This is a genomic window from Marinomonas sp. 5E14-1, from assembly GCF_039939215.1.
GTDB lineage: Bacteria > Pseudomonadota > Gammaproteobacteria > Pseudomonadales > Marinomonadaceae > Marinomonas.
In genome coordinates, this window is record NZ_JBDXMW010000004.1 from 1 (window position 1) to 57671 (window position 57671).

Below are 57671 nucleotides of genomic sequence, written 5' to 3' on the forward strand. Positions count from 1 at the left end.
CTTAGAAGATAAATTAGTCGCGGGATGGAGCAGTCTGGTAGCTCGTCGGGCTCATAACCCGAAGGTCGTTGGTTCGAATCCGGCTCCCGCAACCATTTAAAGAAATCCACTCCTAATAGGCAACAGTCGTTGACTCTCTTTTAAATTTAAATAAGTTTTCTCTCGATCATTTCAAGAAGTTCCAATTAAGTATTCAGTCAAAAAAGCTTTGTTATTCAAATGGTTAGCTCTCTCGTGTTTCGCTAATAAACCATTTGATGACGCTGCCGATGGCGAAAGTGGAGTGGTAGTTTGAGCAGATTTGATACCCTCTTGTGGTCGATTTTAATCGTGGCCCAAGTTCTATAAGTTTGCCTTCTTCGATAAACGGATTAATGAGTCCTTCCCAGCCTAAACATATGCCTTGCCCATTAATAGCGGCTTCAACGACAAGCGGGTAGTTGTTATAGCAAAACATGACAGGGTATTTTGAGGGTTGTATTCCAAGAGTTTCCGACCAGCTTTTCCAGTTAAGCCATCTTGGATCTTCTTTGTCTTTGTGTAATAAAGACAGCTTACGTAGGTCGATCAAAAAATCGCCTGCTTTCAATTCCATTTTTTCGGCAAAGCTGGGCGAACAAACAGGAAACACTTCTTCTGCAAATAAGAGTTCTTCAAATTGATACTTTCCAATGCGATTGGCAAAGTGGAATAAAATATCCGCGTTAGAGGAGTTCAGTTCGGCTAAGTTGTTGGTTGGTTGTATTTCAAATTGGTAGTCAGGAAAGGCTTCCTGTAAACGTTGCAATCTTGGCATTAACCAATGAAAAGCAAAGCCAAAATAAGCACTGATGGATATTTTTGTGTTGTTGGTTCGCAAGTTCGCTTTTGTGTTGGTTGTAGCATTTAAGATTGAAGTAAGAGCTGCTTGTATTTCATAGTAATATTTTGATCCTGCTTCGGTGGCGGTTAATGGTTTCTTTGATCGATTTATTAATACGCCACCTACAGTATCTTCTAATGCTCTTATTCTCTGAGAAACAAGAGGCTGTGTAATATCTAATTCTTTTGCAGCTACTGTCATTGATTGATTTCGCACTGTTGCTTCGAAAGCAAATAGGCTGTTTAAAGTCGGTAAATCTTGTTCATTCATCATTAGAAAACTGCATCTTAGTTATAAGTTTTTGCCTCTGTCTCCTGCAGACTAATTGCTTGATACTATCGCTGTCAATCAGGAGGAGAGAAAGAGATGTCGCAGGTTAGATTTTCTGTCAATGAAGCTGAAGCATCGATACTGGCTTATATCGATGAAGAAATCTTTGAATTGCCAGCATTATGGCTGAGAGAGCGTTGCCAAGATGACATTCATCTTGACCAAGTTACTCAGCAGAGGTTGTTTGATCCGCATCAGTTAGAAGATGAAATATCACTTTTAACAGTAGAGAAACAAAATGACATGCAATACCAATTAACTTTTAGTGATGGCTATAGTGGTTATTACGATTTTACGGAGTTCTTCGCTGATTTTGATCCATACGATGGTGCGCCAACACCAACACCTTGGATGAGCGATACTGACAAGCAAGATTTTTATGTCGATTATAATGGCTTATCTTCAGATAAGGGCATGTTAAAAGCACTAGAAACCTTTTTAACAAAAGGGGTTTTGATAGTGACGAATGTGCCAAATAAACCAGATGCGGTATTGGATGTGGCGAGTCAATTTGGTCAAGTCAGAGAGACAAATTTTGGTAAATATTTTGAAGTGTATACACGTCCTAATTCGAATGATTTGGCCTATCGCTCTGTACCGTTAGGTCCTCATACAGATAACCCTTATCGTGATCCTATGCCTGGCATTCAACTTTTACATTGTATCGCTAATGAAACATCTGGTGGCTTGTCTACCTTAGTTGATAGCTTGTCAGTGCTTAATCAACTAAAGGCAGAAAATCCAGAAGGTTATAAGTTATTGAGTGAAATTCCAGTTCGTTATCGTCATGTTGATAATGATGTCGAGTTAATTGAGCGACGAACTATGATCGAATCGGACAATACTGGTCGAGTAACCGGCATTGCTTATAGTCCACGATTAGACTACTTACCATTGCTTCCCAATGATCAATTAGTAATTTTCCATCGTGCTCGTAAACGCTTGGGGCAGTTGCTGAGCTCACCAGATTATGAGTGGCGATTTAAATTAGAACCAGGTCAGTTACAAATGTTTCATAACACGCGAGTGTTACATGGGCGTACAGGATTTGATGCAAGTGAGGGGTTGCGTCATTTACAAGGTGCTTATATTGATTTAGATGCTCCTAAAGGTCGTTACAAAGCGATTAAACGCCAAAAAAGAATAACAGATTAAAGAGGGAAGATAACTATGCAAGTCGTTCAGTTTCGTCAAATGAAAGATGGCACGAAAGAAGAGTATGAGTTTTTAACAGAACATGAAGAAGCCTATGCGAAAGGCTTACCTGACCGTATCTTACAAGCATTAAAAAACTTGGAGAACACCTTGTCTGGTTATCAGGTGAGTCGCCTCGAGCATTCTCTACAGTCTGCCACTCGTGCAGAAGCTGATGGTGCTGATAAGGAGATGATTGTCGCTGCGTTAATTCATGATTTGGGAGATGATTTAGCGCCATATAATCATTCCCAATATGCCGCTTCAATTTTACGTCCATATGTTCGCCCACAGGTTACTTGGATGATTAACCAACACGGTCTTTTTCAGAATTTTTATTATGCTCATCATTTAGGTGGTGATCCTAATGAAAGAGACTACCTAAAAGGTCATCCTTGGTATCAGTCTTGTGTGGATTTTTGTGAACGCTGGGATCAATCTTCTTTTGACCCAGATTACCCAACAAAACCTTTGGAATACTTTGAGCCAATGGTGCGAGACATCTTCACACGTCCTGCGTTTGATCCTAAATATGTGGGAGCTCAGACAATGGGGAAAAGTGCTGTAGACATTGCGATGTCAGGAACTGCCTAAGTAAAGTGACACATGAGAGGGTAGCTTTTTCTAATCCTTTCAAATAAGACGTTAGATTTAATGGAGAGATTAAATCTAACGTTCTACTCAAAAATTAAGCCTTTCTATCCCGAATATTTTTCATTTCCCTAAAAAGTTAACTGGCTGTTCAACTATTATGGAATACACCGTTTTTTATCTTGCGCTAAAAGTATAAAATCACGACCAAATTTTTATTCGATGAACTTATTTATTATTGGGAGTGTTCACGGCCATGCCGACAGAATTCGTTTTAAAGGCGTCTTGTGATGCGACAAGCGGTATTGTCGCTGCAGTAACGTCTTACCTTGCTCAGAACGATTGCTATATTTCAGAGATGCATCAATTTGACGATGAAGAGAATCAGTTGTTTTTTATGCGTGCTGTATGTCGAATTGAAAATGATGAAAACACGATTGAATCCATTCGTGCAGGGTTTGATGAAAAGGTATCTCACTTCAACATGAAATGGGATATTTTAGATAAAAGTGAGCCTGTTAGAGTCTTGCTAATGGTGAGTAAATTTGACCATTGTTTGGATGACCTTCTTTATCGTCATCGTAAAGGCGAGTTGCCAATGGAAGTGACGGCAGTGGTATCAAACCACAAAGACTTGCGTCCGATGGCAGAGCGGGAGGGTATCCGATTTGTACACTTGCCAGTGACGAAAGAAAATAAGTCGGAACAAGAAGAAGCATTATTGGATATCATCACAGAAACAGGTACAGACTTGGTTGTGTTGGCCCGTTACATGCAAATTTTGTCGGATTCTCTTTGTAAAAAATTACATGGTCGAGCGATCAATATTCACCATTCTTTCTTGCCAGGTTTTAAGGGCGCTAAACCTTACCACCAAGCACACCTGAGAGGTGTGAAGCTGATCGGTGCAACAGCTCATTATGTGACTTCTGACCTTGATGAAGGGCCAATCATCGAACAATCTGTTCAGCCTGTAGATCACACCTACTCACCAGAACGTTTGGTTGCTGTGGGGCGAGACACTGAAACGGTCGCTTTGGCAACCGCCGTTAAAATGCATCTTGAACACAGAGTCTTTATGTACGGAAACAAGACGATTGTGTTTAAGTAACCGCCTATAATTAAATGCTTGATGGCGAACCATGAATGGAGTTATCAAGCATTTACTCTTTAGATAGCATTATCCACCAGAATGATAGGATGTCCTTTTGAACAGCGTTCTATTCTCGCGTCTACTTTATAAGCTTGGGCCAAATTCTCTGGGGTTAGGCAATCCAACGCTGTGCCATTCGCCAGTACTTTTCCCTGATTGAGCAAGACCACTTGATCGCAATAGCGCAGTGCCAAGTTGATGTCATGGCTGATCAATAGGGCCGTTGAGCCTTGTTGATCGACTTCTTCTCGAATGGCTTTTAACACCTGCATTTGCCAGTTCAGATCCAATGCGCTGGTGGGTTCGTCGAGCAAGTACAGTTTTGGTTTACGCACAATGGCTTGGGCCAGACTGATCATTTGCCTTTGTCCGCCAGATAATTTGTGCATTGGCAAAAGCGCCAGATGAGCGATTTTTAAACGCTGGAATACGTCTTCGATTCTGTCATCTTGGGACGTTTTATCGGTGAGGCTCGCGGCGGCACTTTTGACCACTTCGTAAGCCAGTAAACTGCTGCCTTGAGGAAGAGTTTGCGGTACATAACCAATGTTTTTTAGGCGTTGGTGTTGGTCCATATTTGCTAGCTCAACATCGTCTAAAGAAGCGGTTCCTTGGTAAGACTTTAAGCCAGCTAAGCCTTTTACAAAAGTCGATTTCCCCGCGCCATTTTGCCCCAATAATGCCACTAAACTGCCGGGCTTTATTGGGTCTATAGTAACGCCTGACAGAATCTCTTTTTTGCCATAAGCGATGCGAATATTTTGAAGGAGTAAACTCATGATGGATTTCGCTTTTGGTGTTGGTAAATAAGCGCAATGAAAAAGGGAATGCCGACAAGTGACGTGACCATGCCGATAGGCAAGACTAAACCGGGAATCACGCCTTTACTGACAATGGACGCCAGCGAGAGCAACAAAGCGCCGCATAAGGTGCTGCCAAGAAGGAAAAAGCGATGGCTTTCACCAATGACCATACGAGCAATATGCGGTGCGACCAGTCCAATAAAGCCAATTTCCCCAACAAAGGCTAACGCGACAGCGGTGACCAAACTCACGCGAACCAATGTGGTAACTCTGAGTTTTTTGACATTAATGCCCATGCTTTGTGCTTGTTCTTCGCCGCTGCGTAGTAAGGTCATTGACCAAGAATGACGTAAGCTAATAATCAAGCACAAGGCAAAGACCACGGCGACTATGATGGCTTTTTCCAAATCGGCGCGTGCAAGGCTGCCCATTGTCCAAAAGACAATTTGTTGCAGTTGCCCTTCATCGGCGACGAATTGAATCACGCCAACCATGGCGTTTAAGCCAAACATCAAGGCAATACCAAAGAGTAAAACACTTTGAATACTGCCACCTAGGCTATTAGCCACGCCAAGAATAATAAGAGACGTGAGGCACGCGAAGAAAAAAGCAAAGATCGGCAATAAATAGGTTTGGCTGATTCCGATTGAACTGAAATCAAAAACGATCGCCAAAGAAGCACCAAATGTCGCCGCTGAGCCAACGCCGAGAGTAAACGGGCTGGCAAGTGGGTTGTTCAATGCGGTTTGCATTTCAGCGCCAGCCAGTCCAAGAGATGCGCCAACCAAAACGGCCATGAGCGCGTAAGGAAGGCGAATATCCCAAATGATCACTTGCTGCGCGATAGGTAAAGATTCTGGCGACCAAAGACCTTTAATCAAGTCGCCATAAGACAGAGAAGAAGGCCCTTCGGAGAGATCGTACAGCAGTGATAATGTGATCGCTACGGTTAATAGCGTCAATAAAATGAGGCGAGTGCTCATATATTGACGATATTGGTTGGCTAATGATCCATTATTTTTGGATAACTTACTCATTCGTACCCTTAGCAAGCTGAGTCCAGTAAACACCGGTTAAAGGAATGGCTTGGAAACGCTGGAAGAACTCGTTGATCGTCGCGTTAGGGTTCAGTTCTTTAAATTCTTCTGGGTACAGCCATTTTGCAACAACTTGCACGGCTAATAGATTAAGTGGTGAGTTGTAAAAGCCATGCCAAAGGGCGTAAGCCTGCTGGTTCTGATACGCGTCGAGTGAAGTTAATTTATAACGTTCAAAGGCTTGTTGCAGAGAAGCTTGCGCGAAATCGTCCGGTACGCCTGCGCCTAACATGACGTAAGGGAGTTCATCGTCTGGGCTTTCTTTTGGCATGCCTTTTGAGCCAACCGCGGTGGCGATGTAAACATCGGGTTGTTGTGTGAGAAGGTATTCATGGTTCACCATGCCCGCCGCGCCGGGAATCAAAGGCAGAGCAATGTTGTTGCCGCCAGCGGCATTAATGAAGTCCGCCATCATGCCACGTACCATGGTTTCACAGCAACCATTTGCTACGCCCACTCGACTATGGATGAAGACACGTTTTTTCTCATCCTGTGACAAGGTGGCGATTTTGTCTGTCACCTTGCTCAATTGGCTTTGGTAGAACCTGATGAAGTCTTTGGCTGGCTTTTCCTTGCCTAATATTTTGCCCAATAACAGTAAGCTTTTTTGGGTGTTTTTCAGAGGTTCTTTGCGAAAATCGACAAACACTATTTTTATGCCTGCTTTTTCCAGCGCTTTTATGATGTTGGAATGGCGCGCATTTGGGCCGTGTCCATCAAGACTGAAAATGGCTAAATCCGCGTTTAATGCAATGGCACTTTCAATGCTAAAGCTGTCCGCAGAAGAACGGCCAATGACAGGAATATCCGCAATGCTCGGGAAGCGTTTTTGATAAGCAATGTAACTGCCATAGTCCACCCATTGGAGTTTGGATAGCATGGCCGCAACGGGTTTGATTGGGTCGTCTTGGTTCAAGATAGACAAGGCGTGTAAGTAACGACTGTCGCCTAAAATAATGCGTTCAGGTTGTTTTGAAAAAGTCACTGAACGACCAGCTAAGTCAGTCACCGTTATCGTTTTTTGTGTCGCTTGACCAACCGAACTGAGCGAACACATAAGCACGAAAAAGAGGGCGGTTTTGATACTTTTTAAAGAAGGTAGAATGTTCATGAAAAGTTTCCTTTTTTATAACAAAAGCGCCAGTTCCTATAAAAATAGAAACTGGCGTAAAAAGGGGGGGAATCCGTTCTGATTAGAATTTATAAGCAGCGCTTAAGCGGATGTCACGGCCAGCAGCTGCTTGGCCAACAATAGCTGAGAATTCAGAATGTGCATCTGTATAATCTTCTAAAGCCGCATGGCTTAAGTATTGCTTATCAAATAGGTTGTTGATTGTTAAAGACACTGTTAATTGATCATCACCTAAAGGTAACCATTGTGCATAGATGTTGTGAACAGCGTAACCTGGCTTATCAATTTCTAGTTCATAAAGGCCATATGTCGAGTCAATTGATTGCTCTATGTTATCTATACCTTTCACAAATTCAGCAGACCAACCCGCTTTAAATACGCTATTAACTTGATAATCTAGGCTTAAAGCTAATGTGTCGCCAATCGAAGTTGCTGTTGAGCCATGAGTGTAACGAGTCACAATCATATCGCCATATAATGTATCAGCACTATGGTAGTGTAATCCGGCAGTAAGTTGCTCTAGTTGGTAAGTAACGTCTAGGTAAAAACCTGTTGTTTCAATATTCTCTTCAAAGTTGTCGTATATGTTTCCCCAAGATACTTCATTACCCGCTGAGTCTTCAGTGCCGATAGCATCTTTAATGACAGACTTATAAACACCTGCACCAACAGATAATTGATTTTTTTGGTAATTCACACCAAATTCAATATTATTAGCCGTTTCTGCTTTTAAATCTTCAGAATTGGTAATCCCGTTTGCTACTTTATAAGCATCACGAACTTCTGGGCCACGTATAGCGACGGCGTAGTTGGCTGTGAATTCTAGTTCATTATTAAGCTTGTAAGTAGCACCAATACTCGGTGAGAAACCACCATCTGAAACTTGGTCATCGTTGTTGTCAATCAATTCATAGTGGTCGTAGCGTATGCCTGCAGAAAGCATTAGCTGGTCAGTTAAGTCAATATTATCTTGAAGATATAGACCTGCTACTGTACTTGTTTCTGAAACATCATCACTTCCATTTGTGAAGAAGCTTTCATCTTCACGATAATTTACACCGTAGGTTAATTCATGATTATCTGCAGCACTTATGTTTTCAAGCGTTAAACCGGATGTTTCCGCATAGCCGGTATACGAACCATATGATTCGAAGTCATGAAATAGGTCGTTTACCGTGTTGTAAATTGTGACAGATAAGTCGATAAGGTCATTGTCGGCATCAACAAAATCATAGTTAAGAGTGGTTGTTTTACGCTCTACAATAGTGAAATATGTAGTGTCTGTTGAGCCTTGGTCTGATTTATAAATGATATTGCCTGAATCTTCGGCATTTTCATAACTAACGCTAATTGACTGCTCATCGGTTAGTTGAGTTTTGAATTTTGCGAAGCCAAGGAATTCATCTAATTCTGTACCAGTAAGCTCATCACCATTGCCATCAACATAGTCTTCATGGCTAGAGTCAGATAGATGAATCATACCTTCAGATTTACCTGACTCTGTACGACCATAAACCGTAGCACTGTTTTTAAGTCCTTCACCGTTACTGCTGTAAGTCGACTTCAACAAAGCGCCAATGTTTTGGTCGTCATCCAATAGATCACTGGCTTCTTTAGTCACAAAGCGTATAGAACCCCCGAGCGCGCCAGGGCCAGAGGTGGCGTTTGCTGCGCCAGCTTCAATCTCTACGCGTTTTAGTAATTCCGGTTCAATGGTTACGCGGCCTGTATGGTGAAATATACCGGCGGCTTGTTCTGCGCCATCAATAGTGATGTTTAAAGCATCTTCGCCTATGTTACGAACATATACTTTTTGACCTAGTTTTATTGCTCCACCTGCTGTTACTTCACTTTTACCAAGAAATAAATCTTCTAAATCAGTTGCCTGGCTATTATCAATGTCTTCAGATGTAATTTCTTGGTCTAGTTCTGTGATGGCACGACCTTCGATTTTTAGCTCGTTAAGCGTTGTACTTTCTTCTGCAATGGCAAAGCCTGAAAGTGCAGCTTGTGAGATGGCGATGGCCAAGACGGATTTGGAGAATAAACGATGAGAACGCATAAAAACCTCTATTAATGAGAATTGTTTACAATTTATAGCGGCTATTATCTTTTTTACGTAAAGAATGTGAATGACTTTTACATTTGTTACATTTGCTGATGCAAAAGTCATTCATGAGTGTTTTGTTACGAAGCGTTGTAGGGCAATTTAATAGAAACCATCAAACCTGTCTCAGTTTCCTTATCTATGTTTTTAGCATGAATACTACCACCAAGGGCGAGGATTTGGCGTTTGGCTAAGGCCAACCCTAAACCATAACCGCTTTTTTGTGAGCTGACGCTGCGCTCGTCGGTTTGGTTTTTTTGATGTCCTTGTTTGATGCGGAAAAAGGGTTTGAAGATCTCTTCTAAGTATTCTTCAGGTACACCACAGCCTTGGTCTTTTATTTCGATAAGCAAGTGTTGACTTTCTGGTTTGAGCTCAACCGTTAAGGTTTTCCCCTTTGGTGTATGAAATAAGCCGTTGCGTATGATGTTTTCAATTGCTGCGGTTAAAGCTTGGTGAGCGCTGTTGATGAAAAGCGTTTGATCAGGCTGTTTTAAAACCACGGCGTGCTGGGAAAATTCGTATTGAGCATCGTCGACGATAATCTGCAATAACGACGTAATGTCTACTTTTTCCAAGATTAACTGAGGGGATTCTGTATTAAACCAAGCCAGCGTTAACGCATCGTCGATCAAACCTTGCATGTTGGAAGATTCATATCGTAACCGTTCTAATGCATTTTGAGAGTCTAAATCTTGCTCGACACAATCCACTGCAATGTTGAGCCGTGTTAATGGCGTTCTGAGTTCATGGGACAAGTCCGCCAAGAGTTGGCGCTGATCTATGATCAAGGTACTGATGCGATCCGCCATGTTGTCGAAGGTTGAAGACAGTCGGGTGAGTTCATCGTTGCGTTGCGTTAGCGCTTCACTGGCACGTACATTAAAATCGCCTTCACTAAAGCGCCGAGTCGCTTTTTCTAGTCTCTTTAAGGGTTTCATGACGTATCGATAAAGGATAAAAGTAATCAAACAGAGAATGAGAAAGGGCAGAGCAATCTGCAATAATAAGTCGATTATGAATAAATTTTTACCCGGCCTCATGCGTTGTGGGAGTTGAATAAGAAAGCGTGTGACGCCATCGTCAAATGGAATATCCATTGTTGGGTTTTCAGAGAAATACAAATGGATTTTCCACTCTAAATCACGACCTAGCGTAAAGGTACTGAGGTAAGCATCGGAAAGTTGCGTGTCGGCAAGGTTGTTAATCACGGGGCGAGAAATGGCGATCCAGGTGTTTTCTTTTTCCTCAATTTCTTTCACCCACAAGGATAAAGCGTCTTCACCTTCTTCATAAAGAATGTGTTCGGCGTCTTTGGCATAGGCTCTTAATTCAGCACGATAGCTTTGGTCAATATAACTCATGCTTTCTTCAGTATGACTGGCGACCAAATCAATCAACCAGAAAAAGATCACGGTGCCGACGGCAATAATTGAGAAGAGCTTCCATAACAAACGGTTTTTCATCGGTAACAATACCCTTTACCATGAACTGTAATCAGATGCTCACTTGGCATGCCAGCGGACACGAGATTTTTTCTAATCCGACTCACGTGCATATCAAGGCTTCTGTCGTATTGGTTGAAAGGCTTGCCCAATGCCATTTGTGATAAAAAGGCTTTGCTGAGCGTATTGCCTTGGTTCTCTAATAGCAGCCAAAGGATGCGAAATTGAATGGAAGAGAAGTGAATGGCTTGGTGGTCGTAATGCACTTCTTGTTCTAAACGTGATAAAACGAGAAGATCATCTTCGAGGTTTAGGGGATTTTTGGGCTCTTTATTTTGCAAGGAGCGACGTAAAAGAGCGTCGACGCGCAATGCCATTTCAGTGAAATTAAAAGGCTTTGGAAGATAATCATCCGCGCCAATGCTCAATCCTTTAATTCTATCTTCTTCCGCCCCAAGTGCGGAAATCATCATGACAGGTGTTTGGCGCTCTTTACGTAATAGGCTCAGGGTGTTGAAGCCATTCATGTTCGGAAGCATGATGTCTAATAAAATAAGATCAAAAGATGATTTTAGAGCAGCGAGCAAACCTTGCTCTCCATCATGACATACTTGTGTTCTAAATCCTTTAGACTCTAAAAGTTGAGATACTTTTTGACCTAAGAAAACATCATCCTCAATGATTAAAATCTTAGAACTGAGCATATTAACTACCACTTTCAAATGAAAATCATTCTTATTATAGGTTGTTTTATACTCAAAGTCACTTGGTGATTAAAAGAGAGGTTCTCTGTTTAGTTTATTTAGGCTTCAAGTTAGTGTTTTGAGAATACAGTATAGAAGAGAGGGAGGAGGCTAAAATGCAGAAAGGCCAATCTGTGGTAAGTAGATTGGCCTCATATATCGACACCCAAAATATATATAACTTTTTACTTTAAGAAAAGGGGGAGAACTTAAAGCTAAAATTACGATAATATGATTCAGTGACGACTTAAATCTAGAACTCTGCTTTAATACCAACTAGAGAAAAGTCACTTTCAGCTGTGCTATCTTTATCCAAGTTTCCTGAAAGAGCTGTAGCATAAACAGATACACCTTCATATGGTAGAGCATATTCAACATAAGCTTCAACATTGCTTAATGTTTCGTTTGTGGCTTCATTATCAAGGTCTTGGTTGTGGTTTAAACCAATTATGAAATCACCTGCTTTTATTGTTGTGCCCAAAGTTAAATAGGTTTTATCAACAGTTGACCCACTCACCAATTCTGAGCCTGTAAGATAAGCTAGAAATAACTTAGCTGGGCCTGCTTGATATGTTAAGCCAAAGGTGAAGATTTCATGCTCTTTTTCAGGGTCACTATCACTATCATTGTTACCAGAATATTTACCACCAGCAATCTCTACACCAAGATCTCCAAACTTATCTTTATAGGCAACTGCAAAACCTACGCCATCATAATCTTCTTCAAACTCTAATGCGATGTTTAGTTTTTTAGAGACTTTATATATAACCGCCCAATCTGTTGCATCTAGGCCGTCTATATTTTCAAAATCGGCTTCAACTAGTTGAGCCCCTACATCGAATGCATTGTCAGCAATCGAACCATCAACATCACCGATAGTTAAAGCGCCTAAAGTGATATAAGACTCTTCAATTTCTATATCTTCATCATTACCAAGCTCAACTTCAAAGTGAATGATATCAGTGTCAATGTTGAATTCTATCTCACTATTGTCTTCATAAGACCCAAAATAGCTGAGCTCATCAGCAGATCCGTCATTAATTACATATTCGGTACTTACTGTACCTGAAAAAACTGGCTCAGCAGCGATAGAAGTAGTGGAGATTGCAGCAGCTAAAGATGTTAGCGCGAAGATTGAAGTAAGTTTAATAGCTTTCATTTAGGGTACCTCTGTTGTTTTTATTGTTACTGATTTTTATGTATGAGTTTTAATGTTGCACCAATTGTGAACAAATAAGGGACGGGTTCAATATATCATACAATATTAATAAAACAATAATTCCGCAGAAAAAATTAGAAAAGTATAAAAGGGGAGCTTTTCTAATCTAAAGATATGATTTTATTATTTATTTCCATGTTATTGTCGGAGGAGTGGAGTGTGTTTTTTTGAATTTTATGGTTTATTTTTAAATATATTTTTGTGAAAGACCAATGCTTTTAAGCCACTTTCTATATTTATATCTTTAAATTCAGGTGGGTTCTCGAGCCGAAATTGATATTCTAAAGACGGTGCTTCTGTCTCCATTCCGTCAATGAGGAATTGTGAAGGTAGAGTTGGGTCATTTATACAAGCCAGTACTTTACCGTTTTCGGTAAGGAGTTCTGGAAGGCGTCGAAGGATTTTCTGGTAATCTTTTGTTAGGGCGAAACTACCTCGTTGGAAAGTTGGTGGATCTATAATAATAAGATCGTACTCACCGTACTTTTTGATTTTCCCCCAAGACTTGAAAATATCGTGAGCGAAAAATTTTACTTGATTAAGGTCATGCCGATTTAGTCTGTGATTCTCTCTTCCTCGATTAAGTACCGCTTTCGCCATGTCTAAATTGACGACAAAATCGGCTCCGCCTTCAATAGCAGCAACTGAGAAGCCACAAGTGTAAGCAAATAGGTTCAGTACGCGTTTGTCTTGGCTGTTTTCTTTTACCCACCGGCGGCCATAGCGCATATCTAGGAAAAGGCCTGAGTTTTGGTTTTTTCCTAAGTCTAGCTGGAAGAGTAAGCCATCTTCATTAACAACTTGGTGCTCTTGATAATCACCCCACAAGCATTCAGTCGGGCTTTTTTCACGGCTTCTATGTTGTAATAAAAGAGACTGAGCTTTGCTTGTTTGCCATTCCGCTCTTATTGTCCAATCAAGCAAAGTACAGGTTAATCGCTCTAGCTCTTCTGTGGTTGGTTCTTTGAAAAGAGAGACCAGTATGTGGCCTTCTAACCAATCCACTGTAATTTGCTCTAAGCCGGAAAAACATTTTCCCCGACCATGAAAAAGTCTCTGAACACCTTGTGGTGACGGATTTAAATTGAGAAAAAACTGTTCTGTTAGTGTGTTTAGAGTTAAAGAGTCCATTGAAATATAAGTTTTAAGCCTTTATGTCTAGAGCGTGTTCTTCAGCAGAAGAAACAATGCATTCGCCCGCAAGATTAGGTGCAACTCCAATAGAATAACCGTCATTTTGCATGCCTAGGAGCCATTTTTCAGACCAATCTGCAGCGCTAATTTCTAAACCATTAAAACCTTCATACTCCTTTTTTCCCCAATCTGTCGCTAGTGCTTCTGTTGGCCAAATAGGTAAAACTTTGTCGCTGCCTAGATCAATGATGAGACAGCCCTCTGCATCCACCAGAGTCCAAACAGGTTGGCCTTTTTTGATCAAGGTAACAACTTGGGTGTAACGCTCACTGCTTGGTAAGCGGTAAAAAGCGTCGTCAAATGTAATTTGTGCCGTCATGGTGATGTTTGCTCAGAGGTAAAAAAGAAAGGGATTCTAGCATACTGAAAAGCAGAGGAAGAGAAAAAGAATGGCTGTTTTAGTCACACTTCTTTTTTATTACGTGCTTTATTATTTAGAAAGGCTGTTTAATGAAATAGCTTTTCTAAGTCTTGTAAGTGTGCCTTTTTCTCGGATTCGCTCATCCAGCTACAGGTGATTCCATTTTTAGCTAATTGCAATAATTCAGCTTTAGTAATATCTGTTTTTTGAATGAGAGCACGATAATTGTCGTTCATGTAGCCGCCAAAATAGGCTGGATCGTCCGAGTTGACCGTGGCATTTAAACCCAGTGCTAGCATTTTTTTGATTGGATGCTCTGCCATATCGTTAACTACACAAAGCTTCAGATTAGATAGTGGGCATACAGTGAGAGTTAACCTACGCTTTTTGATTTCTGTAATTAAGGCTTTATCTTCTAAAGCTCGGTTTCCATGGTCGATTCTATCTACTTGGATAATATCAAGAGCTTGCCAAACGTATTCTGGTGGGCCTTCTTCGCCAGCATGAGCGGTAATTTTTAAACCTAAATCACGGCAAGCTTGGAACACATTGGCAAATTTAGCTGGTGGATGACCCACTTCTGAGCTGTCTAACCCAATGCCATCTATCCACCCAAGATAAGGTTTGGCTAATTCTAATGTTTCAAATGCACTTTCTTCACTTAAATGACGTAGGAAAGACATAATCAGTTTGGATGTCATTCCCCATTGCTTTTTAGCGTCTTGTAGAGCGTTATAAATGCCTGTGATCTGTACTTCAAATGGAACATCACGAGAAAGGTGTCCTTGTGGATCAAAGAATATTTCCACATGAACCACATTTTCTTTATGCATTTTTGTTAGATATGCCATGGTGAGGTCATAAAAGTCGACTTCATGAAGTAGGACAGACATACCTTGGTAATACAGGTCTAAAAAGTCTTGCAGCTGGGTGAATTGATAGGCTGTTTTTAATTCATTGATTGTTTTGTATTTTAGAGTGACTTGGTTACGTTGAGCGATAGCAAACATCTGTTCTGGCTCAAATGTGCCTTCAATATGCAGGTGGAGTTCTGTTTTAGGCATTTTTTCTGCGAGCTGAAACAGCGTGTCTGTTGTACTCATGTGATTACCTTTAATTTCTTTGGTTCTAATGTTGTATTTTGTAGAGCGATGAACGAAATAAAATAGATTGATTGTTGAGGCGTATTGTAGAGGTACTCATTGAAGATAAGTAAGGGTAACCAGTAAACTTTACCGGTTACCCAAAGGTAATTAGCGAGGAATCTCGTCTGTAATACCTTCTACATACCAATTAACTTGAGCAAGTTCAACATCTGTTAGTGTATGTCCTGCTTCAACAACAAGGTTGCCTTTGTTGTCTTTGATTGGGCCAGTAAATGGTTTTAGTTCACCAGATTTAATAGCCGCATAAGTTTCATTGATTTTCTTCTTCACATCTTCAGGAAGATTTGGGTTGATAGATTCAATTGTTAAGATGTCTTCTTTAAAACCACCCCAGTAATCTTTTGGCTCCCAAGTGCCTTTCATAACAGCGTCAGCGATATTGATGTAGTAAGGAGCCCAGTGATCACGAACAGAGAACATGTGTGCTTCAGGAGCAAATTTACTCATATCAGATGCTTGGCCGATAGCGCGCATACCACGTTTTTCTGCTGCGATAAGTGGTGCCGGGCTGTCGGTATGCTGAATTAAAACGTCAACGCCTTGATCCATTAGCGCATTCGCTGCATCTGTTTCTTTACCTGGATCATACCAAGTGTTTACCCAAACAATTTTGATTTTCACATCTGGGTTAACGCTTTTCGCGGCCATGTAAGTTGTGTTGATATCACGGATAACTTCAGGAATAGGGAAAGATGCAATGTAACCAATGGTGTTGGTTTCAGTCATCATGCCTGCAGTGACGCCTGATACATAACGTCCTTCATAAGTACGCAGTACATAAGTCCCTACGTTCTTAGACATTTTGTAGCCAGTAGCATGCTCAAACGTTACATTTGGAAAACGTTTAGCCACTTTAATTGTTGGGTTCATGAAACCAAAAGAGGTAGTGAAGATAAGATCATTACCTGCTTTCGCCAATTGTGTGATGACACGTTCAGCATCCGCACCTTCAGGCACGTTTTCAACGAAGGTTGTTTCGACTTTATCACCGAAATGTTCTTCTAAGCCAAGACGACCTAAATCGTGCTCGTAGCTCCAACCAAGATCGCCTACAGGACCAACATAAACAAATCCAACTTTTAATGGGTCTTCAGCTAGGGCAGCGTTTGCTCCCGCTAAAAGCCCTAGACCAACTAGTAAACTCTTAAGTTTCATTTTTAGCTCCTATTTGTGCCCGAAGGCATTTTTTGATTATTAATGGATATTTAATTTATTTACGCCATATTTCTTGGGTTAAAAGGTTTACCCAAGGATCTAGGTGCAAGCAATTTTTCTTTAAAATGATCTGCACTGATAATCACCATAACTATGACAGTGGCAACATACGGCAACATGGCTAATAAGTTTGGAGAGATAGACCAACCAAAGCCCTGCAAAACCAAATGCATGATGCTGGCTAAGCCGAATAGGTAAGCACCTAGCATGATACGACCCACACGCCATGAAGCAAACACCACCAATGCTAAGGCAATCCAGCCACGCCCAGCTGTCATTCCCTCAACCCACATCGGTGTATAAACAAGTGACATATAAGCTCCTGAGATGCCTGCCATTGAGCCGCCGAACATAACGGCCAAATAACGAACTCTAAGAACTTTAATACCGATTGCATTGGCTGCATGAGGGTTTTCACCGACCGCTTTAAGCGTTAACCCAATGCGTGTCTTGTTAACGATGTAGATTAGCGTGACAGTCATGCAAAATGAAAAATATACCAAAATATCGTGGCTAAATAAGATGCGCCCAATATAAGGAATATCAGATAAAACAGGGATAGCGACGGGTTGAAATCCTTGGATGATTTGTCCAACAAAGTCGGCACCGATAAATGCACTTAAACCTGTGCCAAAAATAGTTAAAGCAAGGCCAGTTGCCACTTGGTTGGCTCCAATATGAAGAACCAATACTGCAAAAATGAGGCTCATAAGGACACCCATTGCCATGGCAGAAATGACGCCTAGACCAATATTGCCAGTGCTATAAGAAACCAAAAAACCTACTACGGCGCCCATTAGCATCATACCTTCTTGACCTAGGTTTAGTATTCCTGACTTTTCACAAATCACTTCACCCAAAGCGATGAAAAGTAATGGTGTACCGGTTTTTATAGCGGCAAACAAAATTTGTACCATTAGATCCGCGTCCAAAGTGTTCTCCTAGTTTGTCGCTTGATTAGTGGAAATAAGGCGATTGTTAATGAAAAAATCACACGCCAATAAGAAAAATAACAATACGCCTTGGAACATGCTTACCACAGCAACAGGAATACCCATTTCGATTTGAGCTAAATCGCCACCCATATAAAGTACAGCCATGAAAATAGCTGCAAGTATTGCTCCGATTGGATGTAAGCGGCCCAAATAAGCCACGATGATCGCAGAGTAACCATAACCTGGAGACACATTAGGAACGAGTTGTCCTATTGGCCCAGTTGTTTCACTGACACCGGCTAAACCGGCAAGTGCGCCAGCGAATAACATAACGAACCAGCTAAGCTTCTTACCACTAAAGCCTGCGTACCTTGCTGCAGGTTCGTCTGCACCAAATACCCGAATTTGAAAACCAAGATGGGTTTTGCTCAAAATAAACCATCCCACGACACCTGCCAATACTGCGAATAAGACGCCTAAGTGAATGCGGCTACTTTCAAAAATAGTCGGTAGCAAGGTTGTATCAGAGAAAATGGCTGATTCAGGAAAACCGTAACCATCTGGGTCCCGTAAAGGGCCATGAACAGCCCATATAAGGAGATAAAGGGCAATGTAATTAAACATGATGGTGGTGAGAATAAGGTTTGAGTTATAGCGTAACTTTAAAAACGTAGGGAGTGCAGCCCACAGCATTCCTGAAAGAATGCCTGCAATAAGTGTCAGTGGAAGCGCAAATACAGATTCTGAGTCTATAAAATAAAGCGCTATGGCAGATCCGCCTAGCGCCCCAGCCAACAATTGACCTTCTGCGCCGATATTCCACATATTAGCTCGGTAACATAAGGATAAGCCCACCGCACAAAGTAATAGTGGACCCATTTTTACAAACATTTCTCCAATGTTATAACTGTCGGCCAAAGGTGCAATCAAAAGAACATGTAATGCCTGATATGGGTCTTTGCCTATTGCGGTAAATAGAATGCTGCCAAAAATTAAAGTTAATACAATAGCAAGTAGCGGAGATGCTACTTTCATTAGTGTACTTGGCTCAGTACGGGCTTGAATACGGATCATGCGCTGACCTCTTGAGCTTGATTGGCGTTGTTAATGAAGGTGCCAGCCATCCATTGACCGATTTGGTCTATGTTAGTTTCTTCCGTTTTGACTAAAGGTGATAAATAACCATCACATACTGCGGCCATACGATCGGCTAGCAAAAACAACTCGTCTATATCTTCTGAGATTAATAAGATAGCCGCGCCCTTATCACGAAGTTCCAATAAAGCCTGATGGATTGCTAAAGCGGCACCAACATCAACGCCCCAAGTTGGGTGAGCGCAGATAAGCACTTTTGGTGCTTGTCCTATTTCACGTCCCATGATGAATTTCTGCAAGTTACCGCCACTTAGGCTTTTTGCTTCTGAAAACTCACCGTGGCATTTCACTTTGTATTTGCTGATAAGCTCTGTTGTGTATTCTTTGATGCTCTGCCATTGCACTAAGCCGTTTTTGAGAAAACCATCGCTATGAGTGAGAAGGGTGTTTTCCGTCAAGCTCATGTCAGGTACAGCGCCGCGCCCTAGGCGTTCTTCTGGAACATTTGCGATACCAAGTTTACGTCTTTCTCCAGCATGTAAATGACCAATGTTCATTCCGTTTATAGATAACCCATCTTTTACATTACGGTCATCTTCACCACTTATAATGGCCATTAGTTCGTCTTGGCCGTTGCCCGCGACGCCTGCGATACCTAAGATTTCACCTGCTTTTAAGTCGAAGTTGATATTCTTCAGTGTGGTACCAAAAGGGTGTTTTGCTGGTAATGAGAGGTTAGAAGTCTTAAAGACTTCTACTGAGCCCTCTTTTTTGGAATAGCCAGCGTCTTGTTCTGCAAGGTCGCCAACCATCATTTTTGCAATAGTGGCTGGTGTTTCTTCGCTGGGGACACAAGTATCAACGACTTTACCGCCTCGAAGAATAGTGGCTTTATGGCAGATTTCAGTGACTTCATGAAGCTTGTGACTGATAAATAAAATACTACAGCCTTCTTTTGATAAGGTGCGTAGGACGTTAAAAAGTCCTGCTACTTCTTGTGGCGTTAGAACAGAAGTAGGTTCGTCTAGAATTAATAGTTTCACCGATTGAACAAGGCATCGCATGATTTCAACACGCTGTCTTTCGCCAATGGAAAGTGAATGCACGTATCTGTTTGGATCAACGTTTAAGCCGTACTCTTCAGAAAGCTCTGTGATTCTTTGAGTAAGATTACCAATCTTACTCAGCTGTGTTTTACTAAGGCATAATTCGATATTCTGGCAGACCGTCATTGTTTCAAATAATGAAAAGTGTTGAAACACCATGCCGATGCCTAAGTCTCGAGCAATAGAAGGGGACTTTATGCTTACCTCTTTTCCATCCCAAATAATGTCGCCTTTATCTGGTGCGACAACGCCATAGATGGTTTTAACCAATGTACTTTTACCCGCACCATTTTCTCCTAGCAGTGCATGTATCTCACCAGGTATTAAGGTGAGATTGATGTTGTCATTTGCAAGGCAACCAGGGTATTGCTTGGTGATATTCGTGAGTTCAAGGCGCGATATCAGATTATGCTTTTTCAATGTCTTGGCACCTTATTTTTAGAATTAAGTGTCATATAAAAATTTTCTTATTTTACTTTAAGTTAAAACATTGGTCAGTCTAAAATGAACTCAATAAAGAGAGTTTTGCACTGTATTGGTGCTGCCAATTCATTTTTGGTGCAAAAAAGTTCGGGAGTTGTATTATATTTGACCGATTAGTTAATTTTTGGTTTTCTTTTCTCTAATGTGGTTGCTCTAATCAATAACCATGCCAATGATTATGAGGAGATGGTAAATAAAGAAAGTGAGTATCATAAAGGAAATTCCAAAGTGTAATCTTGCTTTTTTGTTGAGTTGCCCAGGCCGCTTTGGTTGCCTTAATTGATAGGAAAGACAATCGCTATTCTGTAGAATACGCCCATTAAATCTGCTTCACCCTTTTGAGACATTTAAAAGGTTTGTGGTAGAAAACTGACTATACACTTGGGAATGCTGTGTTTTCTCCAATAAAAAAAATACTCGAGAAACTTCTTAATTTTGGTTTCTCTGATGAATTTGATAATGACCTCAACCAGAAACATGTCGTCAATTTTTCGTATTTGGCATTTTGTTTTTGTTGTTTCTTTATGGTGTTTTCATCTGCCTTTTATCATATTACGTCCTTGGTTGTTGTTTCTACTGTTTGCTTTTTTCTAGGTTTGTTGGGATGGCGCTGTATTTATAGAGGTCTTTTCGAGCGAGCACAGCTGTGGATGCCGATTATATCTGGTGTTCATATATTCATTCTTAGTTCCTTTTATTTTGGCCCTGATAGTTTATTTCATTGGCTTTTTGTCAATATTATTGCCTATAGCTTTGTTGTTTTTCGATCAGATCAGCGGCTCATAAAATACTTAATGGTCACAGCTTCTATCGTATTCTTTATGATCTGTGAATTTGTGAATGTGGATAAAGTTCATTTATCTCCTGGTCGTGAAAATCTAATGATCATGTTTGTTTTCTCCTTTATGTGCTTCTATTTTGCAGTTGTTATCAACTTAGTAATGAGCCGCTTGAAGTCGGTTAATGGTTATTTGCGTACATTGGCCGAAAAAGACGAGTTAACAGGGTTGTCTAATCGACGCAAAGTACTGGCGGATGCAGTTAATATTTTTGCAGACTCTGTTATCAATAGACTGTCTTGCGTTTTTGCAATCATAGATATTGACCATTTCAAAAAAATAAATGACACATATGGCCATGATGTAGGCGATTTGGTTTTGGCGCAGATTGCAGAAAAAATGCGCTCTGTAATACGTCCTCAAGATGAGATCGGGCGTTATGGCGGCGAAGAGTTTATTGTGATTATGCGCGATATTGACCTCAAGCAAGCAGAGGTAGTGATAGAACATCTGCGTGAAAGCGTGGAGGAAATGCGCATAGAAACCGAGCAAGGTATTGTGATTCCTGTGACTATCAGTGCAGGGCTGGCAGCAATTACATCTGAAGTGTCTCGCTACGAAGAAATTTTAGCGCAGGCCGATAAAGGTTTGTATAGTGCAAAACGTAACGGGCGAAACCGGACTTATCTTCAAAGCAGATCGTCATCGTTATAAAAAGTTATTTCGTTGTTGACATATGAGTTGTCCACTATCTCTGTGGATAAGCTTGTTGGCTACTCTATTTTTCCTATATTTATTCGTAATGGAGATCGTTTGGTTCAAATAATATTTCGTTGCGATGATTATTGGATGGTTAATAAGCCAGCTGGTATGAGTTTTCATGCTGAGTCTGATGAGGTTGGGATGATGCAGTCTTTGGCTAATATGCACCCTGACGTCACTTTTTATCCTGTCCATCGCCTTGATAAGATGACATCTGGCTTGTTGATTGTTGCCTGTAATAAAGAGGCCGCTGCGACTTTTGGTGAAAAGTTTGAGAAGCATGACATTGAAAAGCGTTATTTAGCGATATCAAAACGTAAACCTAAAAAGAAGCAAGGAACTGTTTCTGGTGGAATGCAACCGAGTCGGCGAGGGCAGTGGAAGCTTACTCAAGAAGCAAAGAATTTTGCTGTTACACAGTTTTTTTCATCGGCGTTTCAAGGAAACAGAGTTTTCCTAGTACGTCCACTTACTGGGAAAACGCATCAAATTCGTGTGGCATTAAAAAGTATTGGCTCTCCAATTTTAGGGGATTCACGATATGGTGGTGATGAGTCTGATCGAGGTTATTTGCATGCTTACGCCTTATGGTTCGAGTGGAATGGCGAGGTAAGGCGTTACACTTGTTTGCCAGAATCGGGAGACGGCTTTTCAAGCGACTTTACTGATTTTGTAAACACTCAATTTGATGAGTCTTTATTAAAATGGCCCTCTAAAAAATAATTTATAGAACTCGGTAGGAAACATCTATCTGAGAAGGAAAGCGAATGAAAAATGTTTTGGTTTATTGTCGTCAAGGCTTTGAAAAAGACTGTGCGGCAGAACTGTCAGATGTGGCCAGTAATAAAGGTTTCTATGGTTATGCCAAAGTGGTTCCTGATTCTGGCTATGTAGTATTTCACCTCGATCAAGCGGATGCGGGTGAATCCTTGATCCAGCAGTTGCAGTTTAATCGCTTGATTTTTGCTCGCCAGATCATTGCAGTGAATGATGTGATTGAGTTGGAGCAAGGTGGGCGAGTTGAGTTGTTACTTGAAGCCGCTCGTGAATTACCTCTTGCTGAAGAAGTATGGATCGAAACGGCGGATACTAATGAGGCGAAAGCCTTATCGGGTTTAATTAAGAAACTCGATAAACCTTTGAAAGAGGGTTGGAAAAAGTCTGGTGTGTTACGTAATAAAGCTGTGGGTGTCAGGCATCACGTTTTTTTATTGAGTGGTGAAGAAGCTTATTTAGGTGTCTCTTATGCTGCTTGCCGAAGTGAGTTTCCTTTGGGGATTCGCCGATTACGCTTTCCTGCTGCAGGTCCGAGTCGTTCGACTCTTAAACTGGAAGAAGCCTTTTTACAGTTTGTTCCAGAAAAAACACGTGAAGCAGATTTGACTGAAGGCATGACGGCAGTTGATTTGGGGGCTGCACCTGGTGGCTGGACTTATCAGTTTGTTAAAAAAGGCATTCATGTTTTTGCGATTGATAATGGCCCGATGCAGAAAGAATTGATGTCGACTGGGTTGGTGCAGCATGAAAAGGCGGATGGATTTAAATTTGAACCACCTTATACGGTTGATTGGTTGGTTTGCGATATGGTGGAACGTCCAATAAAGGTGGCTGAATTAATGGCGAAATGGTTGGCAAATGGCTGGACGCGACGTGCTATTTTTAACTTAAAATTGCCAATGAAAAAACGCTTTCAAGAAGTTTCTTTGTGTTTGCAATTAATTGAAGATTTATTAAAAAAATCTGGTGTAGGTTACCAATACCAGGTGAAGCATCTTTATCATGATCGTGAGGAAGTAACTGTTTGCATTATGGTTAAGTGATCGCTTTTACAATTAGTGTAAGGTCAGAAAAAACGCCTTATAAATATATTTTTATAAGGCGTTTTATGGTTTTCGCTATTTGTCTAAATCCTAAATAGATTCATTCGCATGAAAGAAACTGTAACCCATTGCTTCTTCCATTAGCGGGTCTCGCTCATATATGTCATGGCGGAATTCAGGCATGCCATTAGCGTTCGGAACTACGGTAAAGTAAACCAAGTATACTGGAATGTAAGTTGGTAATGAGATCACGCTATTGCTTGCGGTTTTCAGTGTTTTCGTCATTTCATTGAAGCTCTTACTGCCTTTGGTTATTTCCCTTGCAAACTCATCTGGCTTTTCTAATCTCACGCAACCTGAACTAAACGCTCTGTCTGTTTCACGAAAAAGGTGTTTTGCCGGAGTGTCGTGTAAATAAATGGCGTTTTTATTTGGGAACATAAATTTATATTGGCCCAGTGCATTTCCTTCATCTGGTTCTTGTTCAAATCGATAGCTGAGTTTGCTTTCTTCTATGCTGTTCCAATCGATTTTTGTTGGGTCAAGTTCTTTCGCTCCAATACTCCAGCTTGAGTAGACTTTATAACCTTGTTTAGAAAGATAGTTAGGGTCTTTTTGCAGTTTTGGCAACAAGTTTTCTCTGGCTATTCTATGCGGTACGCGCCAAGTCGGATTGGTTACCATGTACGTCATTAGTCCTTTAAATACAGGGGTTTTTCTTGAGGGCTTACCTATGACGGTTTTCATTGATGTTAATTCGCCGTTTAAGTGCATATCAAGCGTGTAGTTTGTTAAGTCTACCCAAACACGATTCGGCTCAAGCTCGCTTGGGAGCCAGCGCCATCTTTCAATATTGTATGCTATTTGTTTTGCTCGGGTTTCCAGTGGGATGTTGAGCATTTCGACTGTTTCTGAACCTGCTGATCCATCGGCAGTGATATGGTGACGGCGTTGGAAGCGTATTAGCGCTTCTTTGAGTCGTATATCAAATTTTTCTTCATTCACCTTTCGAGTAGAGAATCGAATGTCTCCTAACTGCACAAGTCGAGCTCGTAGTTGGGCAACTCGTGGGCCTTCTTCACCGATAGATAAAAGGGATCCTGGGTCAATGCGGATGTCTTTTTCTTTTGCGGCAATATCTTGGTAATACACAAGCCACTTTTGAAGTATTTGGTAATGAGGATGGCGTGGCGCCAAAAGCGGAAGATAGTTCACCATGTCGCTTGCAGATTCTAGATACAGTAAATCTTTCCAAATGTTACTTGGAGCATCAAGTTGCCAATTTGGATCGATTAACTGAGGCTCGTATCGACCATTGCTGAGGTCGTGAGCATAGCTCGTGAGTGCGATTGTGGTGATGACATCCATCTCTGCAAGTTGTTGTGAAGTCGGCTCTTTTAAATCTAAATACTCTTTAATGATGTCAGTATGATAGTGAATTGGATTGAGGCCGTGGGAATAGGATTGCTCAAGAATATCAACAAGTTTGTAGATGGAAGTGTTTATTCTTTTGTTTTCGATCCAGACAGGTTCATAACCTCGGTATTGGTAAGCATCAAGAACACTGTTGTTTGGTAGTGCTTGACCTGCAACAGGAGTAAAAGCATTTAGAGTGAGTGATACTTGTTGTTTTACACTGGTTTCTATTTGCTGTTCGCTAGGCGGTTCAACTGTAAATTGTTTGCTTGTATTTGAGGTTGAACAAGCACCTAAAAGTAAACATACGCCAATTAATGCTAATCGTTTGACTGCGAATGTCATAAATTTTTCCTTGTACTAAACTGTTTTTGGTAAGCGTGTATAGTTTTCTAGATCGTTTAATATTGTTATGGCTTCTTCTTTACTATTACCACACACGTATCGTTCTGGTGTGAAATCTTTGCAGACTTTAGGTCTTTCTGGATCTCCAAATATAGCACAAGTTAAATCGGGTAAAAGCTGAACACAAATGACTCCAGCTGGTTTTCCATGTGGCATGCCAGGAATGGGAGAGCTGATTGATGGTGCTATGCAGCATGCGCCGCAGCCTGATCTACAAAACATAATTTTATCTAATTTTAATTGAGCTATTTATAGTAACAAGTTAATGAGATGTTTAATATTTTATTAGTGTATGTGCTTGTATTTGAGGCTTCTTAGCCTCGCTTTTTTACGGTGCTGAGCCTAAAATGAAGAAGCAATGTTGATACTTTTCATAATAGAGTTCTCTGGATGATAATTGAAAAAAAAATATTAGTTGTTGAAGACAGTCCCGTCGTTTTGAAAGTGCTTAAGCACTTATTGTCGCAAAATCCAGAATTTATTCCTGTGCTCTGTGATTGCTATAAAGAGGCTGAAAGCAAGTTAAACTCTGAAGGAAAGGATTTTTTTGCTGCTATTGTTGATCTAAATTTACCTGACGCTGAAAATGGTGAAATTGTTGATCTGGTTTTGTCATATAAGCTTCCGTGTGTTGTGTTAACTGGCAATTTTGATGATAGTCTGCGCCTCAGTCTTTTGAATAAAGGGGTTTTAGATTACATAACCAAAGACAGCCGATATTCTTTTAATCATGTTATTAAAGTGATTGAGCGTTTAGATAAAAACCAAGGTATTAAAGTTTTAGTCGCTGAAGATTCATCGACAAGTCGATTGTTCATTAAAATTTTGCTTGAACAATATCGCTTCGAAGTAATTGAAGTCGAAAACGGACAGGAAGCATTGGCAAAACTGGAGGCTGATTCAGAGATAAGAATGCTGATTACAGATCATAATATGCCTTTGGTGAATGGCTATGATCTGGTTCGTATGTTGCGACAAAATGCGCGTTTCCGTGATTTGGTCATTATTGGTCTGTCTTCTGAAGGGGATAGCTCGCTGACGGCTAAGTTTATAAAAGCTGGGGCGAATGATTTCCTTAAAAAGCCTTTTTACCATGAAGAGTTTCATTGTCGTGTTATTCATAACTTAGAAGCTCAAGAAATGCTTGAAAAAATCAGAGATTTGGCGAGTATCGATCCACTAACAAAGCTGAAAAATAGATGTTATTTATTTGATGATGGAGAAAAGTTATATCGTAAAAGCGCTCCAGATATTTCCCTTGCTATGCTCGACCTTGATCACTTTAAGCAGATTAATGATACATATGGCCATTTTATCGGTGATAATTTGCTGGTGGAGATGGGGAAGGAAGTAGCAAAAGCGTTTCCAGGTGTGTTGGCTTGTCGCTTTGGAGGAGATGAGTTTTGTTTACTCGCTAATTTCGATGGTGCTTCTTTACTGGTAATGATAGAAAGCTTTTTGACAACCATTCGTTCTAAACAATATACCGATGCTAAATTGACTGTTACTTATAGTGTTGGGCTTTGTTCTAACACAACATCTTCGTTGCACGATTCCATTATTGTTGCTGATCATAATTTATATGAAGCAAAACGTTGTGGACGAGATCGAGTCGTAGCAGATTTTTAATTTTCTTTTTATGAGTCTCTTAGAAACGAAAAAGGCCACGATTAAAGTGGCCTTTTTCGTATTTTTGGTGGCGTTAATTAACCTTTTAGCATTTTCGCTAGAATGGGATTAACAACTCCTGGGTTTGCTTTACCTTGGGAGGCTTTCATAACTTGACCAACAAAGAATCCAATCATTTTCTTCTGCTTATCAGGCTCAGCGGCTCTATATTGCTCTACCTGTGCTGTATTGGCATCTAATATTTCTTGGATCATGGTTTCTATTGCGCCAGTATCTGTTACTTGTTTTAGGCCTTTCGCTTCGATGATTTCATCAGCTGAGCCTTCACCTTGCCACATAGCTTGGAAAACATCTTTTGCTGTTTTTCCGTTAATTGTGTTGTCTTTTATGCGAACTAATAGTTGGCCAAAGTTTTCTGCATTAACAGGCGCTTGAGTGATTTCTAGCTGTTCTTGATTAAGTTGTTTACTTAATTCGCCCATTACCCAGTTTGCAGCTAATTTGGCGTCTTTGACAATTTTATTAGCACTTTCAAAGTAGTCTGCCATAGCGCGAGATGAAGAAAGGACGCTTGCATCATATTCGCTGAGTTTGTGTTCTTCTTGGAAGCGTTTGGCTTTTTGGCTTGGTAATTCAGGTAGTGTTGATTTTATTTCATCAATATAGCTCTGAGTTAACATAACAGGTAATAGGTCTGGACAAGGAAAGTAGCGGTAATCGTTGGCATCTTCCTTTGAGCGCATGCTGCGAGTCTCGTTCTTTTCTGGATCGTAGAGACGTGTTTCTTGAACGATACGACCGCCATCTTCAAGGATGTCCATTTGTCGCTCAATTTCGGTATAGATAGCTTTTTCAATAAAGCGGAATGAGTTTACATTCTTAATTTCTGTACGAGTACCGTATTCTTTTTGACCTTTAGGGCGTAGCGATAAGTTAATGTCGCAACGCATTGAACCTTCAGCCATGTTGCCATCACAAATGCCCAAATAAGTCACAATTGAGTGGATCATTTTGACGTAGGCAACGGCTTCTTTTGCGGAACGGATATCTGGCTCAGAAACTATTTCCAATAGCGGAGTGCTGGAACGATTAAGGTCTATCCCTGTCATGCCTTGAAAGTCTTCATGTAAGGACTTACCAGCGTCTTCTTCTAAGTGCGCTCTGGTGATGCCAACACGAGATGTCGTACCATCATCAAGTGTGACGTCAAGATAACCTTCTCCGACAATTGGGTGATCCATTTGGCTAGTTTGATAGCCTTTTGGTAGGTCAGGGTAGAAGTAGTTTTTACGAGCGAAAACGGATGTCATGCCAATTTCTGCGTTTACCGCATGGCCAAACATAACCGCCATCCGTAAAGCTTCTTTATTAAATACTGGTAGTGCGCCTGGCATTCCCAAGTCAACAAGTGTTGTTTGAGTATTTGCTTCAGCACCAAAGCCAACCGCAGCACCGGAAAAGAGTTTAGACTTTGTGGTCAATTGAGTGTGTATCTCAAGACCGATTACAACTTCCCAATTCATTCTTATACTCCTTTTGCCATTTCTGGTGTTTGTAAATGCCAATCAGTTTGCTGCTGGTATTGGTGGGCAACATTGAGTAGTTTGGCTTCGGCAAAATAATTACCCATTATCTGTAGGCCAACAGGCATGTTATTCACAAAGCCTGCTGGAACTGACATTGCTGGAATGCCAGCAAGGTTGACAGATAGAGTATAAATATCTTCTAAATACATGGCGACGGGGTCATTCGTCTTACTACCCAGTTCAAATGCAGTTGTTGGTGCAACAGGCCCCATGATCACATCAACTTCATTTAATGCGTTAACAAAGTCTTCTTTTATTAAGCGGCGGATTTTTTGCGCTTTTAAATAGTAGGCATCGTAATAGCCTTCAGATAAAGCATATGTGCCAACCATGATTCGTTTTTGAACTTCTTGTCCAAAACCTTCTGCACGAGAACGCATGTACATATCGAGTAAATCTTTTGGGTCATCACAACGGTGTCCAAAACGGACGCCATCGAAGCGAGATAGATTGGAAGAGGCTTCTGACGGTGCAATGACATAGTAAGAAGGGATGCTGAGTTGTAGGTTGGGTAAAGAAATTTCCTTTACTGTCGCTCCCAGCTTTTCAAATTCCTTTACTGCATCCATGATGGTTTGAGCGACATCAGAATCTAAACCGTCACCAAAATATTCTTTTGGTAAGCCGATTTTTAAACCTGTTAATGATGCATTTATATTGGCTAGATAGTCTTCCGATGATGTCTCAGAAGACGTGGAGTCTTTTTCATCAAAGCCTGCCATTGCTTGCATCAAATGAGCGCAATCTTCTGCACTTTTTGCCATTGGCCCGCCTTGGTCAAGGCTTGATGCATAGGCAATCATGCCAAAGCGAGAAACGCGACCATAAGTTGGTTTAAGTCCGGTGATACCACAGAAAGAAGCAGGTTGACGAATAGATCCACCAGTATCCGTTCCTGTGGCTGCGACAGCGAGGCCTGCTGCAACGGCAGCGGCTGAGCCACCTGAAGAACCACCTGGTACAGTATTTAGATTCCAAGGGTTTTTAACAGCACCATAAAAACTGTTTTCGTTTGATGATCCCATTGCGAACTCATCCATGTTGGTTTTACCAAGCATAACGGCGCCAGCTTGCTGAATGCGGCTTGTTACTGTGGACTCATAAGGTGGGACGAAGTTGTTTAGCATTTTTGAGCCGCAAGTGGTTAATGTGCCTTGAGTGCAAAATAGGTCTTTATGGGCAATTGGAATCCCTGTTAGTGATGTGCCTTGTCCATTTTGCAGTAGGGCGTCAGCCGCTTTTGCTTGTTGAAGTGCTAACTCATCACTCACGGTAATGTAGCTATTAAGTTGGGAATCCAGCATCGAGATGCGCTTTAAGAAGGCTTGCGTTAGCTCTACGCTGGAAATGTCTTTATTTTTAAGTTGTTTTGCTAAACTCGAAATACTTTGTTCGGACATGGTTTGCTCTCTTAATCGATCACTTTTGGTACAAGGAAAAGGCCAGCTTCAGATTGAGGAGCGTTGGCAAGGAAAGCGCCACGTCGATTGTCTTCTGTGACGACGTCGTCTCTTAATCTTTGTGTCATTTCAAGAGGATTTGAAAGAGGCTCAACACCATCTGTGTCTATTGACTGCATTTGTTCAACCAGTGTTAGCACGCTAGATAGTGAGTTTTGATATTGATCGGCATCTTCCTCGGTTAGAGCGAGGCGTGCCAAGTGTGCAATTTTTTGCACGTCTTGTTTGTTTATAGACATGTTTCACCTGATTTTGGATTGTCGAAAATGCTTCATATTGTATCTCTTAGTTGAAATGCTATAAAGCTAACTGCGTGGAAAATCTAGGTTATTTATATTTTTTTTATGAAAACTCAAAAACATTGAGCTCCATGGGAACTTTTTTGAGATTTACGTTGAATCCGCTTGCCCATTGGCCTAGTGATTGTTACATTTTGACACTATTCGTATCGTATTTATCAGGATGTAAGAATTCATGTTTAAAAAAATCAGGGGAATGTTTTCAAGTGATTTGTCTATTGACTTAGGAACGGCAAATACCCTTATTTATGTTCGTGATCGCGGAATTGTGCTTGATGAGCCTTCTGTTGTTGCTATTAGACATAACGGCAACCAAAAAACAGTCGCGGCTGTTGGAGCTGAGGCGAAACGTATGTTGGGTCGTACGCCAGGTAATATAACCGCTATTCGCCCAATGAAAGATGGTGTTATCGCTGACTTTCATGTAACTGAAAAAATGCTTCAGTACTTTATTTCACAAGTTCATGAAAACAGTTTTTTAAAGCCTAGCCCTAGAGTTTTAGTTTGTGTGCCTTGTAAATCAACCCAAGTTGAACGTCGAGCGATCAAAGAGTCTGCATTAGGTGCGGGTGCGCGAGAAGTTTATATCATTGAAGAGCCCATGGCGGCTGCGATTGGTGCCGGTTTACCTGTCGCCGAAGCGTCCGGTTCTATGGTTATTGATATCGGTGGTGGTACCACAGAAATTGCTATAATTTCTTTGAACGGTATTGTTACCTCTGAGTCTATTCGTGTCGGTGGTGACCGTTTTGATGAAGCGATTACAACTTATGTGCGTCGTCAGTACGGTAGTCTTATTGGTGACGCTACCGCAGAGCGCATCAAAACTGAAATCGGTATGGCTTACCATACAGGTGAAGAGTTAACTATTGATGTCCGTGGCCGTAACTTAGCCGAAGGTATCCCTCGTTCATTCTCTCTAACAAGTACTGAAATTCTTGATGCACTGCAAGAGCCACTCGCTCAGATTGTTCAGGCCATTAAAGGTGTTCTTGAGCAATCCCCACCTGAATTGGCCGCTGATATTGGTGAGACAGGTTTAGTTTTAACAGGTGGTGGTGGTTTGCTGCGTGAACTAGATCGTTTGATCAGTGAAGAAACCGGTTTGCCTGTTATTATTGCAGACGATCCTTTGACTTGTGTGGCTCGTGGTGGCGGTATGGCGCTAGAGTTAATGGATAAGCACGCAGCAGAATTATTTACAGCTGATAACGAGTAATAGTTAGGGGCTTCTCATTAATAATTCGCTTCACTTTAGTGGTCGAATCTCTAGTGCTCGCTTTGTAGTGCTAGTGATTCTATCGCTTACCATGATTATCGCGGATATACGCTTTGCAGCCTTCTCTCATGTTAGACCTTATCTAACCTTGCTCGTGACTCCAATTCAAATGGTTGTTAATACACCTAAACAAGCGTTCATTTGGGCCGGAGAGCATCTTCAAAGTCGAGAAAGCTTGGTTCGTGAGAATCAGTCTTTGCAATCTGAAATTTTGATTTTACGCAGTCGTCAGCAGAAGCTTGACTCTTTGCAGGCGGAAAATACTCGCCTGCGAGAACTTTTAGATGCTTCTCAACGAGTAGAAGAAAAGATTGTGATGGCTGAGGTCATTGGCTTTGATCAAAATGCTTATAGCCATAAGCTAATGATTGATAAAGGTTTTTCATCAGGTGCGTATGTTGGCCAACCTGTTCTAGATGCAACTGGTGTTTTAGGGCAAGTGGTAGAAACGGCAGCTTACAGTAGTCGAGTATTATTGATTGCAGACGCCAGTCATTTTGTTCCTGTTCAGCTGTCTCGTACAGGTTTTAGAGGGATTCTTCGAGGAACAGGAAGCTTAACCCAAATGGAGTTGATGAGTGTTCCTCGATCTATTGATATTAAAAAAGGTGATGTATTAACAACGTCCGGCCTCGATAATCGATTCCCAAGTGGCTACCCTGTTGGTGTTGTAAAAAGTGTTAAGTACACTCCAGGTGATGCTTATGCGGATGTGGATGTCGTTCCTCTCGCTCAATTGGGAAGAAGCCGTCATATTATGTTAATAGATAAACCAGAAGCAGAGCGCGAATGAAACCGATTTTAGTTTTTAGTGTCACTCTTTTAACAGCTCTGATGTTGGAAGCAATTCCTTTTCCTGAAGAGCTTGTTTGGTTTCGACCTGAATGGGCCTTGTTAGTTATCTTGTATTGGGTAATTGCTTTGCCATTTAGAGTGGGGGTTGGCTTTGCTTGGTTTTTAGGGCTGATGATAGATTTGCTACAAGGCAGCATCATTGGTCAGCATTCTCTAACATATGTCATCATCGCCTATACTTGCGCTGTTTTTTATAAGCGCTTGAGAATGTATCACCCTTGGCAGCAGGGCTTTTTCGTTTGTATTCTGGTTAGTGTGAATCAGTTAGTAGATTTTTGGGTGGATCATTATGTGGTATATGCAGAACCTACTTTGATGATATTTATGCCTGCCGTTATGACTGGCCTATTATGGCCTTGGTCTTTTGTTATTTTACGCAGTGTGAGGCGTATGTACGCTATTCGCTAAGCTGCTTTTTAGGAAAAACATATGCTTGTTTTGGCTTCTGCTTCACCTAGAAGAAAAGAGCTACTGAGTCTTTTAGTTAAATCATTCGAGGTTTTGCCTGCTGATATTGATGAAACACCAAAGTGTCATGAACAGGCAGAAGATTATGTGCTACGCATGGCCGTAGAAAAAGCAAAAACAGCGTCATTAAAATACCAATCCTTGCCCATTTTTGATGAAAGCGCGGTGTTTATTGCCTCCGACACCAGTGTTGTTGTGGATGATGTAATTCTTGGTAAGCCGCTTGATCTAGACGATTCAAATCGAATGTTGCGACTTTTATCAGGTCGATCTCATCAAGTCTTAACCTCTCTCTGTGTTTATCATTCAAAGCATCAACATTTTTTAACTAAGTGCGTTGTAACAGATGTGACTTTGCGTTCTATTTCTGATGTGGAAATAGAGCAATATTGGAAGTCTGGCGAGCCTCAAGATAAAGCAGGTTCATATGCTATTCAAGGTTTAGGTTCCGTGTTTGTTGCGTCTCTTTCAGGTTCTTATTCTGCTGTTGTCGGTTTACCTTTATTTGAAACTGCACAATTACTCAATCAATTTGGAATTCATTCGTTAGAGGAAATGTCTCATGAGTGAAGATGTACTCATTAATGTCACTCCAATGGAAGTGCGTGTTGCGCTTGTTGAGAATGGTGTTTTACAAGAAGTTTATATTGAGCGTTCTAGCCGCAAAGGCATTGTTGGTAATATTTACCAAGGCAAAGTAGTGCGTGTCCTTCCAGGTATGCAAGCGGCTTTTGTTGATATTGGGCTAGAAAGAGCCGCTTTTATTCATGTGTCTGAAGTGGCTGATCGTGATGCGATTAATCCAAGTGATCAAATAGGGGATTATTTGCGAGAAGGCCAGTCTCTCGTTGTTCAGGTGACGAAAGACCCTATCAGCACAAAAGGGGCGCGTTTAACCACGCACCTTTCCATTCCTTCTCGTTATCTGGTCTATATGCCGGACCAAACTCATGTGGGAGTAAGTCAAAGAATAGAAGATGAAGCTGAGCGTGAAAGACTGAAAGCATTGGTATCAGAAGCCTTAACAGATGCAGATGAAAACAGCGGTTATATTTTAAGAACGGCAGCAGAGAAGGTTGGGGAAGATGAAATTCTTGCTGATATAAAGTTCTTAACGCGATTGTGGCAATCAGTAAAACGTCGCATGCAAAATGCTAAAGCGCCTTCTATTATTTATGATGATCTACCTTTACACCTTCGAACCATGCGAGATTTAGTTGGTTTAAGCACTGAGAAAATTCGTATTGATTCGAAAGAGAATTATGCAAAACTGCGGGCTTTCGCGGATGATTTTATTCCAGAATTAAAAGATAGAATCGAATATTATCCAGGTGAACGTCCAATATTTGATCTTTATAGCGTTGAAGATGAAATACAGAAAGCATTGGATAGAAAGGTTCAGCTTAAATCTGGCGGTTATTTGCTGGTTGAGCAGACGGAATCTATGACAACTATTGATGTGAATACTGGTGCTTTTGTCGGTAGTCGTAATCTAGAAGAAACGATTTATAAGACGAACCTTGAAGCCGCTACATCAATTGGTCGACAACTGAGGCTGAGAAATCTCGGCGGCATTATTATCATCGATTTCATTGATATGGAAGATGAAGAGCATAAGCGTCAAGTGCTGCGTATGCTTGAAAAAGTATTAGAGCTAGATCATGCGAAAACAAAGATAACGGGTGTATCTGAGCTTGGCTTAGTCGAGATGACACGTAAAAGAACTCGAGAGAGTTTAGGTCAGACTTTATGTGAACCATGTCGCTCTTGTCGTGGTAGTGGTTTGGTGAAAACACCTGAAACGGTATGTTATGAAGTGTTTCGGGAAATTCTGAGAGCAGACCGTGCTTATAACTCGCAAACTTACACTGTGTTAGCTGCTGGTTCGGTTGTTGAGCGTTTTTTAGATGAAGAAAGTGCTAGTGTTGCTGAGTTGGAAGCCTTTATTGGAAAAACCATTCGTTTTCAGGTGGACTCAGTGTACACACAAGATCAATATGATGTTGTGCTCCGTTAGAATCTTATAGGCCTGATAATGAGTTGGCTATTGCGTAAAACGATTTTGATTGTTTTTTGGGGGCTTGTTACCTTCACGGCGTTGCTCGCAATTTTTTCTTTAAGTGTGGCAAATTTACTGCCTTATTTAGATCATTATCGTCCGCAAATAGAACATAACTTAGAACAAATAACAGGTTACCCTATTAGTTTAGGCAGTATTGATGGGCGTCTAGAAGGAATTGATCCAACTGTTTCAGTTGGTGATTTTCAGTTGTCGGTTAACAACCAGTCTTCGATCATTGTTAATGAGATGCGTGTTCGACTGGATACGGTTAAATCTCTGTTAAGCTTCAGTCCCCAGTTTACCTATATCAGGTTTGTAGAGCCTGTTGTTTCTTTGCAGGAAAGTGAAGGGCAATGGCGTCTTAATGGCGCTAAACCTTCTCAGACTGTACGTAATGATGTTGGTATTGAGCGCGCTTTAGACTACCTTTCTGAACAGCGGAATTTCTCCATAATAGATGCTAGTGTAGAAATAGACAGTGACCAATTTGGTGAGCACGTTATAAGTATTCCTCACTTATACATATTCCAAAAGTCATTTGAGTCTTTATTAACCTCCACTTTTTATTTAGATAGCAATCAAGCTCCTTTCCAAATAGATGCTCGTTTGGCTGGTTACAGTGGTTTACTTGGTAACTATCGAATAAAAGCATCTCTTGATGCGCCTTTATTTTCATTGCCAATTAAAGAAGTATTCCAGCTTGCTGATTATTCAATAGAAGAAGTCGAGGCTGGAGGCAAGTTTTGGTTCGATGTTACCGTAGGGAAAGAAGTTGAGCTTCGCTCTCAAAGCGCACAATTCAATATATCTTTTGCTGATGGTAGAGCTTACCAGGCAACTTCCTCTCTTCGTCTGCGTTACGCTCAAACCTCTCCTAGTTTGCATGTAGATCTCTATGGTTTAGAGGTAAATAACGAATTAAAAGAACCTTATCTGACAACGAGCCTTTCATTTGATTGGTCCTCGCTTTCTAAGCGCTCCAATATCCGGTTTGATCAGATAGATTTAGGTATGGCTAATCAAGTCGCGTCTTACTTTTTGCCTGAAGAATCGGATGCTCAATTTATATTGAATGGATTGAATCCGACTGGAATAGCGACAAATGGTGCACTTCAGATTTGGCAAGAAAATGACCAACTATTATTTCAGTTCTTGAGTAATTTTCAGTCTGCTTCTGTTGAGGCTTACAATGGTATTCCAAAAGCCACAGGTGTGAATGCGGTCTTTAGTTTGTCGAATGATAATGGCTATATTGACTTTAAAGGGCAAAAGGGTGAGCTGCATTTTGACACGGTTTATGAGCGTTCTTGGCTTGTGGATGCTTTTTCTGGATATGTTAGTTGGCAAAAACAGCAGGATACTTTTTTAATTGTAGGGAAGGACCTTAATGTAGAGCGTAATGCTGCTCATGTTCAAGGTGGGTTTCGTTTAGAGATTAGAAAAGATGAACCGGATTGGATTTCGTTGGATTTGCATGGTGACAATATTTCGACCTCTGATCGACTATCGTATATCCCGCCAAAAGTACTCAACGAAGATCTTAGATTATGGATAGATTCTTCTTTTTCTGATGCGGGTATGGTGAGCAGTGCGGATGTTGTTTTGCATACTGAACTTTTGGATGGCGCTGATCCACATGTGAGAGTGCAGCTTGCTGCTCGTGATCTTTCAATACGATTTGATGAAAACTGGCCTGTGGCAGAACAGGTTAATGGAGCTTTTGAATTCGATAAAAAAGGTGTTTCTGTCAATATTGACTCAGCCCTTTTGTCAGGACTTAGCGCTTCGGATGTAGAGTTAAGTGTGCTTGTTGTAGATAATGCTGCTGATTGGCTGAATATTAAAGCTCACGTCAAAGATGACTCTGCTACTATTATTTCCATGTTAAAAGAAACGCCTCTAAATGAAACAATCGTCAAGCCTTTTGAGAGTTGGGATCTTGCTGGAGATGTGAGCGGTAGTTTTGATGTGAGTGTGCCTTTTTCACATGGCCAAGATCCAAAAGTTCAGGTAAGCCTTAATTTTGAGAATAACCCTGTAACATTGAAAGACTTAAAGCTTTCTACAGTTATTAAAAAAGGGCAATTAAATTATACCACTGCAGAAGGTATTCAAAATTCAGAATTTCAAATTCAAGGCTTAGGAGGAGAATCACGTCTTACCCTGACTTCTAACAACCCATCTGAAGATGAATTAGTAATTTCTGGAGAGTTGTTGGGGGTGGCCAATCTGCGGAATGTACTTGAGTGGCGTGAGTTCCCAGACGCATTGATAAATGCAGTGTCGGGAAATACGGATTACAAGGGCACTTTATCCGTCAATCAGTCACAAAGCGGACAGCTTGATTTAGTCATAAGTAGTGATTTGCTTGGAGTGAATGTTGATCTTCCCAAGCCTGTAGGCAAAGAAAGTGGAGAGGCTAAACCTCTTAGAATAAAGCTTAGGCAGCATGAGGACGACTTGGTTGTTGACCTAAATTACAGTGCTTTGTCTAACTCACGTTTCCTTATGCATGAGGGAGAATTCGTGGGCGGAGAAGTCATTATGAACGGTGAAGAAGGGCTATCCTTAAGTGACACTATCCCCAAAGGATTGGTGTTGAATGGTAACTTCGACTACTTTGATGTCCAAGAGTGGTTCTCTGTCTTCAATAAATTTTCATCTGATGATGTGAAACAAATAGAAGTCGAAGTTCCTCAGCTGCCAACTTGGATTAATAAAATAAATCTTATCATTGATGATGTTGAGGTGAATCCGTATAACACTTGGCGCAACTTTAAAGTCTCTTATGACGCTTCAAAGGGCGATGCTTTATTGGTGAATTCTGATGAGCTGAACTTCTCGTATACAAATGAAAGCCAAACGCCAAATTTGCATTTTGGATTTTTGAGTTGGAATACGGCACCTTCAAATGATGATTCGGCATCGCAAGAAAGTGACAATGTGGAAGCGCCTATTTCGGCATCTCAAGTGCCGAATATAGCATTATCGGTTGATGAGCTGTATTTAAACGAAAAGCCATATGGTGATTGGCGGCTGACGGTCAAAAGAAATGCGAATAAAGTGAGTATTGAGCCTATAACGACTAAATTAAAAGGTGGCTCTTTTTTTGGGCGCTTTGTTTGGGTAGACGCTGGAGAAGATTCTACCGTTGAGTTGGCGATAGGTTCTAAAGGTAAGGATGTTGGCGAATTAGCTGGGAAGTTTTCTAATGAGAGCTATATCTCATCCAAGGCTTATCAACTGGATGTTGACTTAAATTGGAAAGGGCATCCGTTTTACTTTGATCGAAGCTCTGTGTCGGGCGGTATTGGTTTTTCTGCAGAAGACGGCAATTTTCATAAGGTTGATGAGCTGCCTTCTTTTTTGAAGGCGCTTGGTATTTTCAATATTGGTGCTTTGAGTAGAAGGTTGGTGTTGGACTTCTCTGATATTTACGAGCCAGGGTTAACTTACGATGATTTCAATGGAGTGTTGTCTTTAAATAAAGGGATTTTGATGACAACGAAACCAATCAAAATTGTCGCGCCTTCTGCAGAGTTGACTGTGGAAGGGAAAGCGGACATTGTAAATGAAACATTGGATGAAAAATTGACGGCAACTTTCCCGTTAATGGGTACTTTACCTCTCGCTGGGTTGTTGCTTTCTACGCCTCAAATTGCCGGTTTGCTCTTTATTACAGATAAATTGATTGGTGATCAATTGTCTAAGGTGACCAGTATTCAATACAAAGTAGAAGGTTCGTTTAATGATCCGGTTATTACGCCCATTAAGTATCGACCTTTGGAGAAAAAATAACCTACTTTTCCTTTTAGGAATGCTTTTTATCTCACATAAAAAGCTCTAGCTATTTGTGTAGCTAGAGCTTTTTTATCACTTATTTTTGAGGTATTACTTAAGGCCTAAGCGTTTTTCTTCTGCTTCACGTAAAAAGCGAAACAGTTTTTTACGATTGGTTGTGTTGCTTCCTTGTGACACTTCTTTCTGAGATAGGCGAATAAGCTGTCTAAGTAGCTGTATATCTTCCATATTTGGGTTTTCGTCTAAGTATTGAGACAAAACCTCTTTGCTATTTTCACCGATTAAAGCGTCTCTTTTGGCTTCTAGTTGATGGAAAAGCTTATTGTATGCGGCTGATGTGGAGTCAAATAAAGCCACCCGCTGAGCAATCGTTTCATGATCTTCCGTACGCATGATTTTGCCTATGTACTGCAAGTGTCTTCGTGATGCTTCATGGTGTTTGATTCTTTCGGCTTCTGCAATGGCATCGCGTAATGTATCAGACATTTCAACTTTTTTAAGTTGGTTTTTACTTAACTTAAGTAGCTTTTTGCCAAGATCTTGCAAAGCTTCCATTTCTCGCTTGATCTGGGTTTTGCTTTTAGGGATTTCGTCTTCATTTTCAAATTGATCAAAGTCTGTCATGGGAACCTATATTAAAAAGATGGTAGCAAGGCCAAGGAAGGAAAGAAATCCAACAACATCTGTTACTGTTGTGAGGATTACGCTTCCAGCAAGAGCTGGGTCTATACCGACTTTCTTCAATAAAATCGGTAAAAGTGTGCCTGTCATTGCGGCAAATAAAAGATTAATGATGATCGCGCCAGCAATGATATAGGCAATCTTCATATTGTCAAACCAAAGTGCGGTGAGAACGGCAATAATGGTTGCCCACAGAAGCCCATTAATGAGGCCAACAATGAGTTCTCTGTTTAACAGCCAGCGAGTATTGGTAGTGCCTATTTGGTCGAGCGCGATACCGCGTATTACTAATGTGAGAACTTGAGAGCCTGCGATACCGCCCATACTAGCGACAATAGGCATGAGAATGGCGAGAGCAACAACTTGGTCTAGCGTGTCCTGAAATAACCCAATGACATAAGATGCAATAAACGCCGTCACCAAGTTGACTCCTAGCCATACGGCGCGGCGCCTTGTTGTTCTCATAATGGGGGCGAAAGTATCTTCGTCGTCATCGAGACCAGCCATGCTTAGCATTGAATGCTCTGCTTCGTCTCGAATGACATCCACCACGTCATCGATCGTGATTCGACCTAGAAGCTTTTTGCTTTTTCCATCAATAACAGGGGCAGAAACAAGGTCCATTTTTTCGAATAACTGTGCGACTTCGCTGGCAGGTGTTTCAGCCTCAATGACGGTGTATTCTGTTTCCATGATATCTCGAACGATATCGCTGGTGTCTGACACTAATAACTTTGTGAGAGGGAGAGTGCCTAATAAGCGATCAGATCGACTAACAACCAGCAGGTTGTCTGTCATATCAGGGAGAATGTCGTGCCTTCTAAGGTAGCGAAATACAATATCAATCGTTATGTTTGGACGTATTGTTATTGTGTCTGTGTTCATTAAGCCACCGGCAGAATCTTCCGAGTAGCTTAATAGGGCTTCAACACGCACCCTGTCTTGCGTTGTCATGGACGCAAGAACTTCTTTTACAATAGTTTCTGGTAAATGCTGTAATAAATCGGCTAAGTCATCACTTTCAAAACTTTCCGATAACTCTATCAATCGCTCAGTATTCATGTTTTTCATGAATTGAGCGCCAATATCTTCACTTAGATATTGTAGCACTTCGCCTTGGTTTTCTGAGTCAATCAGCTCCCATAAAAGCTTTCGTTCTTTAGGTGGGGAGGATTCCAATAATCGAGCAACGTCCTGTGCAGGTAGTGCACCGTTAAGTAAATAACGGATTTGCATGGTGGCACCGGACTCAAGAGACTCGGTGACTGTCTGCAGGTGGTTAGTTAGAGTTGCTTTCTCTGACATATAAAGTGTTACTCATCTTCACCAAAGCGATTGTTGATCAATTCTATTATGGCTTTTAGGGCGTTTTTTTCGTCATCTCCATTGGTTTTGATATGAATTTCGGTGCCCTTTCCTGCAGCGAGCATCATCATTGCCATAATGCTTTTTCCGTCGACGTTACGACCTTCTTTTTCGATGGTAATATCACAGGAGAAGCGAGAAGTTGTTTCAACAAGTTTTCCTGCAGCTCTAGCATGCAAGCCAAGTTTGTTGATGATAGTAATAGACTTTTCTTGCATGCGTGCTTCCTATATTAACGAATCAAATATATTAAATAGCTCTTCGTTTGTTTGAGCGGTTCTTAATTTATCTAAAGATTGTGGCGATTGTGCTAATTCTGCAATCTGCGCCAATGTCGATAAATGAGAGTCACACTCGTGAGGTGGAACGATGAGGGCGAAGATCAAATCTACAGCTCTTTTATCAATCGCATCAAAGTCAATCGGTTTTTGTAATGACATCACAACGATTGCCGTATGATTGGCGGATTCCAAACGACAGTGAGGAATGGCTATACCATTTCCTATTCCAGTACTGCCAAGTTTTTCTCGGCCTAATAAAGCGTCATAAACCGCTTCGTTATCGCAATGTAGTTTGTTAGATGCGACTTCCGCTAAGTTCTCAAGAACGCGTTTTTTGCTGACAATCTCTTGTTTTGCAAAGACAAGTTCCGCTTTCAATAATGATTTTAATGGCATGATAAAGTAGTGTCCGTTTAGATCAATCGCTTGCGTTCATTGGATGGCGGTATGTTCATCGCCTCGCGGTATTTTGCAACAGTACGGCGGGCAACTTGTATGCCTTGGTCAGCCAAAATAGTCGCTAATTTATTGTCGCTTAAAGGTTTTTTAGCTGGCTCATCTGTTACTAGCTTTTTAATCATGGCTCGTATTGCTGTAGAAGAGCATTCTCCGCCAGATGCTGTGTTGACATGGCTGGAGAAGAAATATTTAAGTTCAAAAATACCTTTTGGTGTGTGTATGTATTTTTGAGTCGTCACCCTAGATATTGTTGATTCGTGCATGCCGACTTCTTCGGCTACATCGTGAAGTACCATGGGCTTCATGGCTTCTTCACCTAATTCAAAGAAGTCAATTTGACGGCTTACAATACAGCTGGCAACTTTTAATAGGGTTTCATTTCGGCTTTGTAAACTTTTCATGAACCACTTGGCTTCTTGTAATGACGTCTTGATATAGCTCGCGTCTTCGGGCGTTGACGCTGTGCTAGCCATAGCAGAATAGGTTTCGTTTATTTTGACAGGCGGTAAAGCGTCATTGTTTAGCTCTACTTGCCAGCTGCCATTGCGTTTTTTGACAGAGACATCAGGAATGACATAGTCCGTATCATCTGCATCAATAACAGAGCCGGGACGAGGATTAAGTTGTTGTATTAAGCAAACTACTTCTTTAAGAGCTTCGTCTTTTAGCTTTGTTTTTCTGCTTAATTGCGCAAAGTCACGACTGCCAAGAAGCGGCAAATAATTGTCAATCAGGTTATGCGTGCTTTTGTATAAAGGGTGGTTTTGAAATGCTTCTAGCTGAACTAATAGGCAATCTCGTAGATCGGTAGAGCAAACACCAATAGGGTCAAAACGCTGCAGTCTATGTTGGACTGCCATAACTTCTTCTATTTCAAGTTCTTCTAGTTCGGTCGAAAGGGACTCGCAGATATCGTTTGGTGTAATACTTAGGTAACCATCTGGTTGTACGCATTCAATAATTGCGTATGCAATCTCAATGTCTCGATCAGACATGTGAGTTAAATTTAATTGCCAGATTAAATGATCTTGTATGCTTTCTGCAGGCGCATTACGGCTTTCGAAGTCGCTGTCACCTTCATAGTTATTGTTGTCGCTGATCGCTGCAGAACTTTGGTAGGTGTCATCCCAGTTACTATCTATTGAGAGCTCTTCAGGAATGCTTTCTGTCCATTCTGATTCAACACGAGCTTCTTCACTTGTATTGATATCAGGTGTTTCTGCTGTGCTTTTGGATTCGATGCTAGCTGGTGCTTCTACTTGTCCTTGTTCGTCGTCGTCAAGTTCAAGAAGAGGGTTGGATTCAAGAAATTCATGAATTTCTTGTTTAAGATCCAGCGTAGAAAGCTGCAGCAAACGTATCGCTTGCTGCAGCTGGGGTGTCATGGTCAGCTGTTGACCGAGTTTTAACTGTAAAGACTGCTTCATGGAGCAACTCTTTTTATTTGAGTGAATTGGAACGAGTTATGCATACTACTCCCTTTCTGCAGTAATGATAAGGGGTTACAGGCGGAAGTCATCACCTAAATAGACTTTTTTCACCTGTTCATTGTTAATAACTGTACTAGCATCACCAGAAGCAATGATATATCCATTGCCCACAATATAAGCTTTATCACAGATGTCTAAGGTTTCTCTGACATTGTGGTCTGTAATCAGAACACCAATGCCGCTTTCTTGTAGGTGTTTGATGATAAGTTTGATATCACCGACAGAAATGGGGTCAACGCCAGCAAAAGGCTCGTCTAAGAGAACGAATTTTGGGTTCATTGCTAGTGCCCGCGCAATTTCTACACGGCGCCTCTCACCACCAGATAGGGCCATGCCTAAATTTTTTCTGATATGAGTAATATGAAACTCTTCTAATAAGTCTTCAAGTCTGGATTTCTTCTGAGCTTTTGTGAGTTCTTTACGTGTTTCTAAAATCGCTAGAATATTGTCTTCAACAGACATTTTTCTAAAAATAGAGGCTTCTTGTGGTAAGTAGCCGATACCTTTTTGTGCTCTGGTATGCATCGCGTTACTGGTGATATCTTTACTGTCGATGAATATGCCGCCTGCATCATTAGTAACCATCCCAACTATCATGTAAAAGCATGTGGTTTTGCCTGCACCGTTAGGACCAAGCAAACCAACAGCTTGCCCAGACTCAACTGAGATGGAAACATCCTTTACTACTTGTCGTTTTTTGTAGCTCTTTGCTAGGTTTTTAGCTTCTAGAAGGGCCATTTAATTTGTTTCCTCAGCTAATGGAGATTGAAGCGTCATCGATACTCTGCCTGTGCCTTTTTTTTCTGCACTAAAGGCTCCATCATCAATAGTGTAAAGGATGTAGTCGGCGGATATAGAGTTGTTTAGCTTGCTTAACTGTCCATTACCTATAATTTCTAGTTTGGATTGAGTGATAGAGTAATGGATTTTATTTCCTTTGCTGGTAACAGTGTTGCCAGTCAAATTGATTTGTTGGCTGAATTTTGCTGGTTCCCCCAAGGCTTCTAAACGATTGAATTTTTTTGTCTTTACATCGGTCACAACTTTTAAATATTGTGCCTGTATTTCAATAGAGCCTTGCTTGATGAAGACATTGCCTTTGTAAATGGCTTCCCCAGTGTTTTGGTTAAAAGAGACTTCATCAGCTTGAACTTCTATAGGTTTATTTATGTCATCTGGTAAGGCATAAGTGTATTGACTTAATAAAGCTGAAATTAGCAAGGCGCAAATGTTAATCAAGTGTTTCATATGTTCCTCTTACAGATCCTGTCATGATAACTTCTTCTGAATTTATATAGGTCGTAATTTTGTCAGCGGAAGTTTCTCCTTGTGTGGAGACTAGTATCGGACTTCCTTGGCTTGTTAATGATTGATCTTTATCTAAGTAATGTATGCTGTCTGCGCTCAATTTTATGTCTTCAGATTGAAGATATGTTTTAACGGCTTCAGCATTATCTGTGAGTAGAATATCATCACTTCCATCATGAATGATGCCTTTATTCGCTTTTGCACTCCAGGTTCCTGACTCTGATTTGCGTGCAACGCTCGGAGAATCAAGGAGTGTTTTCGAGTCATCAACATAGTGCAGTGTTTGCTTAGCTTTGAGGGTTTCAATCAACTCCCCGTTTTGATTGAACTCTTTGATGGTTACCTGAGTGATAAAATAGTCAGGGGAGCTGCTTAAAGAATCTGTTGGTATTAGGTTCTTTTGAGGAGAAGTTCCGTGCCATAAAAAAACTGCTACACTCGCAATTAATATGGTAGCGAGCAATAATATTCTAGGCGTAGTGGTACTTTCAAATTTAAACATTAGATCGAACTGCCTGAACTAATTATAAATAGATAAACACAATAAGACCCAAGAAGCGGTAATCCAACCCAGCGCGGAATGCTGCTGTTTTTCGATTTCTTGAAAATATAAATAGCGAACGCAAGGGCGATTGTTAAAGCCAATACCCAAGGGTAATCTCGATTAGTTACGTTGGCATCAATAATGCCTGGTGCAATTAATGCAGGTAAAGGTAATACCGTTGCCAAATTGAAAATATTGGAACCTAAAATATTGCCGATGGCGATGTCATGGTGACCTTTTCTTACGCTGCTTACTGAGGCAGCTAACTCTGGCAAACTGGTGCCAATAGCGACAATAGATAACCCTATGATGAGCTCACTGACGCCAAGTGCTGTTGCTATGTTAATTGCTCCCCATACCAAGAGTTTAGAACTGCCAATTAAAACAGCTAAACCAATTAAGGCAATGATTAGGGATTTAACAACTGGTGATCCATCGTCTTCTGGGAGTTCGTCTTTTAATTCGCTTTCGAGGTCTTTGCTGCCCTTTAACAAGATACTCAAAATTATTATGAAGGCTAAGATCAGAAGGATGCCATCTAATACGCTCAAAGCTTGATCGTAAAGTAAGTAACCAGCAAGGAAGGTGATAGCCAGAACGAGTGGTACTTCTTTGGTTGTTAGGCCCTTTGCGATAGGAACAGAAGAAAAGAGTAAAGTGATTCCGAAAACCAGAGCGATATTGGCGATGTTAGAGCCAATTACATTTCCAACTGCAATTTCTGGAGCTTGATCAAATGCGGCAATTGCAGAAACAACCATCTCAGGCGCGGAAGTGCCAAGTGCAACCAATGTGATACCTATTACCATTGGGCTTACGTTAAGTTTTTCGGCGACTAACGCTGAGTGCTCGATGAATTTATCGGAGCTCATGACTAAAAGAATTAAACCTGCGATAAGCGCAATGGAAGATAGCAACATGATGTGGAAAGTACTCATAAATTCAGGGAGTACCATTTAATGAGGTTTGTGATTGAAATTCAAGACTTGACCTGACAAACAAATTGAATTTGATTTGCTTTGATTTTATTTATAGAAGGGCGGTGGTAGTATCTGAGGATATTTTGTAGGGATAAAAAATGTATGTCAGCGCTTGATGCTTATATAGATGTTAAAAATCTCAGCTTCTTCCGAGGCGGCCGTGTTATTTATGAAAATATCTCACTTACCATCCCGAAAGGGAAGATTACAGCGGTAATGGGGCCGAGTGGAACAGGCAAAACAACCTTGCTGCGATTAATTGCAGCTCAATTAGAGCCCTATAGCGGCTCTATTTTGATCAATGGCGAAAATGTTCATTCTTTATCTAGAACAGATCTTTATAAAGTTCGCAAGAAAATGGGGATGCTTTTTCAAAGTGGTGCACTGTTTAGCGATATGTCAGTAGCAGAGAATGTTGCTTTTCCTATGGAAGAGCATACTTTACTTTCAAAGTCAGAAATTCAACGTATTGTAGCTGATAAGTTGCACAGTGTTGGTTTGAGAGGGGCGGCTAATTTAATGCCTTCTGAGTTGTCTGGCGGTATGGCTAGGCGAGTTGCTCTAGCTCGAGCAATTGCGTTAGACCCTGAATTGGTTATGTACGATGAGCCTTTTACAGGTCAAGATCCGATATCAAAAGGAGTGTTGGTGAAGCTCATACGTCAACTGAACGATACAGCCAATATTACTTCTGTTCTTGTTTCTCATGATGTTGAAGAGTCGCTTTCCATTGCTGACCATGTGTGTATTTTGGCAGGAGGACGAGTTATTGCTGAAGGATCGGCTGAAGAAATACGAGCCTCTGAAGATCCAGAGGTTAAACAGTTCTTGAATGGTGAGCCTGATGGCCCTGTGCCTTTCCATTATCCTGAAGATGCGCTAGCTAATGAGGTTGTATTATGAAAACAGTGACTTCTTTAGGGGCGTGGTTTCTTAGTTGGCTCGAAGCAGTTGGAAGAGCTGGTATTTTCTTGGCTCAAAGTGTTTTCAGATTGCCTGTGCGTTTCAATGAATCAGTTAACCTCTTAATAAAACAGTTATATTCTGTTGGGGTTTTGTCTCTTGTTATTGTTGTTGTGTCTGGTGCTTTTATCGGTATGGTATTGGCGCTTCAAGGTTACAGTATTTTAGCAAAGTTTGGCTCTGAAGAGGCAGTTGGTCAGTTATTAGCATTGGCTTTGTTACGAGAGTTGGCGCCTGTTGTGACGGCTTTGTTGTTCGCAGGGAGAGCTGGTTCTTCGTTAACGGCTGAAATCGGGTTGATGAAAGCAACCGAGCAACTTTCCAGTTTTGAGATGATGGGGGTTGATCCGCTACGAAGGGTAATTGCTCCAAGATTTATTGCCGGTGTGATTTGTTTGCCTTTATTGAGTTTGATTTTTTCTGCAACGGGCATCATTGGGGGGTTGGTTGTTTCTGTTGGTTGGCTAGGTGTTCATGATGGCGCTTTTTGGTCGCTGATGCAGCAATCTGTTTATTTTGATACAGATATCATAAATGGTTTTATTAAGGCCTTGTGTTTCTCGGTCGCTGTGACTTGGATTGCGGTGTATCAAGGTTACGAGTGTGTACCCACATCAGAAGGTATTGGTAAGGCAACCACTCGAACGGTTGTGTTAGGTTCATTGGCTATTTTGGCGCTGGACTTTGTGTTAACGGCTGCCATGTTTGGAGATTTTTAGGATGAGAAGTAAGCGCACTGAATTATTTGTTGGTTGTTTTATTGTTTTAGGTATTTTGGCCTTTGTGTATTTGGCTGTACAAGTGAGTGGTCTTGCTTTTTCAGGTAAAAAAGACACGTACCAAGTAGTGGCTAGATTTGATGATATTGGCGGTTTGACGAGTCGGGCGAAAGTTACCATTGCAGGTGTGGAAGTAGGGAATGTTGAGTCCATAGCTTTTGATAAAGAGCTGTATATGGGGCTGGTAACAATGAATATTGATTCAAATGTAGCCAATATTCCAGAAGATAGCTCTATTGCGATTTTAACGAGCGGGCTTCTTGGGGAAAAATATTTAGGCATTACTATCGGCGCAGAGGATGAGAGCTTAGTTGATGGTAGTGAAATATACGATACGCAGTCTGCGCTTGTGTTAGAAACTTTGATTAGTCAGTTTTTGTTTAAGTCTGACGATTCTGAGGATTAATAAATGAATAAAATATTGTCGAGTGTTGTGTTATTCGTAACCATGTTTACTTCTAGTTTGTCTTGGTCTAACGAGGCGGCAAGAGAGGCGGTGGTTGGAATTGTCGAATCTTTTCGTACCGATATAGTGGCTGACAAAGAGATTCTGTCTAAAGATCCTGTTTTGTTGGAAAGTCGAGTTGATAATATTCTCAACAAAATTGTAGATTTTGATGACTTCTCAAAAAAAATTATGGGTAAGTATTACCGCAGAGCAACACCAGAACAACGAACACGCTTTGTAACGGTAACGAAAGATACATTACTAAAAACCTACGGTTCTTCCTTATTAGAACTTGATCCAGACAATATTAAAGTCTTGCCTCTTGGGCCTCAGGGGAAAGGTAAGGAAACGAGGGTGGATGTTGATTTCCAAATGGAAGCTGGTGGCTTGTTGAATATCACTTTTTATATGAAGCAATCTGAAGAAGGTGATTGGATGTTAAGTAATATCATCATTAATAACATTAATTTTGGACTTACCTTCCGTAAACAATTTTCAGTTATGATGCAGCAAAACAAAAACGACATAGAGTTAGCGATAACAGCTTGGCAGAAGTCTTTAGCTAGAGCATCTTAAGCTACTTGTCATACATTTTTGCTCTTCTTTGAAATCCGAATCTAGTAAATAGGTTTGGATTTTTTGTTTTTTATACAGTTGTTTTGTCAGTCTTGAATAAAATATTGGAAAACATAGGTTTTTTCTTCAGAGTTGCTCGCAGAGGTGTTAAGTAGTTGGCATTACTAGGGTAGAATATAGGTAATTATGAATATTTTATTTTTATTGGAGCTGCTGTGAACGCAAATGAAGTGAAAATGCTTTTAGAGTCTTCTATCTCTAATTGTGAAGTTGTCGCTGAAGGCGAAGGTTGTAACTTTCAGGTAGAGGTTGTAACAAGTGAATTTGAAGGTTTGTCTACAGTTAAGAGACAACAGCTTGTTTATTCACATCTTCAAGGTGCCATTTCAAGTGGTGCAATTCATGCTGTGACCATGAAAACCTACACTCCAGAACAAAAAGAATCGCTGTAATAGCGTAGATAAGAGATTAAAAATATATGGATAAGCTTCTAATTACTGGTGGCGCTCAACTTAATGGTGTTGTTCGTGCCTCCGGCGCTAAAAACGCAGCATTGCCTATATTGGCTGCCACATTATTGACAAAAGATTTAATCACAATAAAAAACCTTCCCCATCTACATGACATTACTACCATGCTTGAACTTTTGGGTTCTATGGGGTGTGGTGTAGTTGTAGATGAAAAAATGAGCGTGCAGCTAGATGTTTCAACGTTGAATAACTGCGAAGCGCCGTATGAGCTCGTTAAAACTATGCGAGCTTCTATTTTGGTATTAGGGCCTTTGGTTAGTCACTTTGGTCGAGCGGTTGTTTCTCTTCCAGGTGGTTGTGCTATTGGTAGTCGACCAGTTGATTTGCACTTGCGCGGACTAGAAGCGATGGGGGCCAAGATTAATGTCGACAGCGGCGATATCGTTGCTACTGTAGATGGCCGTTTAAAAGGTGCTCGTATCTTTTTTGATAAAGTAACTGTGACGGGGACTGAAAACCTATTAATGGCTGCGACTTTAGCTGATGGTCAAACCATTTTAGAAAACGCTGCGCGTGAACCAGAAGTGGTTGACCTGGCAGAGTGTTTGATCTCAATGGGGGCAAAAATCACGGGCCATGGAACAGATACTATTGTGATTGATGGTGTTGATGCTTTGCATGGAACAAATTACCCAGTTATGCCTGATCGTATTGAGACTGGTACATTCTTGGTTGCAGCAGCGATTACGGGGGGCAAGGTTAAGGTTATCGATACTGATGTTAAGTCACTTGAAGCGGTGCTAGCAAAATTAGAAGAAGCTGGTGCGAAAGTGGCGTGTGGCGAAGACTGGATTGAAGTTGATATGGATGGTCGTCGCCCAACTGCTGTCAATATTAGTACCGCACCATACCCTGCATTCCCGACAGACATGCAGGCGCAATTCGTCGCACTAAACTCTGTGTCGACAGGAGTCGGTCGAGTTATTGAAAATATTTTCGAAAATCGATTTATGCATGTTGATGAAATGCTTCGTATGGGAGCAGACATAGAAGTTACAGGTAATACAGCGATTATCCGTGGGCGAGAATCTTTGAAAGGTGCGCCTGTTATGGCGACAGACCTTAGAGCATCGGCAAGCTTAGTATTATCTGCCTTGGTTGCCGAGGGCGATACAAAAATCGACCGTATTTATCATATAGATCGTGGCTATGAATGCATTGAAGAAAAATTTGGCTCATTAGGTGCGAAAATTTCACGGGTTTTAAATTAAGATGAATAAAACATTAACGATTGCGCTATCAAAAGGTCGCATTCTTGGTGAGACTTTACCGCTATTAGAAAAAGCGAATATAGTGCCAGCCGAAGATATTAGTAAAAGCCGTAAACTTATTTTCGATACCAATCATGACCATATTAAGCTCGTTGTATTGCGAGCGACAGATGTTCCAACGTATGTAGAGCATGGTGTTGCAGATTTTGGTGTGGCGGGTAAAGATGTTTTGATTGAAGCGTCAACCAAAAATTTGTACGAAGTGCTGGACTTGAAAATATCCAAATGTCGATTGATGACGGCGGGTGTTGTGGGGCAAGCATTGCCAAATAGACGCTTAAAAGTTGCTTCTAAGTTTTCAAAAACAGCTAAAGCTTATTTTGCTGAGCAGGGTGTTCAAGCCGATGTTATAAAGCTTTATGGTGCAATGGAATTGGCTCCTATTATGGGGTTGGCTGACCTGATTGTAGACATAGTTGATACGGGGAACACATTAAAAGCGAATGGTCTTGAAGCTCGAGAATTAATTGCTCCTATTAGTACGCGTTTGGTTGTTAATAAAGCAGCTTATAAAACGAAATATTCTGAGATCGAGCCAATTTTAGAAATGATACGATCTGCCGTAGAAAATAATGAGGGTAAATAATTGAATCTGAATATTCGAGAATTTTCATCTAGCACTGATAGTTTTCGTAAAGAATTGGATGCTTTACTTGCTTGGGATTCGGTTTCGGATGACTCTGTACAAAGTTCTGTTGCTAACATTGTTGAGCAAGTGCGAAAAAAAGGTGATGAGGCAGTCATTGAATTCACAAACCGCTTCGACCGTAGAAATGTGGCGGCAGCATCAGATCTAGAAATATCAAGAGATGAGATGGCGGAGGCGAAGAATCGTGTTAGTAAAAAAATGGTAGAAAGCTTAGAAGCGGCTGCCAAGCGAGTTTTTGATTATCACGAGCGTCAGAAACAGCCATCTTGGCAATATCAGGAAGATAACGGTACGGTATTAGGTCAAAAAGTGACACCTCTTGATCGCGTTGGTGTTTATGTGCCAGGTGGAAAGGCGGCGTACCCATCATCTGTGTTAATGAATGTTATGCCAGCAAAAGTAGCTGGCGTAAGTGAGATCATCATGGTGGTTCCTACTCCTGATGGTTTTGTTAATGATATTGTTTTAGCTGCGGCTTATATCGCTGGTGCGGACCGAGTGTTCACTATTGGTGGTGCTCAAGCGGTTGCGGCATTGGCTTATGGAACGGAAAGTATTCCTAAAGTTGATAAGATTGTAGGCCCTGGTAATATCTTTGTGGCTACTGCTAAGAAGATGGTTTTTGGTGTGGTCGGAATTGATATGATTGCTGGCCCTTCTGAAATTTTGGTGGTTTGTGATGGGAAAACCGATCCTGATTGGATTGCTATGGATTTATTCTCACAAGCTGAGCATGATGAAGATGCTCAATCTATTTTGATTTCTCCAGATGCTGACTTTATTCGCACTGTGAAATCTTCGATGGAGCGTTTGATAGAGACTCAAAGTCGTAAAGATATTATTAAGGCTTCGTTAGAAGGTCGTGGTGCTTTGGTTCATGTTCGTGATATGGATGAAGCAATGGAAATTGCGAATGTTGTGGCGGCGGAGCACTTAGAATTATCTGTTGATGAGCCAGAGAAATGGGCTGAGAAAATTCGTCATGCTGGTGCTATCTTCATGGGTAGGCATACACCAGAAGCATTAGGAGACTATTGCGCAGGCCCTAATCATGTTCTTCCAACTTCTGGTACAGCAAGGTTTTCTTCGCCATTAGGTGTGTATGATTTCCAAAAGCGCAGCTCTCTCATTAATTGTTCCCCTTTAGGTGCAAGCGAGTTGGCAAAAATTGCCTCTCCTTTGGCTCGCGGTGAGTCTTTAGAAGCGCATGCTATGTCTGCCGAGTATCGAATTATAAAAGGTAACTAATTTTGAGGTCTAATTCTCACCCTGCCGTGTTGTATCAATTGAGAATAGTGACACGTATTTTAGCGTTAATTATTCTTCTATTGGTTTTAGTGGGCTTTTTATTGCCAACCGAGTATCGAGTTGAGAGGAGTGTTTCTATTAATGCTCCTCTTGATGTCGTTAGTGAGAATATGCTTTCAGGGCAGAATCTGAGTCAATGGATTCATGTTCAGGGTGGTCGAGTTGAGTCGTTTGATGGCGTTCTTCAGAATGATGATTCGATTCGTTTACTCTACGATGAGTCAGATGAAATCGGCGAGCTAACTTTGCTGGAGCATACTGGTAATATAATTCGTTTTGATGTGCGTCCTAAGCTATCAACTGGGCTTGTGCACAATAGGATAACACTGGAAGAACATGCTTTAGTGACTGAGGTTAAATGGATCATTGAAGGGGACTTAAGTGTCGGGTTGTTGAGCCCTTATCTTGCTTTTTTTGCAAATGATATTGCAGGCCAGAACTTTGAAGTTAGCTTGTTTAATCTGAAACAACAGATTGAATCTCAAAATTAATGATTAACTCTCTGCATAGTGGGTTGTTTTTCAAGTAAGATTTTTGCTTGATAAGATTGTTGGCCGCGGATTCCTAAAACTGAAATATGAGTGCCTGGTTTTAATGAAGTGATAAGTCGCTTTATTTGAAATGGGTCTTCACTTAGAGTGTTGTTGATACTTAAAATGATATCTCCAATTTCTATTCCTGCTTTATCCGCAGGGCTTTTCTTTGTTATATCGCTTACCAGTAATCCACTGTCTGATGCTAATGATAGATTGTTGGCCAGCAAAGGTGTGATTTTTTCAGCTTCCATTCCTAAATAACCACGAACCACTTCACCGTATTTAATGATATCTGCCATGACGGTAATGGCGTCGTTGACAGGTGTTGCAAAGCCTATACCTTGTGATCCCCCCGTACTTGAATAGATGGCAGAACTAATGCCAATAAGTTCGCCGTTGAGATTAACTAGTGCGCCGCCTGAGTTTCCAGGGTTAATAGCTGCGTCGGTTTGTAAAAAATTTTCATAAGTATTAAGGCCTATGCTATTTCTGCCTTTAGCGCTAATAATCCCAGATGTGACGGTTTGTCCGATTCCAAACGGGTTGCCTATTGCAAGGATTCTGTCGCCAACAGAGACTTTATCGCTGTTGCCCATTTTAATGTTCGGAAGGTTGGGTAAATCAATTTTTAATATTGCCAAATCAGTTGATGGATCGGATCCAATTAGAGTAGCTTCGCTACGTCTGCCGTCATTTAGCGCGATAATAATACTGTTAGCATTTTGAATGACATGGTGGTTTGTCAATATGAAACCGCTTTTGGTGACTAAAACGCCAGAACCTAAATTAATGCTGTGTTTTGAAGTGCTGTTGAGATTACTTTGTTGTATCTGGGAGTAAATATTGACTACGGAGGGAGTCGCTTTTTGTACAGAAGAAGCGTAACTAAATTGAGTGTTCTTCTGCTTCTCTTGAATTAGGAGTGTCGCTAGGCCTATACAAGCACCTGCAAGTATAGAGATAATGATGGGTGTCCAATAGTTTTTTTGAAGCATAAAATTTAAGAGGTTGTTTTGCTGCGCAATGAATTTGAATTAATACTTAACCAGGCATTGAGTCCAGATCGCTTTAAAGATTATGCGCCCAATGGTTTGCAGGTGGAAGGAAAAAAAGAAATAAAGCGTGTTGTGACTGGAGTCACTGCAAGTCAGGCGCTGATAGATGCTGCAGTGAAATATGGTGCAGATGCTATTTTTGTGCATCACGGCTATTTTTGGAAGGGTGAGTCGCCTTTAATTGTGGGAATGAAATATAAACGTATCGCTACTTTAATCAAGAATGATATTAATTTATATGGTTATCATTTGCCGCTTGATGCACATCCCTCGCTTGGAAATAACGCTGGTTTGGCTGATGCTATAGGGCTTTCTAACCGTGTAGGTCTTCAGTCTGGGGTTCCAATTGAAGAGGCAATCGGGGTGGTGGGTGAGTTAAATGAGCCGATGTCGGTTGACTCATTTCAGCAATTGATAGAATCAGTAGTGAATAGACAGGTTCTCTTTGAGAATGTGGGTAATCGAGAAATTCAGCGTGTTGCGCTTTGTACTGGAGGAGCACAGGGTTATATCGATCAGGCGATTTTGGCCAATGCTGACGTGTTCATCACGGGAGAGGTTTCAGAGCAAACGATTCATGTGGCGAGAGAAATGGGGATTCATTTTATTGCTGCTGGGCATCATGCAACAGAGCGTTTCGGTGCTCAATCTATTGCTGAATTTTTATCAGAAAAATATGATTTGGATGCTGTATTTATTGATATCGACAGTCCAGCTTGAATTTGCTTTGCCAAGTAAAAAATGGACGCCCAATTTATTAAGCGTCCACTTTTAAATGGATTGGTCTAGTGTTGGTTATATATCACGTTTAGGCTCGTAATCAGTGTCTTTATCATTTAGTCCGAATTCTTCGCTTAACATGCCAAGCTCTTTATCTTCCTTGAGTGCGTAATCTCTAGGTGGTGCAACGACTTCTGTGGCTTCTGATGATACTGCTTCGTTGCTTTCAATGCTGTTTTTAGAATCTATTGCTATGTTGCTAATTTGCTTTGCGTTTTCAGTGAGGGTGTTTCGTAAGCTGGCCATATGTTTTTCAATAAGGTGTAATTTTTCGCTGCTATCCATAAACAAGTTATCAATGATGACTTGTTTACTTTCAAGGTCTTGTTGCAGAGATCGAGTCGTCACAAGGTCTGAGTTTGATGCTTTCTTAGTGCTTTTTGCGGTCAAGTTTTTGATTGCGAAAGTGATGGCGCTGCCAAGGATGATGCCAGTAATAAATATGATGATGTTGAATTCTTCTAAGTTCATGTTTTTCTCCAAAAAAGCATTTGTATCATTATATCTGAAATCATACCTACGATAACAGTATGATAGGTGTTGTTTAAGTGACAATTTGCTAGAATAACTATAATTATTTTATCTTTACGAAAGAGTGACAATGACTCCAATTACACGTTATAAGCAAGATTTAACACGGGAAGATTTTAATTACGATCCAGCTCAAGAGGAGGCGGTTGAAGCACTTCAGAATTTGTTTGATCGTTTAGTGGCTAATCAGTCAAATCAAACCTCAGGCGGTTTCCTTAGTAAATTTCGTAAGAAGAAAGCACCGACAATTGAGCAAGGCTTGTATTTTTGGGGGGGGGTGGGTCGAGGAAAGACTTATCTGATGGATACTTTCTTTGATTGTTTGCCAACAGAGAAAAAAATGCGTCTCCATTTTCATCGTTTTATGCAGATGGTTCATCAAGAGTTGCGTAAATTGAACGATGTGAAAAATCCGCTTGAAATCGTTGGTAAGGAGATTTCATCCAAAGCTCAGGTTCTGTGTTTTGACGAGTTTTTTGTCACTGATATTACTGATGCTATGATTTTGGCGGGTTTATTGGAGGTTTTGTTTGAGAATGGAACGACTCTTGTTGCTACTTCTAATATAGAGCCGGATGGATTGTATAAAAATGGCTTACAGCGAGCTCGCTTCCTACCTGCGATTGATTTAGTTAATAAATACACTAAAGTTATGAATGTGGATGGTGGGGTTGATTATAGGCTTAGGACATTAAAACAGGCCAAGCTATATCACTTTCCTCTTAATATGGAGGCTGACGAAGCTTTAAATGAGCGTTTTATGAGCCTTATTTCTGATGCTTCTCATATTGTAGAAGGTGGCTCTGCTGAAATAGAAGGGCGCGAAATACCTCTTATTCGAAGTTGTGAAGGTCTGGCCTGGTTTGATATTAAAGCTTTGTGCGATGGTCCAAGAAGTCAGGTTGATTATATAGAAATTGCTAGACTCTATTCGACGGTTATCATTTCCAACCTGCCGCAAATGGATGCGCCTCGTGATGACTTGGCGAGACGATTTATTAACTTGGTTGATGAGTTTTATGATCGACATGTTAAGGTGATTTTCTCTGCTGAAGTGGCTATACCTGACATTTACAAAGGCACACGATTAGCGTTTGAATATGATCGTACTGTTAGTCGATTGTTGGAGATGCAATCTGAAGAATATTTATCATTAGAGCATCGGCCATAAATGGATTTTGCCCTTTATCTTTCTTGTAATTTACAGTATAATTCGCTCGCCTTTTTGAAGGTAAGTGTACGTTTATCGAATTTATTTTTGATAAACCAATAATAATAGGTATAGCGTGTCATTGAGCACGCGTATTGATAGGGTTTTTTGATGAAAACTTTTACAGCTAAACCTGCTGAAGTTCGCCGCGACTGGTTCGTGGTTGATGCTGAAGGCAAAACTCTAGGTCGCTTGGCTACTGAAATTGCTCGCCGTTTACGTGGTAAGCATAAAGCGGAATATACTCCTCATGTTGATACAGGCGATTACATCGTTGTTGTTAACGCTGAGAAAATTCACGTTTCTGGTAATAAAGCAGCTGCGAAACAATACTACCGCCACACTGGTTATCCAGGCGGCTTACGTTCTATGAATTTCGAGAAGTTGATTGATCATGCTCCTGAGCGTGTTCTTGAAATCGCCGTTAAAGGTATGTTGCCAAAAGGCCCTTTGGGCCGTGCAATGCACAAGAAAATGAAAGTGTACGCTGGTACTGAGCATCCACATGCTGCTCAACAGCCTCAAGAACTTAACATTTAATACGGAAGATCATTATGTCAGCTACTCAATACTACGGTACAGGTCGTCGTAAAACGTCTACCGCTCGTGTTTTCCTTAAAGCCGGTTCTGGTAACCTAGTTATCAATAACCGTACTCTTTCTCAGTACTTTGGTCGTAAAACGGCTCAAATGGTTGTTCGTCAGCCACTTGAATTAGTTGATGCTACTGAAAAATTTGACGTTTATATCACTGTTAAAGGTGGTGGTATCTCTGGTCAAGCTGGTGCGATCCGTCACGGTATCACACGTGCATTGATGCAATATGATGAGACTCTACGTCGTACTCTACGTTCTGCAGGCTTCGTAACACGAGATTCTCGTGAAGTTGAACGTAAGAAAGTTGGTCTACGCAAAGCACGTCGTCGTCCTCAGTTCTCTAAGCGTTAATATTTGCTTTAGAACAAATCTTAAAACGCTTGGTGTGCTCACCAAGCGTTTTTTTTGGTTGAAACAAAAAACAAATTTCTATTTGTTTCAGCAAGGTAATTTCTAAGAAAAAATATCTTAAAAGATGT

The 57671-nt window shown here is 40.9% G+C and carries 57 protein-coding genes and 1 tRNA gene; 27 read left to right on the plus strand and 31 right to left on the minus strand.

Annotation, left to right across the window (positions count from 1 at the left end):
* The first annotated feature begins 18 nt into the window (after nt 1–18).
* Nucleotides 19–95 (plus strand) — tRNA-Met (locus ABFY09_RS04310).
* A 128-nt stretch (nt 96–223) separates the two neighbouring features.
* Here ABFY09_RS04310 and ABFY09_RS04315 read toward each other — a convergent pair.
* Nucleotides 224–1135: a LysR substrate-binding domain-containing protein gene (locus tag ABFY09_RS04315; RefSeq protein WP_347983067.1), complete on the minus strand. Its 912-nt coding sequence runs from the start codon at nt 1133–1135 to the stop codon at nt 224–226.
* 93 nt (nt 1136–1228) lie between these two features.
* On the opposite strand from ABFY09_RS04315, the gene ABFY09_RS04320 reads away from it, so the two are divergent.
* From ABFY09_RS04320 to purU, 3 genes are all read left to right on the plus strand, one after another.
* Nucleotides 1229–2347 carry a TauD/TfdA family dioxygenase gene (locus ABFY09_RS04320; protein WP_347983068.1) on the plus strand — a complete coding sequence of 373 codons (1119 nt, stop codon included), beginning with the start codon at nt 1229–1231 and terminating at the stop codon, nt 2345–2347.
* 15 nt (nt 2348–2362) lie between these two features.
* Complete coding sequence (locus ABFY09_RS04325) at nt 2363–2980, plus strand: HD domain-containing protein (protein ID WP_347983069.1); 618 nt, start codon at nt 2363–2365, stop codon at nt 2978–2980.
* A 253-nt stretch (nt 2981–3233) separates the two neighbouring features.
* The gene (purU, locus tag ABFY09_RS04330; RefSeq protein ID WP_347983070.1) at nt 3234–4088 is read left to right on the plus strand and encodes a formyltetrahydrofolate deformylase; all 855 of its coding nucleotides are present in this window, start codon (nt 3234–3236) and stop codon (nt 4086–4088) included.
* A gap of 59 nt (nt 4089–4147) precedes the next feature.
* Here purU and ABFY09_RS04335 read toward each other — a convergent pair whose 3' ends face one another.
* The 14 genes from ABFY09_RS04335 to ABFY09_RS04400 form a co-directional block, all read right to left on the minus strand.
* On the minus strand, nt 4148–4909 hold the full coding sequence (locus ABFY09_RS04335; RefSeq protein ID WP_347983071.1) for an ABC transporter ATP-binding protein: 762 nt from the start codon (nt 4907–4909) through the stop codon (nt 4148–4150).
* Nucleotides 4906–5970: an iron ABC transporter permease gene (locus ABFY09_RS04340; protein ID WP_347983072.1), complete on the minus strand. Its 1065-nt coding sequence runs from the start codon at nt 5968–5970 to the stop codon at nt 4906–4908. The genes ABFY09_RS04335 and ABFY09_RS04340 overlap by 4 nt, the downstream gene beginning before the upstream one ends.
* On the minus strand, nt 5963–7141 hold the full coding sequence (locus tag ABFY09_RS04345; RefSeq protein ID WP_347983073.1) for an ABC transporter substrate-binding protein: 1179 nt from the start codon (nt 7139–7141) through the stop codon (nt 5963–5965). Before ABFY09_RS04345 ends, ABFY09_RS04340 begins: the two co-directional genes overlap by 8 nt.
* Nucleotides 7142–7223: 82 nt before the next feature.
* Nucleotides 7224–9224 carry a TonB-dependent receptor gene (locus ABFY09_RS04350; protein ID WP_347983074.1) on the minus strand — a complete coding sequence of 667 codons (2001 nt, stop codon included), beginning with the start codon at nt 9222–9224 and terminating at the stop codon, nt 7224–7226.
* 125 nt (nt 9225–9349) lie between these two features.
* On the minus strand, nt 9350–10735 hold the full coding sequence (locus ABFY09_RS04355; protein ID WP_347983075.1) for a histidine kinase sensor domain-containing protein: 1386 nt from the start codon (nt 10733–10735) through the stop codon (nt 9350–9352).
* On the minus strand, nt 10732–11418 hold the full coding sequence (locus tag ABFY09_RS04360; RefSeq protein WP_347983076.1) for a response regulator transcription factor: 687 nt from the start codon (nt 11416–11418) through the stop codon (nt 10732–10734). The genes ABFY09_RS04355 and ABFY09_RS04360 overlap by 4 nt, the downstream gene beginning before the upstream one ends.
* Before the next feature lie 292 nt (nt 11419–11710).
* Nucleotides 11711–12616: a hypothetical protein gene (locus ABFY09_RS04365; protein WP_347983077.1), complete on the minus strand. Its 906-nt coding sequence runs from the start codon at nt 12614–12616 to the stop codon at nt 11711–11713.
* Between the two features lie 234 nt (nt 12617–12850).
* Entirely contained in the window at nt 12851–13807 is a 957-nt protein-coding gene (locus ABFY09_RS04370) for a class I SAM-dependent methyltransferase (RefSeq protein WP_347983078.1), read from the minus strand.
* 13 nt (nt 13808–13820) lie between these two features.
* Nucleotides 13821–14189, minus strand: a complete 369-nt coding sequence (locus ABFY09_RS04375) for a DUF2750 domain-containing protein (protein ID WP_347983079.1) — start codon at nt 14187–14189, stop codon at nt 13821–13823.
* 128 nt (nt 14190–14317) lie between these two features.
* A complete protein-coding gene (locus ABFY09_RS04380; protein ID WP_347983080.1) occupies nt 14318–15334 on the minus strand; it encodes an adenosine deaminase in 1017 nt (338 codons plus the stop codon).
* 150 nt (nt 15335–15484) lie between these two features.
* A complete protein-coding gene (locus ABFY09_RS04385; RefSeq protein WP_347983081.1) occupies nt 15485–16552 on the minus strand; it encodes a BMP family ABC transporter substrate-binding protein in 1068 nt (355 codons plus the stop codon).
* A 59-nt stretch (nt 16553–16611) separates the two neighbouring features.
* A complete protein-coding gene (locus ABFY09_RS04390; RefSeq protein WP_347983082.1) occupies nt 16612–17544 on the minus strand; it encodes an ABC transporter permease in 933 nt (310 codons plus the stop codon).
* A 9-nt stretch (nt 17545–17553) separates the two neighbouring features.
* Nucleotides 17554–18621, minus strand: a complete 1068-nt coding sequence (locus ABFY09_RS04395) for an ABC transporter permease (protein ID WP_347983083.1) — start codon at nt 18619–18621, stop codon at nt 17554–17556.
* Nucleotides 18618–20168 (minus strand): ABC transporter ATP-binding protein, encoded by a 1551-nt coding sequence (locus ABFY09_RS04400; protein ID WP_347983084.1) that lies wholly within the window; start codon nt 20166–20168, stop codon nt 18618–18620. The genes ABFY09_RS04395 and ABFY09_RS04400 overlap by 4 nt, the downstream gene beginning before the upstream one ends.
* Nucleotides 20169–20755: 587 nt before the next feature.
* Here ABFY09_RS04400 and ABFY09_RS04405 point away from each other — a divergent pair.
* The 3 genes from ABFY09_RS04405 to rlmM are packed head-to-tail and all read left to right on the plus strand — an operon-like array spanning nt 20756 to nt 23592.
* On the plus strand, nt 20756–21724 hold the full coding sequence (locus tag ABFY09_RS04405) for a GGDEF domain-containing protein (RefSeq protein WP_347983085.1): 969 nt from the start codon (nt 20756–20758) through the stop codon (nt 21722–21724).
* Between the two features lie 12 nt (nt 21725–21736).
* Nucleotides 21737–22495, plus strand: coding sequence for a TIGR01621 family pseudouridine synthase (locus ABFY09_RS04410; RefSeq protein ID WP_347983086.1), 759 nt, complete (start codon nt 21737–21739; stop codon nt 22493–22495).
* Nucleotides 22496–22539: 44 nt separating this feature from the next.
* Nucleotides 22540–23592 carry a 23S rRNA (cytidine(2498)-2'-O)-methyltransferase RlmM gene (rlmM, locus tag ABFY09_RS04415; RefSeq protein ID WP_347983087.1) on the plus strand — a complete coding sequence of 351 codons (1053 nt, stop codon included), beginning with the start codon at nt 22540–22542 and terminating at the stop codon, nt 23590–23592.
* Between the two features lie 90 nt (nt 23593–23682).
* Here rlmM and ABFY09_RS04420 read toward each other — a convergent pair whose 3' ends face one another.
* Nucleotides 23683–25353 (minus strand): L,D-transpeptidase family protein, encoded by a 1671-nt coding sequence (locus ABFY09_RS04420; RefSeq protein WP_347983088.1) that lies wholly within the window; start codon nt 25351–25353, stop codon nt 23683–23685.
* A 15-nt stretch (nt 25354–25368) separates the two neighbouring features.
* Nucleotides 25369–25635, minus strand: a complete 267-nt coding sequence (locus tag ABFY09_RS04425) for a YkgJ family cysteine cluster protein (RefSeq protein WP_347983089.1) — start codon at nt 25633–25635, stop codon at nt 25369–25371.
* A gap of 168 nt (nt 25636–25803) precedes the next feature.
* On the opposite strand from ABFY09_RS04425, the gene ABFY09_RS04430 reads away from it, so the two are divergent.
* The gene (locus tag ABFY09_RS04430) at nt 25804–27042 is read left to right on the plus strand and encodes a response regulator (protein ID WP_347983090.1); all 1239 of its coding nucleotides are present in this window, start codon (nt 25804–25806) and stop codon (nt 27040–27042) included.
* Nucleotides 27043–27119: 77 nt separating this feature from the next.
* Here ABFY09_RS04430 and gatB read toward each other — a convergent pair whose 3' ends face one another.
* From gatB to gatC, 3 genes are read right to left on the minus strand one after another with little or no spacing between them, the layout of a single operon-like run.
* Entirely contained in the window at nt 27120–28565 is a 1446-nt protein-coding gene (gene gatB, locus ABFY09_RS04435; RefSeq protein ID WP_347983091.1) for an Asp-tRNA(Asn)/Glu-tRNA(Gln) amidotransferase subunit GatB, read from the minus strand.
* Between the two features lie 2 nt (nt 28566–28567).
* A complete protein-coding gene (gene gatA, locus ABFY09_RS04440) occupies nt 28568–30028 on the minus strand; it encodes an Asp-tRNA(Asn)/Glu-tRNA(Gln) amidotransferase subunit GatA (protein WP_347983092.1) in 1461 nt (486 codons plus the stop codon).
* Nucleotides 30029–30039: 11 nt separating this feature from the next.
* Complete coding sequence (gene gatC / locus ABFY09_RS04445; RefSeq protein ID WP_347983093.1) at nt 30040–30327, minus strand: Asp-tRNA(Asn)/Glu-tRNA(Gln) amidotransferase subunit GatC; 288 nt, start codon at nt 30325–30327, stop codon at nt 30040–30042.
* Between the two features lie 235 nt (nt 30328–30562).
* Here gatC and ABFY09_RS04450 point away from each other — a divergent pair, with 235 nt between their 5' ends.
* The 6 genes from ABFY09_RS04450 (at nt 30563) to ABFY09_RS04475 (ending at nt 38849) form a co-directional block, all read left to right on the plus strand.
* Nucleotides 30563–31606: a rod shape-determining protein gene (locus ABFY09_RS04450; RefSeq protein ID WP_347983094.1), complete on the plus strand. Its 1044-nt coding sequence runs from the start codon at nt 30563–30565 to the stop codon at nt 31604–31606.
* Nucleotides 31607–31673: 67 nt separating this feature from the next.
* On the plus strand, nt 31674–32459 hold the full coding sequence (mreC, locus tag ABFY09_RS04455; protein WP_347983095.1) for a rod shape-determining protein MreC: 786 nt from the start codon (nt 31674–31676) through the stop codon (nt 32457–32459).
* Nucleotides 32456–32929 carry a rod shape-determining protein MreD gene (gene mreD / locus ABFY09_RS04460; protein ID WP_347983096.1) on the plus strand — a complete coding sequence of 158 codons (474 nt, stop codon included), beginning with the start codon at nt 32456–32458 and terminating at the stop codon, nt 32927–32929. Before mreC ends, mreD begins: the two co-directional genes overlap by 4 nt.
* 21 nt (nt 32930–32950) lie before the next feature.
* Nucleotides 32951–33559 (plus strand): Maf family protein, encoded by a 609-nt coding sequence (locus tag ABFY09_RS04465; RefSeq protein WP_347983097.1) that lies wholly within the window; start codon nt 32951–32953, stop codon nt 33557–33559.
* Entirely contained in the window at nt 33552–35006 is a 1455-nt protein-coding gene (rng, locus tag ABFY09_RS04470) for a ribonuclease G (protein WP_347983098.1), read from the plus strand. The genes ABFY09_RS04465 and rng overlap by 8 nt, the downstream gene beginning before the upstream one ends.
* 18 nt (nt 35007–35024) lie before the next feature.
* Nucleotides 35025–38849, plus strand: a complete 3825-nt coding sequence (locus ABFY09_RS04475) for a YhdP family protein (RefSeq protein ID WP_347983099.1) — start codon at nt 35025–35027, stop codon at nt 38847–38849.
* 93 nt (nt 38850–38942) lie between these two features.
* Here ABFY09_RS04475 and yjgA read toward each other — a convergent pair whose 3' ends face one another.
* The 9 genes from yjgA to ABFY09_RS04520 form a co-directional block, all read right to left on the minus strand.
* Complete coding sequence (yjgA, locus tag ABFY09_RS04480) at nt 38943–39476, minus strand: ribosome biogenesis factor YjgA (RefSeq protein WP_347983100.1); 534 nt, start codon at nt 39474–39476, stop codon at nt 38943–38945.
* A gap of 6 nt (nt 39477–39482) precedes the next feature.
* Complete coding sequence (gene mgtE, locus ABFY09_RS04485; protein WP_347983101.1) at nt 39483–40838, minus strand: magnesium transporter; 1356 nt, start codon at nt 40836–40838, stop codon at nt 39483–39485.
* Nucleotides 40839–40846: 8 nt separating this feature from the next.
* The gene (locus ABFY09_RS04490) at nt 40847–41116 is read right to left on the minus strand and encodes an HPr family phosphocarrier protein (protein ID WP_347983102.1); all 270 of its coding nucleotides are present in this window, start codon (nt 41114–41116) and stop codon (nt 40847–40849) included.
* Nucleotides 41117–41125: 9 nt separating this feature from the next.
* Entirely contained in the window at nt 41126–41575 is a 450-nt protein-coding gene (ptsN, locus tag ABFY09_RS04495) for a PTS IIA-like nitrogen regulatory protein PtsN (protein ID WP_347983103.1), read from the minus strand.
* A gap of 17 nt (nt 41576–41592) precedes the next feature.
* On the minus strand, nt 41593–43065 hold the full coding sequence (locus ABFY09_RS04500) for an RNA polymerase factor sigma-54 (RefSeq protein ID WP_347983104.1): 1473 nt from the start codon (nt 43063–43065) through the stop codon (nt 41593–41595).
* A gap of 75 nt (nt 43066–43140) precedes the next feature.
* On the minus strand, nt 43141–43866 hold the full coding sequence (gene lptB, locus ABFY09_RS04505) for an LPS export ABC transporter ATP-binding protein (protein WP_347983105.1): 726 nt from the start codon (nt 43864–43866) through the stop codon (nt 43141–43143).
* Nucleotides 43867–44376, minus strand: a complete 510-nt coding sequence (lptA, locus tag ABFY09_RS04510) for a lipopolysaccharide transport periplasmic protein LptA (RefSeq protein ID WP_347983106.1) — start codon at nt 44374–44376, stop codon at nt 43867–43869.
* Nucleotides 44360–44938, minus strand: coding sequence for an LPS export ABC transporter periplasmic protein LptC (lptC, locus tag ABFY09_RS04515; protein WP_347983107.1), 579 nt, complete (start codon nt 44936–44938; stop codon nt 44360–44362). Before lptC ends, lptA begins: the two co-directional genes overlap by 17 nt.
* A complete protein-coding gene (locus tag ABFY09_RS04520) occupies nt 44938–45918 on the minus strand; it encodes a calcium/sodium antiporter (protein ID WP_347983108.1) in 981 nt (326 codons plus the stop codon). The genes lptC and ABFY09_RS04520 overlap by 1 nt, the downstream gene beginning before the upstream one ends.
* A 144-nt stretch (nt 45919–46062) precedes the next feature.
* On the opposite strand from ABFY09_RS04520, the gene ABFY09_RS04525 reads away from it, so the two are divergent.
* From ABFY09_RS04525 to ABFY09_RS04565, 9 genes are all read left to right on the plus strand, one after another.
* Complete coding sequence (locus ABFY09_RS04525) at nt 46063–46863, plus strand: ATP-binding cassette domain-containing protein (RefSeq protein ID WP_347983109.1); 801 nt, start codon at nt 46063–46065, stop codon at nt 46861–46863.
* Nucleotides 46860–47642, plus strand: coding sequence for a lipid asymmetry maintenance ABC transporter permease subunit MlaE (gene mlaE / locus ABFY09_RS04530; RefSeq protein WP_347983110.1), 783 nt, complete (start codon nt 46860–46862; stop codon nt 47640–47642). The genes ABFY09_RS04525 and mlaE overlap by 4 nt, the downstream gene beginning before the upstream one ends.
* Nucleotide 47643: 1 nt before the next feature.
* Nucleotides 47644–48108: an outer membrane lipid asymmetry maintenance protein MlaD gene (gene mlaD, locus ABFY09_RS04535; protein WP_347983111.1), complete on the plus strand. Its 465-nt coding sequence runs from the start codon at nt 47644–47646 to the stop codon at nt 48106–48108.
* 3 nt (nt 48109–48111) lie between these two features.
* Complete coding sequence (locus tag ABFY09_RS04540; protein WP_347983112.1) at nt 48112–48726, plus strand: ABC transporter substrate-binding protein; 615 nt, start codon at nt 48112–48114, stop codon at nt 48724–48726.
* Nucleotides 48727–48941: 215 nt separating this feature from the next.
* Nucleotides 48942–49178, plus strand: coding sequence for a BolA/IbaG family iron-sulfur metabolism protein (locus ABFY09_RS04545; RefSeq protein ID WP_347983113.1), 237 nt, complete (start codon nt 48942–48944; stop codon nt 49176–49178).
* A gap of 26 nt (nt 49179–49204) precedes the next feature.
* On the plus strand, nt 49205–50467 hold the full coding sequence (gene murA, locus ABFY09_RS04550; protein WP_347983114.1) for a UDP-N-acetylglucosamine 1-carboxyvinyltransferase: 1263 nt from the start codon (nt 49205–49207) through the stop codon (nt 50465–50467).
* Nucleotide 50468: 1 nt separating this feature from the next.
* Nucleotides 50469–51113 carry an ATP phosphoribosyltransferase gene (gene hisG, locus ABFY09_RS04555; protein ID WP_347983115.1) on the plus strand — a complete coding sequence of 215 codons (645 nt, stop codon included), beginning with the start codon at nt 50469–50471 and terminating at the stop codon, nt 51111–51113.
* Entirely contained in the window at nt 51114–52424 is a 1311-nt protein-coding gene (gene hisD / locus ABFY09_RS04560; protein WP_347983116.1) for a histidinol dehydrogenase, read from the plus strand. It abuts the gene before it with no gap.
* Between the two features lie 2 nt (nt 52425–52426).
* Nucleotides 52427–52975 carry a polyketide cyclase gene (locus tag ABFY09_RS04565; RefSeq protein WP_347983117.1) on the plus strand — a complete coding sequence of 183 codons (549 nt, stop codon included), beginning with the start codon at nt 52427–52429 and terminating at the stop codon, nt 52973–52975.
* Here ABFY09_RS04565 and ABFY09_RS04570 read toward each other — a convergent pair.
* Nucleotides 52972–54015, minus strand: coding sequence for a trypsin-like peptidase domain-containing protein (locus ABFY09_RS04570; protein ID WP_347983118.1), 1044 nt, complete (start codon nt 54013–54015; stop codon nt 52972–52974). The two genes, ABFY09_RS04565 and ABFY09_RS04570, sit on opposite strands and share 4 nt — an antisense overlap.
* An 18-nt stretch (nt 54016–54033) precedes the next feature.
* Between ABFY09_RS04570 and ABFY09_RS04575 the strand changes: the two genes are divergently transcribed.
* Entirely contained in the window at nt 54034–54795 is a 762-nt protein-coding gene (locus ABFY09_RS04575) for a Nif3-like dinuclear metal center hexameric protein (RefSeq protein WP_347983119.1), read from the plus strand.
* A 75-nt stretch (nt 54796–54870) separates the two neighbouring features.
* Here the strand turns inward: ABFY09_RS04575 and ABFY09_RS04580 are convergent, their stop codons facing one another.
* The gene (locus tag ABFY09_RS04580) at nt 54871–55326 is read right to left on the minus strand and encodes a DUF1043 domain-containing protein (protein ID WP_347983120.1); all 456 of its coding nucleotides are present in this window, start codon (nt 55324–55326) and stop codon (nt 54871–54873) included.
* A gap of 130 nt (nt 55327–55456) precedes the next feature.
* Between ABFY09_RS04580 and zapE the strand changes: the two genes are divergently transcribed.
* The 3 genes from zapE (at nt 55457) to rpsI (ending at nt 57543) form a co-directional block, all read left to right on the plus strand.
* Complete coding sequence (gene zapE, locus ABFY09_RS04585; RefSeq protein ID WP_347983121.1) at nt 55457–56557, plus strand: cell division protein ZapE; 1101 nt, start codon at nt 55457–55459, stop codon at nt 56555–56557.
* Between the two features lie 150 nt (nt 56558–56707).
* On the plus strand, nt 56708–57136 hold the full coding sequence (rplM, locus tag ABFY09_RS04590; RefSeq protein ID WP_317003614.1) for a 50S ribosomal protein L13: 429 nt from the start codon (nt 56708–56710) through the stop codon (nt 57134–57136).
* A gap of 14 nt (nt 57137–57150) precedes the next feature.
* Entirely contained in the window at nt 57151–57543 is a 393-nt protein-coding gene (gene rpsI / locus ABFY09_RS04595) for a 30S ribosomal protein S9 (protein ID WP_317003616.1), read from the plus strand.
* Nucleotides 57544–57671: the final 128 nt, after the last annotated feature.

Bases quoted from the DNA above. Each gene is read 5' to 3' on its own strand.
- ABFY09_RS04315 (WP_347983067.1), bottom strand. From the start codon at position 1,135: ATGATGAATGAACAAGATTTACCGACTTTAAACAGCCTATTTGCTTTC.
- ABFY09_RS04320 (WP_347983068.1), top strand. From the start codon at position 1,229: ATGTCGCAGGTTAGATTTTCTGTCAATGAAGCTGAAGCATCGATACTG.
- ABFY09_RS04325 (WP_347983069.1), top strand. From the start codon at position 2,363: ATGCAAGTCGTTCAGTTTCGTCAAATGAAAGATGGCACGAAAGAAGAG.
- purU (WP_347983070.1), top strand. From the start codon at position 3,234: ATGCCGACAGAATTCGTTTTAAAGGCGTCTTGTGATGCGACAAGCGGT.
- ABFY09_RS04335 (WP_347983071.1), bottom strand. From the start codon at position 4,909: ATGAGTTTACTCCTTCAAAATATTCGCATCGCTTATGGCAAAAAAGAG.
- ABFY09_RS04340 (WP_347983072.1), bottom strand. From the start codon at position 5,970: ATGAGTAAGTTATCCAAAAATAATGGATCATTAGCCAACCAATATCGT.
- ABFY09_RS04345 (WP_347983073.1), bottom strand. From the start codon at position 7,141: ATGAACATTCTACCTTCTTTAAAAAGTATCAAAACCGCCCTCTTTTTC.
- ABFY09_RS04350 (WP_347983074.1), bottom strand. From the start codon at position 9,224: ATGCGTTCTCATCGTTTATTCTCCAAATCCGTCTTGGCCATCGCCATC.
- ABFY09_RS04355 (WP_347983075.1), bottom strand. From the start codon at position 10,735: ATGAAAAACCGTTTGTTATGGAAGCTCTTCTCAATTATTGCCGTCGGC.
- ABFY09_RS04360 (WP_347983076.1), bottom strand. From the start codon at position 11,418: ATGCTCAGTTCTAAGATTTTAATCATTGAGGATGATGTTTTCTTAGGT.
- ABFY09_RS04365 (WP_347983077.1), bottom strand. From the start codon at position 12,616: ATGAAAGCTATTAAACTTACTTCAATCTTCGCGCTAACATCTTTAGCT.
- ABFY09_RS04370 (WP_347983078.1), bottom strand. From the start codon at position 13,807: ATGGACTCTTTAACTCTAAACACACTAACAGAACAGTTTTTTCTCAAT.
- ABFY09_RS04375 (WP_347983079.1), bottom strand. From the start codon at position 14,189: ATGACGGCACAAATTACATTTGACGACGCTTTTTACCGCTTACCAAGC.
- ABFY09_RS04380 (WP_347983080.1), bottom strand. From the start codon at position 15,334: ATGAGTACAACAGACACGCTGTTTCAGCTCGCAGAAAAAATGCCTAAA.
- ABFY09_RS04385 (WP_347983081.1), bottom strand. From the start codon at position 16,552: ATGAAACTTAAGAGTTTACTAGTTGGTCTAGGGCTTTTAGCGGGAGCA.
- ABFY09_RS04395 (WP_347983083.1), bottom strand. From the start codon at position 18,621: ATGATCCGTATTCAAGCCCGTACTGAGCCAAGTACACTAATGAAAGTA.
- ABFY09_RS04405 (WP_347983085.1), top strand. From the start codon at position 20,756: ATGGTGTTTTCATCTGCCTTTTATCATATTACGTCCTTGGTTGTTGTT.
- rlmM (WP_347983087.1), top strand. From the start codon at position 22,540: ATGAAAAATGTTTTGGTTTATTGTCGTCAAGGCTTTGAAAAAGACTGT.
- ABFY09_RS04420 (WP_347983088.1), bottom strand. From the start codon at position 25,353: ATGACATTCGCAGTCAAACGATTAGCATTAATTGGCGTATGTTTACTT.
- ABFY09_RS04425 (WP_347983089.1), bottom strand. From the start codon at position 25,635: ATGTTTTGTAGATCAGGCTGCGGCGCATGCTGCATAGCACCATCAATC.
- ABFY09_RS04430 (WP_347983090.1), top strand. From the start codon at position 25,804: ATGATAATTGAAAAAAAAATATTAGTTGTTGAAGACAGTCCCGTCGTT.
- gatB (WP_347983091.1), bottom strand. From the start codon at position 28,565: ATGAATTGGGAAGTTGTAATCGGTCTTGAGATACACACTCAATTGACC.
- gatA (WP_347983092.1), bottom strand. From the start codon at position 30,028: ATGTCCGAACAAAGTATTTCGAGTTTAGCAAAACAACTTAAAAATAAA.
- gatC (WP_347983093.1), bottom strand. From the start codon at position 30,327: ATGTCTATAAACAAACAAGACGTGCAAAAAATTGCACACTTGGCACGC.
- ABFY09_RS04450 (WP_347983094.1), top strand. From the start codon at position 30,563: ATGTTTAAAAAAATCAGGGGAATGTTTTCAAGTGATTTGTCTATTGAC.
- mreD (WP_347983096.1), top strand. From the start codon at position 32,456: ATGAAACCGATTTTAGTTTTTAGTGTCACTCTTTTAACAGCTCTGATG.
- ABFY09_RS04465 (WP_347983097.1), top strand. From the start codon at position 32,951: ATGCTTGTTTTGGCTTCTGCTTCACCTAGAAGAAAAGAGCTACTGAGT.
- rng (WP_347983098.1), top strand. From the start codon at position 33,552: ATGAGTGAAGATGTACTCATTAATGTCACTCCAATGGAAGTGCGTGTT.
- ABFY09_RS04475 (WP_347983099.1), top strand. From the start codon at position 35,025: ATGAGTTGGCTATTGCGTAAAACGATTTTGATTGTTTTTTGGGGGCTT.
- yjgA (WP_347983100.1), bottom strand. From the start codon at position 39,476: ATGACAGACTTTGATCAATTTGAAAATGAAGACGAAATCCCTAAAAGC.
- mgtE (WP_347983101.1), bottom strand. From the start codon at position 40,838: ATGTCAGAGAAAGCAACTCTAACTAACCACCTGCAGACAGTCACCGAG.
- ABFY09_RS04490 (WP_347983102.1), bottom strand. From the start codon at position 41,116: ATGCAAGAAAAGTCTATTACTATCATCAACAAACTTGGCTTGCATGCT.
- ptsN (WP_347983103.1), bottom strand. From the start codon at position 41,575: ATGCCATTAAAATCATTATTGAAAGCGGAACTTGTCTTTGCAAAACAA.
- ABFY09_RS04500 (WP_347983104.1), bottom strand. From the start codon at position 43,065: ATGAAGCAGTCTTTACAGTTAAAACTCGGTCAACAGCTGACCATGACA.
- lptB (WP_347983105.1), bottom strand. From the start codon at position 43,866: ATGGCCCTTCTAGAAGCTAAAAACCTAGCAAAGAGCTACAAAAAACGA.
- lptA (WP_347983106.1), bottom strand. From the start codon at position 44,376: ATGAAACACTTGATTAACATTTGCGCCTTGCTAATTTCAGCTTTATTA.
- lptC (WP_347983107.1), bottom strand. From the start codon at position 44,938: ATGTTTAAATTTGAAAGTACCACTACGCCTAGAATATTATTGCTCGCT.
- ABFY09_RS04520 (WP_347983108.1), bottom strand. From the start codon at position 45,918: ATGAGTACTTTCCACATCATGTTGCTATCTTCCATTGCGCTTATCGCA.
- ABFY09_RS04525 (WP_347983109.1), top strand. From the start codon at position 46,063: ATGTCAGCGCTTGATGCTTATATAGATGTTAAAAATCTCAGCTTCTTC.
- mlaE (WP_347983110.1), top strand. From the start codon at position 46,860: ATGAAAACAGTGACTTCTTTAGGGGCGTGGTTTCTTAGTTGGCTCGAA.
- mlaD (WP_347983111.1), top strand. From the start codon at position 47,644: ATGAGAAGTAAGCGCACTGAATTATTTGTTGGTTGTTTTATTGTTTTA.
- ABFY09_RS04540 (WP_347983112.1), top strand. From the start codon at position 48,112: ATGAATAAAATATTGTCGAGTGTTGTGTTATTCGTAACCATGTTTACT.
- murA (WP_347983114.1), top strand. From the start codon at position 49,205: ATGGATAAGCTTCTAATTACTGGTGGCGCTCAACTTAATGGTGTTGTT.
- hisG (WP_347983115.1), top strand. From the start codon at position 50,469: ATGAATAAAACATTAACGATTGCGCTATCAAAAGGTCGCATTCTTGGT.
- ABFY09_RS04570 (WP_347983118.1), bottom strand. From the start codon at position 54,015: ATGCTTCAAAAAAACTATTGGACACCCATCATTATCTCTATACTTGCA.
- ABFY09_RS04580 (WP_347983120.1), bottom strand. From the start codon at position 55,326: ATGAACTTAGAAGAATTCAACATCATCATATTTATTACTGGCATCATC.
- zapE (WP_347983121.1), top strand. From the start codon at position 55,457: ATGACTCCAATTACACGTTATAAGCAAGATTTAACACGGGAAGATTTT.
- rplM (WP_317003614.1), top strand. From the start codon at position 56,708: ATGAAAACTTTTACAGCTAAACCTGCTGAAGTTCGCCGCGACTGGTTC.
- rpsI (WP_317003616.1), top strand. From the start codon at position 57,151: ATGTCAGCTACTCAATACTACGGTACAGGTCGTCGTAAAACGTCTACC.